The sequence below is a fragment of the Providencia sp. PROV_01 genome (assembly GCF_053098325.1).
The window spans coordinates 622076-674593 of the sequence record NZ_JBRFKD010000002.1 but is presented as its reverse complement, the minus strand read 5'-3'; the positions used below and the strand labels follow the sequence as shown (position 1 = coordinate 674593).

Here is a 52518-nt window from a genome sequence, read left to right as displayed (position 1 = left end):
CTCCCCATATCATCCAGCGGCATATGGCATTTGACTTGGCGATCACCAACGGTTTGTAACATTGGCTCTTCTTGACGGCATTTCTCCGTTGCATACGGACAACGTGGATTCAATAAACAACCCACAGGCCTATCATATTTTCCGGGCACTACACCCGGGAGTGAGGCTAAACGTGATTTATTCGTCGCAAATTCAGGCAAAGCACGTAGTAGCGCTTGTGTATAAGGATGACGAGGATGCTTAAAAATATCGTTCGCTTTGGCTGACTCAACCACCTGCCCCGCATACATCACAATAATATGATGTGCAGCTTCTGCCACTAAAGCGAGGTCATGAGTGATAAGTACCAACGCCATATTTTCTTGTTGCTGTAATTCCAACAGCAATTCAATAATTTGCGCTTGAATAGTGACATCTAACGCTGTTGTCGGTTCATCCGCAATCAATAACTTAGGACGACATGCAATTGCCATTGCTATCATTACACGCTGGCTCATTCCACCGGACAACTGGTGGGGATACACATCTAAACGTGATTGTGGATCAGGGATCCCTACCATATCTAAGAGGTCAATAGCCCGCTGTTTACGTGTACTTTTGCTTCCTCCTTGGTGAACTTTCAACGCTTCCATGATTTGATAACCCACAGTAAAACATGGGTTTAAACTGGTCATCGGGTCTTGGAAAATCATTGCTACATCGGCACCAACAATCTGCCTGCGTTCTTTTTCAGGGATCGACAGTAAATCACGCCCATCAAATTTTAAAGAATCAGCCATTACTTTCCCGGGGTAATCAATTAACCCCATAATCGCGAGTGAGCTAACGGATTTACCTGAACCCGATTCACCAACGATACCAACGACTTGGCCTTTATCAACGCTATAACTGATGCGGTCAACGGCGCGAAACGGTGCTTTTTCGTCTCCGAAATGTACCGAAAGTTGTTCTACATTTAACAATGCCATTTGGTTACCTCATCACTGCTTGAGTTTTGGATCAAATGCATCACGTAACCCATCACCCATCAGGTTAAACGCAAGCACCGTCAATAAAATTGCCAGTCCAGGGAAAGTCACAACCCACCATGCGCTTTGTGCAAATTGCAGCACATCAGACAGCATCGTTCCCCACTCAGGAGTCGGTGGCTGTGCGCCCATTCCAAGGAAACCCAAAGCAGCCATATCTAAAATGGCATTCGAAAAACCTAAAGAGGCCTGCACAATCAATGGAGCCAAGCAGTTAGGCAAGATGTTCACAAACATTTGGCGTACTGCCCCGGCCCCCGCAACACGAGAAGCCGTCACATAGTCACGGTTTACTTCCACTAAAACCGCTGCTCGTGTTAATCGAATATAGTGAGGTAATGCAACAAACGTCAAAGCAATCGAGGCATTAACAATAGAAGGACCAAAAATGGCGACCAGCACCAAGGCTAATAATAAACTTGGTAATGCCAGCATGATATCGACAACACGCATAATTAATGCGTCAACGACACCACCAAAATAGCCAGCGATCACACCAATAGTGACCCCCATGATTAATGATAGAACAACCACTAAACAGCCAACTAGCAGTGACAGGCGGGCGCCATACATTAAACGAGAGAGTAGGTCGCGCCCAACATCATCAGTCCCTAAAATAAACTGCCAACTTCCCCCATCTTCCCAAACGGGTGGAGCAAGTAAGAAATCACGGAATTGTTCGTCTGGGGCATGTGGGGCTAATACCCTCGCAAAAATCGCAATCAGTACCATCAGGATAATGTAGAACATCCCGACAACTGCCCCTTTGTTACGTTTAAAATAGTGCCAAAATTCTTGTAATGGGGTCATCGGCTGCGGGGCGCTGACAACGGTTGGCTCAGTAGATTGAGACATTTAGCGCTCCTTATTTTTTATGACGAATACGTGGGTTTACAATGCCATACAGCACGTCGACCACTAAGTTTACGAAGATAATCAATGTCGCAACCAGCAGAACTCCCCCCTGGACAACAGGGTAGTCTCGACGCTGTAGCCCTTCGATTAACCAGCGTCCTAACCCGGGCCATGAGAAAATAGTTTCTGTCAAAATAGCCCCTGCTAACATCACCCCCACCTGCAAGCCAATTACCGTGACCACAGGCAATAATGCATTGCGTAATGCATGAATTAAAATTACGCGCGCGCGGCCAAGACCTTTGGCACGAGCAGTACGAATATAATCTTCTCCCAGCACTTCTAGCATTGATGAGCGAGTCATACGTACAATGACGGCTAATGGGATCGTTCCCAAAACAATGGAAGGCAATATTAAGTGCTCTACAGCATCAATAAAATCGCCATCTTCACCCCAAATTAGGGTATCAATTAACATAAAACCGGTTAGAGGCTGAGAATCATCAAGAAAAACGGTATCACTGACTCGCCCTGCAACCGGGGTGAGGTCTAACTGTACCGACACTAACATGATGAGCATGATCCCCCACCAGAAGATAGGCATTGAGTAACCCGTTAAAGAAAGGCCAATTGCGGTATGGTCAAAAATTGACCCACGTTTTACTGCGGCTAACACCCCAACTGGGATCCCAACAGAAATCGCAAAAATCATAGCGCAAGTTGCCAATTCGACTGTTGCTAAAAAACGAGGTAAAAACTCTTCCCATACCCCGATGCGACTTTTTAGGGAAATCCCCAAATCACCATGAAATATCCCATTGATATAATGGAGATATTGTTTCCAAAGTGGCTGATCAAGCCCTAGTTCAGCCATTAAATAAGCATGCCTTTCAGGGGATAACCCCCTTTCACCAGCCATGATCATCACCGGGTCACCCGGGATCATGTGGACAAAAGCAAAAGTCAATAATGTAATACCGATAAACGTGGGGATCACAAGCCCCAATCGTCGGAGGATAAATTGCAACATATCCTGAATCTCTTTAATAATGCCGTTGACGGCTCTTAGTCCGTTTGGCTACTCAGAAAATCGCTTTTCCGGGTGCTCACAAACAACTCAACTTTTCTGCTTCTTCTAGAGAAGAAAACGCCCTCCGCTCTAAACCAGCAACGAAGGGCATAGACAGATTAGATACGATTACTTCTCAATATCGACGTTTTCGAAGTGGTGTTTGCCTAGTGGGTCAACCACATAGCCTTTGACTTCTTTACGTACTGGTTCAAACACTGTGGAGTGCGCAATAATGAGGGCTGGAGCCTGCTCATTCATCACAACTTGCGCTTGTTTGTACAGCTCGACTCGTTTGTCGTGATCTGCTGTTTGACGTGCTGGTTGGATCAAGTTTTCGAAACTTTGATTACACCATTTTGAGTAGTTAGAACCTTGTTCTTTTGCTGCACAGCTAAACAAGGTTGCAAAGAAGTTATCAGGGTCCCCATTGTCACCCGTCCAACCCATCATTACCGTTTGTGGCTCGCCATCTTTCGCTCGCTTGAGGTATTCACCCCACTCATAGCTGACAACCTTTGATTTAACGCCAACTTTTGCCCAGTCCGCTTGGATCATTTCCGCCATGCGACGGGCATTTGGGTTATATGGTCGTTGAACAGGCATAGCCCATAGGTCAATTTCAAAGCCATTCGGGAAGCCCGCTTCTGCTAATAATGCTTTTGCTTTTTCAGGATTATATTCGTAATCGTTCACCGCATCGTTATAGCCCCACATTGTTGGTGGGATAAGGTTTTTCGCTTTTTGGCCTGCACCTTGATAAACCGCTTCGATAATTGCATCTTTGTTCACCGCCATAGACAGTGCTTGGCGAACCTTTTGATTATCCAGTGGTTTTTTCTCAACGTTATAAGAGAGATAACCAACGTTCAGCCCTGGTTGCTCCATTAACGTAATGTCTTTATCTTGCTTCATGCGCTCTAAATCAGCCGGGTTTGGATATGGCATAACTTGGCATTCATTTTTTTGCAATTTTGCATAACGAACGGAAGCATCTGGTGTGATAGAGAAGACTAAGCGGTCAAGTTTAGGTTTCGTGCCCCAGTATTGATCATTGGCTTTATAAAGAATACGAGAGTCTTTTTGATACTGTTGCAGAACAAATGGGCCCGTTCCAATTGGGTTTAAGTCTACTTTTTCTGGCGTGCCCGCTTTCAGCATCTGGTCTGCATATTCAGCAGAAAGAATTGATGCGAAGTCCATTGCCATATCAGCTAAGAATGGAGATTCAGGGCGAGTTAAGGTAATTTTTACCGTATTATCATCAACTTTCTCTACTTTATCGATGATTTTATCCATATCCATTCCCATAAAGTATTCATAGCTACCGCCTGAAACTTTATGATATGGGTGGTTAGCATCTTTTTGACGCATAAATGTATAGATTACATCGTCTGCGTTCAAATCACGGCTTGGTTTAAATTCTTTATTCGAGTGCCATTTGACACCTTTACGCAGATGGAAAGTGTACTCTTTACCATCATCGCTCACTTCCCAGCTTTCAGCCAAACCGGGTTCAATTTCAGTTGTTCCTAATTTGAACTCAACTAAACGGTTATACAGTGGGATAGAGCTTGCATCATAAGTCGTTCCTGATGTGAACAACTGTGGGTTAAAGCCCTCAGGGGAGCCCTCTGAACAATAAACTAATGTTTTTGCCTGTACTGATGCGGATACCGCTAATGCTGCCAATGTAAGCCCTACTGTCAGTAGGCCTGTCTTTTTAATAGAGCGCATCTGTATGCTCCTATGGTGTTCATGTTGTTTTGCTTGATGTCTAAATCCGTCATAAAAGCGACAGATGTAGTATCTGTATTTTTTGTTATTCATTGTGCAATTAATCAACTGTCACTCGCTTCGTCAATAGCCACATTTACGACCCACCTTCAATTCATGTAACATATTAGAAACAATTAACACTGCAATTTAGCTTAAAATTTCATAATAAAGAACGAGACGCAGGCGTTATAACCATATAATTAGTAATGAATAGGGTTTTATATCGAGGTTATTTATTTTTATATTTGTGATTAAGTGCTGAATTACTGAACGAATATAGTGCTTTTATTGGTGCGATACGAAATAAAACACTAAAGAGAATCGATGTGGAAATTATTTTAGTATGTAATTATTTAGTTTGTTTTTTATGCAAATAAAAAACATTCAACTGCCTATGCTAAACATAATTTTAACCATTTGATAACTTAAAGAATAAAATAATACTCGCCGTATTATTTCAGTCGATTTATTGGCGTACAGAAAATGCTCTAATACATACGATAAAAACTACAATTAGCTAATTTGTATAAAAAACACCACTTAGATGACGCGACAAACAATACAATCTACTGATTTTATTAATAATAATATGCAACATGAAGGCCCGAACTGACATCATGCATAACAGGTTGGTTTCCTTGCCAAAAAGGCATTTCCGCAAATAAGTGATATGACAAACGCCCTAATTGGCCTTTTGCTCCTATCCTTCCACCTAGTAAAACGTTTTCCTTCCAAAATGTTGCTTTATCATTTGCCGTTGCTCCTATACCCAATGAAGTATATAGAGCCACTTGCTGCCAAGGAGTATTCCATAACAGTTCATTTTCCAACCTTAAGCTATTATCCCCCATATCAGTATATTGCGGTCCGCCAGTAAAACCGCTAATACCACCAGCTCCAACTAATGATTCTTGGTCTAGTAACACATCTAACTTGTCACGGCTCAGCTGCACCTCAAATTGGCCTTGATATTGAAAAGGAAGCACTTCTCTATACGTTGAAAGTGATATTTTCAAAATTTGAGGCTTACGCAATCCCGTTATTTGCTGTGCATTAGCACCAAACCAGTCAGTTCCTTGCTTATATTTTAATTTTAGTAAGGTATTGCCTTGTGAAAAATTAATTTGATGAGAAAATTCACCAATAATGTAATTAGCATAGCGCTGTTGTGTTTGTAAGTATAAATCAGACAAAAAAGTGTCACTTTTTTGGGTTTGAGACCCTATGCTTATTGAGGTAACCGAATGTTCAGTTCGCTTTAATAAGTATTCTGCATTTAGTAAGAGGAACCAGTGGTACTGTTGTAGTGGTAAAGCCATATCATAGCCGGTAAGAACGGATTTATTTTCCTGATACCCACCAGATACAGAAAAAAGCCAATAATGATATGGAAGGGAATAGAACAATGCTGCTGATGTTATTTCAGTGTCTTCCGAACCGCTTAGCTGACGACTGACTTCCGAATATAAAAAATCACTGCGTAGCAAAGGATTAGCGGCTATAAAAGTATGGCTGACTGTATTACCTACCTGCCGAGCAATTGAGCGTGACTCAAAAGATAGAATCCCTTGAAATTCACGTCGGTGTTGACCAATCACCAATATTTGCGTGCCGTTTTCATTGGTTTCATCTGGAATTAATTTAATTTGAAAGGGAAGCAAAGAAGTGTTTTGTAAATTGTATAAGCCTTGCTCAAGATGCCAAAGGTTAAGCGCTTCCCCTGGCTTAAAAGGAAATACATGTGGCAGTAAGTTGTCTTCTCTCGGTTCATTTTGATAAACCACCGAAGAAACGGTTCCTACTATTATTTTTGCTTGCAGGATACCAAACAGAAAAGTTTGCTCTGGATAATATAAATAAGAGGTCAGGTAGCCAGCTTTAATAAGCTCAGCCCTAATATAGTCTGCATAGTCGAGCAAACCTTGCTCGCTAATACACTTACCTTCTAGCTTTTTTCGCCATCCATCAATATGCCTAGATGAAATTTCAGTTAGCTGCTGAGCATCGATTAAATAAACTTGGTTAATTATGATACATGTAGGTAATGTTTGAGTAATGGCAGTAACAGGCGTTATAGCATGGCTATAAGCTTTATTGGGCATGAACGCCCAAAAAAAGAAATAAAGGTATATTGATAAAACGTTGTTGGCTTTCATTAACGAGTCCTTGTAATGAAAAAGCTTTTTTACTGGAAACAACATAAAAATGAATAATGATATTCATAAATAATGAGCTATCTGCGAACAATAAATAACTCATCAGTTCAACCATGAACTGGTTATATATCAACAGAAATAGGCTATGGAGAGCAAGGCAAGTTAGTCTGAAATTATAGATAGAAAAAGGAAGATAAAAACGAAAAAACCCACCTCAATGAGGTGGGTCTTAGAATTTGGTCGGCGAGAGAGGATTCGAACCTCCGACCCACTGGTCCCAAACCAGTTGCGCTACCAAGCTGCGCTACTCGCCGAAAACGGTGTGAATAATACTGCCAAGAACGGAGATCGTCAACCCATTTTTCGCCAATTCGGTTCGTTTGCTGATAAAACCACCAAAATGGTAAGGTTTATAAGCTAATCACCTTATTTAAAGTAAAAAATAAGCACTAGAGTATTTTAGTGCTTATTTATCAAACAGGTTAGCATTTATAAAAATAGCGTTAACAATAAGCTAAAAACCTAATTTAAAACCTATTGCAGCAAAGAAATATCTGCTACTTTCAAGAACAACTCACGTAACTGGCTTAATAGCGTCAAACGGTTAATACGCACCGCTTGGTCTTCATCCATTACCATAACATTTGCAAAGAATTCATCCACGATATCGCGTAAAGAAGCTAATTCAACTAAAGCCTCTTGATAATTTCTTTCTGCAAACATTGGCGCAAGCTTATCTTGTAGCACCACAACATGAGTCGCTAACTTGACTTCTTCAGGCGTTTTTAAAACAGATGCTAAAACGTTGTCAGCCAGTTTTTCTTCTGATTTACTCAGAATATTGGAAACACGTTTATTTGCCGCTGCAAGTGCCTGTGCTTCTTCTAATGAACGGAAGTGAGTAACTGCTTTCACTCGTGCATCAAAGTCAGCAGGTTGTGTTGGACGACGAGCTAATACCGCTTGAATGGTATCAATGCTATAGCCTAATTCTTGATACCAAGAACGGAAACGACCAAGCATAAACTCTACAACGTCATTAACTACATTTTCATTGGTTAATTTATCGCCATATAAACGAGCCGCTTCTTCTGTCATTTCAACGAGATCAAGCTGGTAGCCTTTTTCAACGATAATGCGTAGGACGCCTAGTGCAGCACGGCGCAGAGCGAATGGATCTTTATCACCTTTAGGATGTTGGCCGATACCAAAAATACCAGCAAGCGTATCCATTTTTTCAGCCAATGCTAATGCAGCTGACACATCTGTCGATGGAAGTGCATCTCCTGAAAAACGTGGCTGATACTGCTCTTTTAAAGCTAATGCAACGTCTTCTGACTCACCGTCATGGCGTGCGTAGTGCATTCCCATAACACCTTGAGTGTCTGTAAACTCAAACACCATGTTAGTCATTAAGTCACATTTGGCTAATAAGCCAGCTCGTGTTGCATGATTGACATCTGCACCAATTTTACTCGCAATCCAGCCCGCTAGGGCTTCTAAACGATCTGTTTTATCACGCAGCGTACCTAATTGTTTTTGGAACAATACAGTTTCTAAACGTGGTAAGTTATCTTCCAAACGTTGTTTACGGTCAGTTTTAAAGAAAAATTCGGCATCAGCTAAACGCGGACGTACAACTTTTTCGTTACCTGAAATGATTTGTTGAGGATCAGAAGACTCAATATTTGCCACAAAGATAAAGTTAGGCATTAACTTGCCAGCCTTATCATAAACTGGGAAATATTTTTGGTCCCCTTTCATGGTGTAAACTAGCGCTTCGGAAGGAACATCTAAGAATTTCTCTTCAAATTTAGCCGTTAAAACGACCGGCCATTCAACCAATGAAGTCACTTCTTCAAGTAAGCTATCCGTTAAGTCAGCTTGGCCACCAAGAGCCTGAGCCGCTTTTTCCGCATCCGCTTTAATAACCGCTTTACGTTCTGCGTAATCAGCCATGACTTTACCGCGTTCACGTAAAATGGCTGGATATTGTTCAGCGTTATCAATAGTAAATTCAGCTTCACCCATAAAACGGTGACCACGAATTGTGCGCCCGCTCTTAATACCTAAAATTTCACCCTCGATAACATCACTACCTAACAGTAATGTGACCGTATGAACAGGGCGCACGAATTGAGTGTCTTTATCTGCCCAGCGCATTAATTTAGGGATTGGTAATTTTGCTAGCGCACGGCTAGTCATATCAACCAATAATTCGCTGACAGCCTGCCCTTTCATTTGGGCACGGTATAGTAACCATTCACCTTTATCTGTGGTTAAACGCTCAGCTTGGTCAACGGTAATACCACAACCACGAGCCCAGCCTTCAGCAGCTTTAGTTGGTTGGCCATCCGGACCAAATGCCTGAGAGATAGCAGGACCGCGTTTTTCAACTTCACGGTCTGGCTGTGAAGCCGCTAAATCAGCTACTTTAAGTGCTAAACGACGAGGGGCAGCAAACCACGTTACTGCACCATGGGCAATATCAGCGCCATCAAGTTCAGCCGTAAAATTTGCAGCAAATGATTCAGCTAATGAACGAAGAGCCTTCGGCGGTAACTCTTCGGTGCCGATTTCCACAAGGAAAGTCTGTTGAGTCATGACAGCCTCTTAGTTCTTATGACACATAGGGAATCCAAGCGCTTCACGAGAAGCATAATACGCTTCGGCAACCCCTTTAGTTAGGGTACGAATACGTAAAATATAGCGTTGGCGTTCAGTAACAGAAATGGCTTTACGTGCATCTAGTAGGTTGAAAGTGTGAGCCGCTTTCAAGATACGTTCGTATGCAGGTAGTGGAAGTGGTGTTTCCAAAGCCAGCAAGTGTTGAGCTTCTTTTTCATACTCTTCAAAACATTTGAAAAGAAAATCAACATTTGCGTATTCGAAGTTATAGGTTGACTGCTCTACTTCGTTTTGATGATAAATATCACCATAAGTGGTTTTACCCAATGGGCCATCACACCAGACAAGGTCATACACGCTGTCCACGCCTTGAATATACATCGCTAAGCGTTCTAGGCCGTATGTAATTTCACCTGTTACGGGTTTACATTCAAGACCACCGACCTGCTGGAAGTAAGTAAATTGAGTCACTTCCATCCCGTTAAGCCACACTTCCCAGCCTAATCCCCAAGCGCCCAATGTTGGGTTTTCCCAGTTATCTTCAACAAAACGAATGTCGTGAACTGTTGGGTCAACACCTAATTCTTTTAAAGAACCCAGATATAATTCTTGGATGTTGTCTGGTGATGGTTTGATGATCACCTGAAACTGATAATAATGTTGTAGACGGTTTGGGTTCTCACCATAGCGACCATCAGTTGGTCGGCGAGATGGTTGAACATAAGCCGCAGCAATAGGCTCAGGGCCTAATGCACGCAAACACGTCATTGGGTGAGAGGTTCCTGCGCCGACTTCCATGTCCAATGGTTGAACAATGGTACAGCCTTGACGCGCCCAGTAGTCCTGTAATGTCAGGATAAGACCTTGGAAGGTTTTGGTATCAAACTTTTGCATGTTAGATCCGCACGCGATACGTAAAATTTAATGAAAGTACGCCAGTATACCCTTTGACCGCAAGATATACAGCATTGAATATGCCTGTATTTATTCTAAAAATAAAAAAAAATACTTTCACCCCTTTAAAGCTGGTTATTTATACAGTATAAATGGTTTGTTTTTTGAAACAAGGTTATCGAAACTGTAAAAAGGATGAAAAATGGATACTCCCCTGACACGCTGCCAGTGGGTCAATCAAGATCCTGAATATATCGCTTATCACGACCATGAATGGGGTAAACCCACTTATGACAACTTAGCATTATTTGAAATGATCTGTCTTGAAGGCCAACAAGCCGGGCTCTCTTGGTACACTATTTTAAAAAAACGCCAAGGATATCGTGATTTATTTCATCATTTCGATCCCGAAAAAATTGCATTAATGGATGAAGACGATATTGAGCGACTTATGCAAGATACTCGCATCATCCGTAACCGATTAAAAATTAATGGGATTATTGCGAATGCAAAAGCCTATTTAACCATGAAAGAAAATGGTGAAGATTTTTCCAGTTTTATTTGGCAATTTGTAAATGGTCAACCCATTGTCAATGGTTGGGAAAAACCATCGCAAGTCCCTGCGGAAACTGAAATTTCTAAGCTTCTTTCCAAGGCGCTCAAAAAACGTGGGTTTAAATTTGTCGGTTCGATCACTTGTTATGCCTTTATGCAGGCAACTGGCATGATAAATGACCATTTAGTGAATTGTTGCCAATTTAAATAAATTAGTTTTTATCGGTATAACTCATCGAGTAAAAAGAAAAATAAACTACCAAAGCATTAACATTACGATATTTTAGACCATTAAATAGATTTAATTTGATATTTTAACTTAAAAAAAGATAGAAATGAGTGGTTGAACTCTGAGATGCAGCGGAGTATGTTTTAAATTCCATTAACAATCTAATAAACATATGTGAATAAATGCGATGATATTTTCTAAATTTGGTAATAAATTTGCTCAAAATTCAGGTATTTCATTATTAATGAAAGACTTGAATGAAGGCATAAGAACACCTGGCTCCATTATGTTAGGGGGAGGAAATCCTGCTCATATCCCTGAAATGGATAAGTATTTTCAAGATCTATTAGCTGAGATATGCGCTAATGGCCAATTGACGGACACTTTATGTAATTATGATGGTCCTCAAGGTAAAGATGCCATGTTGAAAGCGCTTGCAGCAACGCTAAAAGCAAAACTAGGTTGGAATATTAGCGCGAAAAATATTGCCCTATCTAACGGCAGTCAGAGTGCTTTTTTCTATCTATTTAACTTGCTAGCCGGTCGCTTTGAAGATGGTATCACCCGTAAAGTGCTATTTCCTCTTGCCCCTGAATATGTCGGTTATGCAGACTCAGGTCTTGATGATGGCTTATTCGTTGCTAATAAGCCACAAATTGAATTTTTACCTAATGGTCAATTTAAATACCGAGTAGACTTCAACACATTAGAGGTTACTGATGATATTGGTGTGATTTGTGTGTCTCGCCCAACAAATCCGACTGGTAATGTCATTACTGATGAAGAAGTTGAGCATTTAGACCAACTAGCTAAACAACATAATATCCCACTATTAATAGATAATGCTTATGGTGTTCCTTTCCCTGGCATTATCTTCAGCGAAGCTACGCCATTTTGGAACGAAAATGTCATTCTTTGTATGAGTTTATCTAAACTTGGTTTACCTGGAACTCGATGCGGCATTATCATCGCTAACGAAGAAATCATTGAAGCTGTTAGTAACATGAATGGTATCATCAGCCTCGCCCCTGGTGGCATAGGCCCTGCACTTGCCTTAGAAATGCTTAAAAAAGATGACCTTATCTCGTTATCTAAGAATGTAATTGGTCCTTTTTATAAGCAGCGTGTAGAAGAAGCCATCGAAATTATTCGCCGCTATATCCCAGAAGATAAGTGTTTAATTCATAAGCCAGAAGGTGCCATTTTCCTCTGGTTATGGTTTAAAGACCTACCAATTAATTGCTTAGAATTATACCAACGCTTAAAAAAACGTGGTGTATTGATGGTTCCCGGACATTACTTCTTCCCTGGTATTGAACAGGATTGGCCACATGCGCATCAATGTATGCGTATGAACTATGTCCCTGAGCCAGAAAAAATCGAACAGGGGATCAAAATATTAGCTGAAGAGCTTGAAAAAGCTTATCAAGAAGTAACCTGTTAGATTATGAAATAACAAGGGTTTTAACCCTGTTATTACAATAGTTAGGTAAAAAAAAAGCCCTTTCATGTAGAAAGGGCTAAAAATTAGCGAGAACTCCGTAATTGAAATCAAATTAACTTTTCAATACGAATATCATTCAAAACTATTAGAACATCTTTTCTATTTGGTCATTGCTTGAACAAAAGCACTTTTTGCCCCTATATATCGTGATACCTTTCATTACTCGCTTATACTCCAATTATCGAAACTCACTTATCACATTGAAAAAATTATAATTTTTAAAATTTCAATAAAATTTTGGTTGATCATCATATGGGTACTAAACAGCCCAAAATAAAATAGCCAGCAATTGAGGTGAAATAATTCTTAAAAACATCGCTAATGGATAAACCGTTGCATAAGATAATGCCGGAGCACCGCTGGTCGAATGTATATTATTTGCGAATGCTAATGCAGGAGGGTCTGTCATGGAACCCGCTAGCACTCCACAAAGGCTTAAATAGTTCATTTTGCCAAAAATTCGAGCTACTACACCTGTAATAAACAACGGTACAAACGTAATCAATAACCCATAGCCAATCCAAGTCAACCCATCACCTTTAATTAAAGTATCAATGAAGCCACCACCAGAATTGAGCCCTACCACTGCAAGGAACATGACAATCCCTAGCTCCCTTAACGCAAGGTTAGCACTCGGAGGCATAAACCAATATAAGCGCCCAATAGTCCCTATACGACCAAGAATTAATGCAACAACTAGTGGGCCTCCTGCTAGTCCAAGTTTCAACGCTGCTGGGAAACCAGGAACAAAAACGGGTATTGAGCCCAGCACAACCCCTAGCCCGATTCCAAGGAACACAGGTAACATTTGAACTTGCTGTAGTTTTTGTTTTGCATTACCTAATAAAGCGGTGACTGCTTCAATTGATTCAGGCCGACCAACAATATTTAAAATATCGCCAAATTGTAAAACTGAATTGTTATTAGCAACTAAATCAATACCCGTACGGTTTAATCGTGTCACAACAACGTCATATTTTTGTTTTAAATTTAAGTCCTTAAGCCTTTTACTTAGTACAGCATCATTCGTCACAACCACACGAACGGAATGTAAAATAGAGCTTGATGTAGACAGAGATGCATCAACTTCTTCGCCTAATATTAAGCGAACTTTATTTAAATCATCTTTTAAACCAACAACGTGCAATAAGTCACCTAAATGTATTTCTGTTGTGGGTTGAGGAACAACGAGCATATCTCCGCGTTTTAATCTTGAACAAACAATCGCTTCGCTACCAAGTAGTGGGATGTCTTGCATAATTAAGCCATCAAGATTGGCGTTACGAATGGCAATATTCATAGTCTGCAGAGAGTCGCGCTGTTGAAAAGAGGAATTATTAAATGCAGAAGCTTCTTTTTCTACTGAAATTCTAAAGATGATGCGTACTAACCACATCACCAGTAAGATGCCACAAATTCCCATAGGGTAAGCCATGGCGTAGCCCATTCCCATTTGGCCAATTAGATTAGGGTCAGAGCCTAAGTCAGTTAAAATTTGCTGACCAGCACCTAAAGATGGCGTATTCGTTACTGCCCCTGAAAAAATACCTAAGATAATCGGCAATGGAATATTTGCGACTTTATATATGATTGCTGTTACCACCGCACCTAAGACAACAACCATCAACGCGAAACCATTTAGTTTGAGACCAGAAACACGTAGAGAGGAGAAAAATCCAGGTCCAACCTGAATACCAATCGTGTATACAAACAGTATCAAGCCAAATTCTTGAATAAAATGCAGCATGTCTTTATTCAGTTGTAAGCCGTAACTTTGAGCAAAATGCCCAACGATGATCCCCCCAAATAGGACACCACCAATTCCCAGCCCAACACTACGGATCTTCCAATTACCAATCCATAGCCCTAAAGCAGCAGCTAACGCCAACAAACTTACAGTAAGAGCTAATTCACTCATAGACCGCATCCTTTTGACGACAAGTTACCCGTTAAACACACCTAAATAGGTGATAAAACATACTACTGAATCGATTATGCCAAATAGCATAAGGGTAATATGTGCCATAGAGCACAGTTCAGAATGAATAAATGATCTATTTTTTTAGAATTTTCAAACTGATAACAAATATAAAATAGTATGTCTTTATTTCTTAACGTTATTTATTATTCATCTAATAGATACTGAAGACAAACATTTTTAGTTAATAGATACAAGTAAACTATTAACTAAAAAAATACATACGGTTAAATAAAATAATAATATGATACTATTATTGTGAATTTCTTGTTTTTCGTTATTATAAGTCAATATTAGGAATAACAAGCTAAATACAGGTTAACAACGTCTATGCCGAGTTTAATTTCAATACGATTATGTTTCCTTATCGCACCGCTTATTTTGAGTGGTTGCTCGAGTATTATGACTCATGCAGGCCCATCAGAAGGTTATTACCCTGGTTCGAAAAATAGTATTAAAATGATTAAAGATGATGAAACTGGCTGGGTTGTTAAGCCTTTGCTTGCTATTGATTTACCTTTCTCTGTTGTTATGGATACTCTTTTAATTCCTTTAGATTACGCGAAATCGGGTAATGATGATAAAGCTGGTTCACCAAAAAAACGCCTAGAAGAACTTGAAAAGAAAGATAAAACTAAAAAATAATTTAGGTTAAATCAAACGTTTGTAATTAAAATTTTACTGTGTAATAAATGTATTTACTAATACATTATTTTTAATCTAAGATCTGAGTAATCATTTATATAATACTTCTTTAATTATTATCTTATTTTGATAAGAACCATTTTTAACTAAATATTTTATTTATAAGTTTCTTTGTACTCAACATATGAATAATTAGCAATTAAGTGTTCTAAATACCAATTAGAGCCAAATCAAAACAATTACGAATAGAAAAGTTAACCAGAATTTTTGTACCCGTAATTGTAATAATCTAATTATTGCATTTACCGATTTAAACCGGTTTCTACTGTATAAATTTGCCTAAATCCATCAATATCACGCATAAATGCGATCAACTCATCATTAGGTGAAAATACAACTGCATCAACAACAGGGGCAAGCTCAGTCCGTTGCGTTAATTTTTGTATGGCTCCGGTCTCGACATGACAATACATGACACTATTGTCACGAATAAAGCAAATGTTCTGACCTTTACTATCCCAGCTAAAAGCAGACTGAATGGGTGAAGAACCATGCGTTATTTGCCTTTGTATTCCAGTTAGCGTATCAACTAACCATAACTGAGCATTACCGCTATCATCATTCATTAAACAAGCGATCGATTTACCATCTGGCGAAGTTCTAAGCCAATGCCTAGGGGTTTTTGATAAACCAGGAAATTTTCTATTGTACGTATAGGTTAAGCGCCTTTGCTGTATACCTTTTGGTGGAGAAGGCATACTGGATTCTGTTCCTTGGATAGGTAATTCCCCCGCAACCATGTAATCCTCCGGCTGTGAAGGCAGATCGACAATGTAGATCTCAGGAATAATTTCTCCATCTGTAGAATGAGTATCGCCAATAAACACCAGCGCTCTTTCCTGCCACTTTCCATTCTCTTTTTGATAGCCTTTTTGGCCAACCCAACCCTCTTCATATGCACGGCTTATTTCATCGCTGCTTGGTTTAGGTTGTTGCGTTGTTCGCGTCACAACACAACAAAAGTAATCGCCATTATATTCTCGAAAATGTTTTTTAGGGCTCACATTAACGGGCCCAATAGGCACTGCAATTGCAACATTTCGTTGGTCTAATTGCACATCTAATTCATGCATTACGTGGTCGTTATAGGTAAAACTCAGCCACTTTCCGTCTGGACTATAAACATGGACATGAGTGCCTCCACGTAATGCACCCACTAAATAAGGAGGGGTAATACACATTGCATCAATTGGGTGAGCTACGTTTAATTGCTCTTCTTTGACATACACCCCTCTTCGATGGTGAAAGTCATATTGCCACTGTTCATCTGGATGCTCAGGACCATGGATAAAAGCATATTGAATTGGTGGTTGAGGACTTACCGTTACCACCCCAACGTGAGCCCCATGGCTTGCGTGATAAATTTCAACGGTCTGTAATGTTTTTACATGAATTTTTTCTATAGATAAACCAGTAAAAGAACTACCGTTTGGTCGTATATCATAAGCTAACCATTCGCTATCTGGAGTCCAAACATTAATGTTCGTTAGTTGATGGCTTCGCTCATCGTATGTTAAACGTGTTTCTTTATAGGGCAATTTATTATTCAATCTGTTATCCTTTGACATCATTTAATATCGCTATCGGATTATTTTAACTAATCTAGTTTAGTCAATACTAGAAAATCTCAGTCGAGAAGTTTCACAAGTAATATTACCCTTTAGCAATAACCTTAGTCTTGAACAAAACTACCATGTTATTAAGTGTACTTTATATTATTGGTATCACCGCAGAAGCCATGACTGGAGCACTTGCAGCTGGCAGGCGAAAAATGGATGTCTTTGGCGTCATCATTATTGCATCTGCGACGGCAATCGGTGGTGGTTCCGTCCGTGATATCTTACTTGGCCATTACCCCTTAGGTTGGGTGGAACACCCTGAGTATATCCTGACTGTTGCAGGCGCCGCTATTGTGACAATTTGGATAGCGCCTATGATGAAACATTTACGCCGATTATTCCTCATATTAGATGCTATCGGGCTCATTGTATTTTCTATACTCGGTGCCCAAATAGCCCTCGATATGAACTATAGCCCGATCATCGCTGCCATCGCAGCAGTGATTACAGGTGTTTTTGGTGGCGTGCTAAGAGACATGCTGTGCAACACAATCCCTTTAGTTTTCCAAAAAGAGGTCTATGCTGGTGTCTCTTTCGCCGCCGCTTGGATCTATATCGGACTATTACAAACCCCTCTACCTAAAGATATTGTGGTAATTATCACACTCGTTGTTGGCTTAAGTGCAAGGCTAATAGCCATTCGTTATCGTCTTGGTTTACCTATCTTTAATTACGAAAATCAAGATTAGCCTCACTGTTTCAGCCATTAATCGTTTGCTATTGATGGCTGAGTAGCTTGCATATCTGACAAAATTCGCAAAATAGATTGAATTTCCGGTTCCGCTAACCATTTAGCTAATTTTTTCTTTTGCAGCTCAGTCAAATTTATACTGTTAACCCATGAAGAGTCATACAGCATACCTATATCATTCACCCTTTCTATTTGTAATTTAGGTAGTGGAATCGCTAGGCCTTTTAACCACAGCGAAATAGGTTGAGCCTTTGCCATTTTCAGTTGCTTTACTAACATTTGGTGCTTTTTACCTTTAGGTAAATCGTTTTGCCATTGTTCTGACAACCAAGTTGTTAGTTGAGTAAGATTATGCCTCTCAGCCCACTGGCGCCATGTAGCTTCATTTATGCCTCGAATACTGAGTTGTTTACCTAGCCATGTTAACCTTGCGACAAATTGCTGTGAGCAAGACTCCGTATAAGCCAGGCAACTGAGTGCATGAAATTGCTTGAATGTTGATACATTTGGATATTCGCGCTTCTCTCGCCGCCAAACAACTTCTTCAATCTTTGGACTTCCAAGCCCTGAAAGAGAGACAAGTATTTTATCTCCAACAATTAAATCTCGTTTTTCCCATGATGATAACGAGCCAGCATTTACCTTTGAAATAGTTTTTGAGTCAATATTGATGGGGGTTATCTCGGTAACGACACTAACCCTTCCTGTTCTACCTATATTAAATTTGAGTTTAGTGACCTCTGATAACACACTACGTAATGGATATTTCCAGGCAATTGCCCAACTATTTTGTTTTGATTGCCAAGCTGATGCCGCTGGCGCTGGAAAATTTTTAAGTACTACACCATCAGTAGCAAATGGTAGTTGACCTTGATAATAGTATTCCCTCAGTTGCTTAGCTTGGGTTTTATTTTCAACTTTATGGCTATATTGCTCAGCTAACGGAAAACCTATCTCAGAAAGTAGTGTTAACTGTGTTTTTGGATTAGCATCTCCCGCAGGCCATGCCCAAATAAAAATACCAATATTTTCTTCGGGAACGGTTGGGGTATTTTTTCGCATTAACCACCCCGCAATTTTATTACGAGCGTTTACTCCCCCACTTTTAGCTTGAATATGCCCATTCATACGCCAAAATAGTTCACCTTGAAGGACTAACATCCCTGAATATTTAATTTGTTTAGGTATCGCAGGAATAAAGTCTGCTTTTGCTCGCCACTCTATTCCTTCAATGCTATTTCCTCGGCTAATCATAGAAACAAGCTTCCCATTCTTATAAACCAACGTTACCGCTACACCATCAACTTTAGGTTGCAACCAAATATTTTTACGTGTTTTTATCCAGTTATAAACCTCTAATTCATTGAGTTTCTTCAACCCTGTATGAGGAATAGGGTGTGTAGCTAACTTTGATTTTTCAGGTAGTTGTACGTCTGGTAACACTTCAGGGAGTTGCTGGCATCGCTGTAAAGAACGCCACAAATTAAAGAGCTGATCATAAGCTTCGTCACTAATGGAACTGCTACCAGCCAAACGGTAAGTTTGGTTCCACTGCTGTAATTGTTTACCTAGCCGATAACTCTCCTGCCTTATTATTTTACTATTTTGTTCTGCACACTGTTCATTAATAGCACCTTGCAGCGATGCTTGGGCAATATTAATACATACCATTACCCCAACGATTAACCCACCTAACCTATAAGCTGACGCTAACCAATAACCATACAAAATATAAATCATAACTATTCCTTGTTATAACTATTCCCAGTTATTACTAATCCCAGTTATTACTAATCCATTGGGATGCCATTCCTTTAAAGTATTTTGCCCTCATTCGCTAAGCATGAAACAACTTCCCTTACTCTGCCTCCGTAAAATGAATTATTTGTAAAAAGCTTCGCAAAACGAATGTTGCTTTCATGAGTAATAAGTTAATTTCTCGAGTCTGTTCACAATTTAGTTACTAATCAAATTCATTTAATTAAAATTCATGATTTATTGATATCGCTGCATGTTGATGCAAGTCCGTGTATACTATGTCGGGTTTATCGCCATCTTTTATGTTTAATCCTCGACTATTCAAGAAATCATCATGATACAAGGCACGTTATATATTGTTTCTGCCCCTAGTGGTGCAGGGAAATCAAGTCTGATTCAGGCTTTATTAAAAACACAACCACTGTATGACACTCAGGTTTCCGTTTCTCATACAACTCGAGCTGCACGACCAGGAGAAGTTCACGGCGAGCACTATTTTTTTGTATCTGAAACTGATTTTTTACAAATGGTCGACAAAGGTGAATTCCTAGAACATGCATGCGTTTTTGGGAATTATTATGGGACGTCAAAACCCATCATTGAAGATGTATTAAACAGCGGTGTTGATGTTTTTCTTGATATCGATTGGCAGGGAGCGCAGCAAATTAGGGCTACAATGCCTGAAGCACGCAGCATTTTTATTCTCCCACCATCAAAAGATGAACTTTATCGTCGCCTAAGAGGGCGCGGACAAGACAGCGATGACGTTATTGAAAAACGTATGTCACAAGCAGTAGGTGAAATTGAACATTTCAACGAGTATGATTACCTTATTGTTAATGATGATTTCAATACCGCGCTGAGCGATTTACAATCTATCATCCGTACTGAGCGTTTAAAGTTAGAGCGTCAAGTTCAGCGACATGATGCTTTAATCAGCAAATTACTAGCAGACTGAGCATAGTTTCAGTATCATATCAGGTCATTTTTTTATTTCTTTGGAGTAGCACACTTATGGCACGCGTAACTGTTCAAGACGCAGTAGAGAAAATTGGTAACCGTTTTGACCTCGTATTGGTTGCGGCACGTAGAGCTCGTCAGTTACAAACGGGTGGAAAAGACCCTTTAGTTCCTGAAGAAAATGATAAATATACTGTTATCGCATTACGTGAAGTAGAAGAAGGTTTAATCAACGGTCACATTTTAGATGTGCGTGAACGCCAAGAACAGCAAGAGCAAGAAGCGGCTGAAATGCAAGCAGTTTCTGCAATCGCTGAAGGTCGTCGCTAATCACTAAGGTGGGTCTGCCTTGTATCTGTTTGAAAGCCTTAATTTAGTCATTCAAAAGTATCTTCCTAAAGAACAAGTTGAATTACTAAGAAAAGCCTATGTTGTTGCACGGGATGCCCATGAAGGACAGACCCGTTCGAGTGGTGAGCCCTATATTACTCACCCAGTTGCTGTTGCTTGTATTCTTGCTGAGATGCGTTTGGACCATGAAACACTTATGGCAGCGCTACTTCATGATGTGATTGAAGATACTCCAGCGACATTTCAAGATATAGAAGAATTGTTTGGTACCACCGTCGCCGGTCTCGTTGAAGGTGTATCCAAACTAGACAAGCTCAACTTTCGCGACAAAAAAGAAGCTCAAGCAGAAAACTTCCGCAAAATGATCATGGCAATGGTAAAAGATATCCGTGTCATTTTGATAAAACTGGCAGACCGCACTCACAACATGCGCACGTTAGGGTCACTTAGGCCCGATAAGCGTCGACGCATTGCACGTGAAACCCTTGAAATATATAGCCCGTTAGCCCACAGGCTAGGTATACACCACATTAAAACAGAGCTTGAAGAGCTTGGTTTTGAAGCGTTATATCCCAACCGTTATCGTGTTATTAAGGAAGTCGTCAAGGCTGCTCGCGGTAACCGAAAAGAGATGATCCAAAAAATTCTTTCGGAAATTGACGGTAGGCTAACCGAGGCAGGTGTTCCTTGTCGCGTAAGTGGCAGAGAAAAACACCTTTATTCCATCTATCGCAAAATGCACCAAAAAGAGCAACGCTTCCATTCCATTATGGATATCTATGCTTTTAGGGTAATTGTGAAAGATGTGGATACTTGCTACCGCGTTTTGGGTCAAATGCATAGCTTATACAAACCGCGCCCGGGGCGTATCAAAGACTATATTGCCATCCCTAAAGCCAACGGCTATCAATCGCTACATACCTCTCTCATTGGGCCACATGGTGTGCCTGTCGAAGTGCAAATTCGCACAGAAGACATGGACCAAATGGCTGAGATGGGCGTTGCTGCGCATTGGGCCTATAAAGAGCAGGGAGAACAAGGTACTACTGCACAAGTTAGAGCTCAACGTTGGATGCAAAGCCTACTTGAGTTACAACAAAGTGCAGGTAGCTCATTTGAATTTATTGAAAGCGTTAAATCGGATCTATTTCCAGATGAAATCTACGTTTTCACCCCTGAAGGCCGCATTGTGGAGTTACCTACTGGTGCCACACCTGTTGACTTTGCCTACGCGGTGCACACAGATATTGGTCATGCTTGCGTGGGCGCACGAGTTGATCGCCAGCCTTACCCGCTTTCGCAATCCCTGACTAGCGGCCAAACTGTCGAAATTATTACCGCACCTGGCGCACGTCCAAATGCGGCATGGCTCAATTTTGTTGTCAGCTCAAAAGCACGAGCTAAAATTCGCCAGTTATTGAAAAACTTAAAACGTGAAGACTCTATTAATTTAGGTCGTCGTTTACTCAACCATGCCCTAGGGGCAGGAAATAAACTCACTGATATCCCTCAAGCCAATATTGATGCAGAATTAGCCCGTATGAAGTTGCATTCTATCGATGATTTGCTTGCTGAAATTGGGTTGGGTAATGCCATGAGTGTGGTTGTTGCACGTAATTTACAAAACAACCCACAAAATACACCGGAAGAACAGGCCGTTGTCGAAAGCCGCAATAAACTATCCATTAAAGGAGCTGATGGCGTTCTTATTACTTTCGCAAAATGTTGCCGTCCAATTCCCGGTGACCCAATTGTTGCGCATATTAGCCCTGGAAAAGGTCTGGTTATCCATCATGAGTCTTGCCGTAACATCCGTGGTTACCAAAAAGAACCCGATAAATTTATGGCCGTAGAGTGGGATAACGACACAGATACTGATTTCATTGCTGAAATTAAAGTCGATATGATTAACCATCAAGGTGCTTTAGCGAATTTAACTGCCGCTATTAATGATGCCAATTCAAGTATTCAGAGTATGAATACAGAAGAAAAAGATGGCCGTGTATATTGTGCCTTTATTCGCCTTACGACTAAAAACCGTGTTCAATTGGCAAACGTAATGCGGAAAATCCGTATTATGCCTGACGTTCTACGTGTTAGCCGAAACCGTAATTAACGACCATACCTAATTAATAACTATGAATGAACGCCGCTATCGCCGCATTTGCCAAATGATGGCGATGCGGCAGCCCGACCTAACTCTCTGCCTCGAAGAAATTCATAAACCGCATAATGTTTCTGCCATTGTACGCAGTGCCGATGCCGTAGGGATCCATCAAATTCATGCTATTTGGCCTGACCAACAAGTCAAACTGTCCGTTTCTTCTGCTGCAGGGAGTAATAGCTGGGTTAAAATTATTTCACACACATCCACCGAAGAAGCAATTTCCCAAATAAAATCACAAAACATGCAGGTTTTGGCAACTAACTTGTCGGAACATGCCGTTGATTTTCGTGAAATTGATTATACTTTGCCAACTTGTATTATGATGGGACAAGAGAAAACCGGGATTTCACAACAAGCCCTCGCATTGGCTGATAAACACATTATCATTCCAATGGCTGGCATGGTGCAATCTTTGAATGTTTCCGTCGCTTCTGCGTTGATTTTATATGAAGCCCAAAGGCAACGGCAGCAAGCGGGTATGTACGAGCGTGAACATTGTCTACTCTCACCTGATGAGCAACAAACCTGGTTATTTGAAGGCGGTTATCCTGTACTGGCTGAAGTTGCTAAACGTAAGGGACTTCCTCGCCCATTTATCAATAACCAAGGGCAAATTGAAGCTGATGACACGTGGTGGGCGCAAATGCAATTAACCGAAAAAATGAAAAGACAGCAGTTTGGTTAAATAAAAGGAAATAATATGAATAATGGGCTACTTGATACCATTTCACTGACTTCATTGCACGGAATTGGAGCAAGCCAGTCAGAAAAAATGCGTAAAATCGGTTTGAACACCGTTCAAGACCTTCTTCTCCATTTTCCTTTGCGCTATGAAGACCACACCCGTCTATATCAAATAAAAGATCTCCTACCCGGCACGACTGCAACGATTACTGGTGAAATACTGCAAACTAAAGTCGTATTTGGCCGCAAAAGAATGATGACCTGCTTAATTTCCGATGGCACAGGCAACCTCACTTTACGTTTTTTTAATTTTTCAGCGGCAATGAAAAATAACTTAGCGGAAGGAAAACAGGTCACTGCCTATGGGGAGGTTCGCAGAGGAAATACAGGGCCAGAAATCATTCACCCTGAATATAAAGTTTCGCAAGATACTAGCAATATCAGCTTGCAAGAGAACTTAACACCCGTTTATCCAACCACTGAAGGTGTTCGCCAAGTGACTTTACGTAAAGTCATGGAGCAAGCGCTGGGATTACTCGATAGTGGGAACATAAAGGAGTTATTACCGGAAGAACTTAGCCGGGGCATGATAAGCTTACCAGATGCCATTCGCTTATTACACAACCCTCCCCCGAATGTTGCTTTGAGTGAACTTGAAAAAGGACACCACCCAGCTCAAAAACGGTTAATCCTCGAAGAGCTACTCGCTCACCATCTCAGCATGCTAGCCATCCGTGCAGGCAACGAACGCCTATATGCTGAACCTTTAGTGACAAGTGGTCAGTTAAAATCTCAGTTACTCGCGCAATTACCGTTTTCACCAACAAATGCACAAAACCGTGTTGTTGGCGAAATTGAAGCAGACCTCGCTAAAGACGCCCCTATGATGCGCTTGATTCAAGGGGATGTGGGATCAGGGAAAACTCTCGTTGCAGCCTTAGCAGCCGTTTGTGCCATCGAGAATGGCAAACAAGTGGCTTTGATGGCTCCTACCGAAATTCTTGCAGAGCAACATGCCAATACGTTCAAACAATGGTTAGAACCTTTAGACATTAAAGTCGGTTGGCTCGCAGGTAAACAAAAGGGTAAGGCACGTCAGGCACAGCAAGATGCTATCGCAAATGGAGAAGTTGCGATGATAGTGGGAACACACGCTATTTTCCAAGAGCAAGTGAGCTTTAAAGCTCTGGGGCTTGTTATAATTGATGAGCAACATCGCTTTGGCGTTCATCAGAGGCTCGCTCTGCGTGAAAAAGGTGAACAACAAGGGTATCACCCTCATCAATTGATCATGACCGCTACGCCAATCCCACGTACATTGGCGATGACAGCTTATGCAGACCTAGATACCTCCGTTATCGATGAACTTCCTCCAGGTCGAACGCCTGTCACCACTGTCGCCATACCAGACACTCGCCGTAACGATATTATTGAACGCGTTCGTCAAGCCTGTATTGAAGAAGGCCGCCAAGCCTATTGGGTCTGTACGCTCATTGAAGACTCGGAATTATTAGAAGCACAAGCGGCTCAAGTGACCTGCGAAGAGCTCACACTGGCATTACCTGAATTGAAAGTAGGGTTAGTTCATGGTCGGATGAAACCTGCTGAAAAACAAAGTATTATGGCAGCCTTTAAAAGAAATGAAATTCAGCTGCTTGTCGCTACAACGGTCATTGAAGTCGGCGTTGATGTCCCTAATGCAAGTTTAATGATTATAGATAACCCTGAGCGCCTTGGCTTAGCTCAGTTGCACCAACTAAGAGGGCGAGTCGGCCGAGGAGCTATCGCATCTCACTGCGTATTACTGTACAAAACCCCGCTAACCCATACCGCGAAACAAAGACTACAAGTGTTGCGAGACAGCAATGACGGCTTTGTTATCGCACAAAAAGATCTCGAAATTCGTGGGCCTGGGGAATTATTGGGTACTAGGCAAACAGGAAATGCAGAATTTAAAGTTGCTGATTTATTACGTGACCAATATATGTTGCCAGAAGTGCAACGCCTTGCACGCCATATTCAACAAAATTACCCCGAGAATGCGCAACAGCTTATTGAGCGTTGGTTACCTGAGCGAGAACAATACAGTCACGCTTAAATCTTATATCTTCTTTTTATCCGTTCCTTAAAATGAAAATTGCCGTGAATATTTTCACGGCAATACCTGCTTTACTTGATTTATTATTAAATAAAAACTACCCAGCAATCGTTGGGAATATTGGCAACATTAAATACAATTTAATGACTATCGCATTAACAATATCAATAAAGAAAGCCCCAACCATTGGTACCACAAGGAACGCAAGATGGGATGGACCCAACCTATCCGTTACTGCTTGCATATTCGCAATTGCTGTTGGTGTAGCCCCAAGACCAAAGCCACAGTGACCAGCGGCTAAAATAGCAGCATCATAGTTCTTGCCCATCACACGGAAAGTGACAAAAATAGCGTATCCCGCCATCACACAGGCTTGTACTGCAAGAATGACAATCATTGGAATTGCTAATGACGCCAATTCCCATAACTTCAAGCTCATCAAAGCCATCGCTAAGAATAACGATAGGCTGACGTTCCCCATAACAGAAACTGCGCGGTCAAACACGCGATAGAAGCCAAGGATAGAAAGGCTGTTACTTAAAATCACCCCAACAAATAATACACACACAAATTTAGGTAACGCGAACACCGTGTCAGCGAGCTGACCTGCAATAAAGCTCCCCACCAATAGGCAAATAGCGATCAATGCAATAGTTTCAATTAAAACCATTGAAGTGATCATGCGGCCGGATTGTGGCTTTTCAAATGCAGTTGGAACGTCTTTATCATCTTCAGCCGTTCCAGGCGTTGGGATATTACGCGTTAGAAAACGTGCAACAGGTCCACCGATTAAACCACCAAGAACTAACCCAAATGTAGCACAAGCCATTGCAACTTCTGTTGCACTTTGGAAACCATAATTTTCAGTGAAAATTTTCCCCCATGCCGCACCAGTTCCATGACCACCGGATAAGGTAATTGAGCCAGCTAACAGCCCCATGAGAGGGTCTAATCCCAATAATTCAGCAAGAGCAATCCCTACTGTATTTTGGACAAGTAATAAACCGACAACTACAAAAATGAAGATAAACAATGCCTTACCGCCAGCCTTCAAGCTTGCAAGGTTGGCATTAAGACCAATTGTGGCAAAAAATGCCAGCATCATAGGTTCTTGCAGTGATAAGTCAAAAGAAAGGCTCCAGTCAAATAATTGTTTAAGCAATAAAAGACTAAAAGCAACTAACAACCCACCCGCAACGGGTTCAGGGATTGTATATTTTTCAAGAAAAGGGACTGATTTGACCAGTTTACGCCCAAGCAATAATACTAAGGTAGCTGCTACCAGTGTACCGTAGACATCGAGATGATACATTCACGTACCTCGTCTGTTGTTAAAATTATCAAAAACTAGTAAGACGTTAATTTCTTCCTTAAAACGCCAAAAGCAGGTTATAGGATTAGAAAAAAAAACTGTTATAAATACAAGTTAAAAGATATAAAAATGTGACAGCCTTATTTAACATTGATCAATATTTTTTACGCGCAAACGATTGCTTTTTAAATTCCTCGCATTACAATGCGTTTTTTGTTGGCGAGAAATGAAGGCAATGAATACTGCGACGTCTGAAAAACAAACTACTGAAGCGACCACACAAACGCAAAGCGAACTCATCTACAAATTAGAAGACCGCCCACCGCTGCCGCAAGCCTTGTTTGCTGCCGGGCAACACCTTCTTGCGATGTTTGTCGCAGTTATTACCCCTGCAATGCTGATTTGCCAAGCTTTGGGGCTACCAGCCCACGACACTCAGCGCATCATCAGTATGTCTTTATTTGCCTCCGGTATTGCCTCTTTAATTCAAATTCGCGCGTGGGGCCCTATTGGCTCAGGCCTGCTTTCGATTCAAGGAACCAGTTTTAACTTTGTTGCACCTTTAATTATGGGAGGTGTTGCACTCAAGCAAGGTGGTGCTGATATCCCATCCATGATGGCAGCTTTGTTTGGTACTTTACTCGTCGCCGCACTCACTGAAGTCATTCTTTCACGCTTCTTACATTTAGCACGTCGCGTTATCACACCATTGGTCTCTGGCGTGGTCGTGATGATTATTGGATTGTCCTTAATTCAAGTGGGATTAACGTCCATTGGTGGTGGCTATGGTGCTATTAGTGACAATACTTTTGGTTCCCCTGATTACTTGATTTTAGCGGGGATTGTATTAGCCGTTATTATCCTCTTGAATCGCCAGAAAAATCCTTACTTGCGCGTTGCTTCTCTCGTCATCGCGATGGCGGTTGGCTACCTTGCCGCTTGGTGGATGGATATGTTGCCAAATGCGCAACCCGTGGAAGCCAATCAGCCAATTATTACTGTCCCTGAGCCTTTTTATTATGGCTTATCATTCGACTGGAACCTGTTGATCCCATTAATTCTTATTTTTATGGTGACTTCCTTAGAAACGATAGGTGATATTACCGCCACTTCTGACGTATCAGAACAACCTGTTCGTGGCCCTTTATACATGAAACGAATTAAAGGTGGCGTACTCGCCAATGGTTTGAATTCAATGGTTTCTGCGGTATTTAATACTTTCCCTAACTCTTGCTTTGGGCAGAACAACGGTGTTATCCAATTAACTGGGGTGGCAAGCCGCTATGTCGGCTACATTGTCGCTTTAATGTTGGTGTTATTAGGGTTGTTCCCTGCCGTTGCAGGCTTCGTGCAGCAAATTCCCGAACCTGTGCTGGGCGGAGCAACCATTGTGATGTTTGGTACCATCGCCGCTTCAGGTGTAAGGATAGTCTCTCGCGAGCCACTCAATCGCCGTGCAATTATGATTATCGCCCTTTCTCTCGCAGTGGGTATGGGCGTTTCACAACAACCTTTGATTTTACAATTCGCACCTGACTGGCTAAAAACATTATTTTCTTCGGGGATTGCTGCGGGTGGTTTAACTGCAATTGTTCTGAATTTAGTCTTCCCTCTCGAAAAATAATCTTTCATTCTAGCCGCCAGTGTTGAACATTCTGGCGGTTTTTCTGTATGCTATCCTTAAATTGTCGCTATATTAGACGGTTTCTTTTTGTGTCTATTCGTCCACAAACCAAAGGAGCAGTAAACTGTGAAATGGTTAATCAAATTTACTACCTATGCACTTTTGTTACTGCTGCTATTGTTTATTTTTACTTATATCGGGCTACAAACCCGTTGGGGTGCATCCTACTCCAGTCAATTTTTAAGTAAATTTACCGACTACGATATTGATGTAGGAATTATGGGACATGAGTTTTCTAACCCCGGTGAATTCATTTTCCAAGATGTTAAATTAACGTCTAAAAACAGCGATCTCTCTTTAGATTCACGACAAGTCGTAATTGATATTAATTGGCGAAACCTATTTAGCGGTACGGCTATCAAACGTTTAGTTATCACTCAAGGAACATTATCGACAACCGTCTTACCAAATACGGTGCTGTTCCCTATTTCTGCAAATATTTTGCAATTTGAAAATAGCCAAATTACGCTTAAAAAAGACAACGATACTGTGCAAGTCACTGGCTTCACGGGAGGAATTACCCCTTGGAAACCAGCCGAAAAATCCCCTTTTGGTTACGGTGATTTTCGATTTACCTCTAACCAATTAAAATTCAATGGCCTTTCCTTCAAGAATGTTGCCATTACTGGTAAATTGCAGCAGCAAGGAACAGAAATAAGCCAAGCAAGTGCCTACTTAAATAATGGCTATATTGCGGGTGCTGGGAAGGTACTTAGCGATGGCTCTATCATGGTTGACTCCCTCACCATGAATAAAGTCGGCTGGGAAAATAATGTTGATTTCGATTCACTATTTGATGCAATAACGAGTGAAAAATCGCTGCAGGTCAAACAGGTAGAATTAACCAACGTTGATATCCAAGGAAGGGATTGGGCACTTTCTGGCTTAAATACCGAAATTGACCAACTCAGCTTCTTAAGAGGAAGCTGGACTAATCCCAAAGGCAATATTAGCTTTAATGTCGACCAATTCGTCGTAAAAGACCAGCAACTGAGTACCTTAATTGGTGAGCTAAGTATCAATGGCGACAGCCTTAATATCAATAAGTTATCGGGTTACTATAATAAAGGTGTCTTTAATCTCAGTGGGTCTTGGCAACGTAATGATCAAATACTAACCATTGACGAAGGTAAACTCGCGGGTATCTTATATACCTTACCTGAAAATTGGTTGTCCTTCTTCGCAGAACCAACCCCAACGTGGTTATCTGGTTTAAACATCAAAAAGTTCACCCTTTCTCAATCACTTTTGATGAATATCCAGGCACAATTTCCTTTCGAATTGACCGCTCTAAGCGGCAATATCGAAAATGTCGATTTGATTAAACAAAAACAGTGGGGAATTTGGAGCGGTAAAGCGACATTTACTGCAGATAGCGGCACAATCAACCAAGTTCTCGTACGCCGGCCATTTATTGAAGTACGTCAAAGTGGTAAATCCTCAGCGGCGGTGAGCTTAACGGTCAGTACCGATAAAGGCATCAGTAAAATTGGCTTGCTGGTAAAGCAAGAACCGAAAAAAGTTCCCTTTTTACTGAGAGCATCAGGTTCTAATATTGACCTCGTTGATTTAAATCAATGGGGTTGGGCAGGCTTCCCCGCTCAAGTCATCGGTGACTTTGATGCAACATTACAAGGTGATTTGCTCGCCCCATCAGTGGAAAAAAGTTTGAATGGGGAATTGATGGCCATACCATTGCAAGGTAAACGTCTATTCCGTACTGTTGTGAACGGGGTTGTCACCTCTTCAGTAGAGTCCGAAACCGATTTACAGACTACTGAGCCTTCTTTGGCAGAACCGCTCCCCGCACTTAGCAATTAATAAAAACTGTCAATTCATAGAAATACAAAAGGCAGGTCAATCGAACCTGCCTTTCTTTTTTAATATTCAATGGGTAACTTTACTTGACTGTTTCTACAGGTAACACCATATAAACACCGCTGAATACAGCGCCTACTTTACCATCAGGGTTACTAACCTCAACGTTCAGTTTTACTCGCGCCTTGCTACCTCGCGCTAAGCGGTCAAGGTCACCGCTCATATTGGCTAAGTCCGCAGTTGCTGTCGGCCTACCGCTTACTGGCTTACCATAACGAATACTGGCATCGACCAACACAATATCACCACCAAGCTGGTGTTCTTGCATTAATAGCCAAATCAGCCCCCACCCTGTTAGGGTAGCTAATGAAAATTGGCTCCCTGCAAATATGGTTTCATGAGGGTTTTGGTTGCCCGCTTCTGGCATGGTGGTAATAAAACGAGTTCCTGTGTATTGGTCGATTCGGACACCCATTTTTTCACTCAATGGAATATACTTATACCAGGCTTGTTGTAACTCGCCACACCAGTCTGGGCGATGCAGAATTTGGTCTAATGTCTCAATGGGTTTGATCATCAAGTAATGGCGCACTGGCGTTTTTAGCTGCCCTGCTACTTGCCCTCGATTTTCAAACCCCATTTTATTGAAAAATGGAACTGCTTCTTCACGAACGCTTGATACAATGCGTTTTACCCCTTCTTGCCGAGCAACAGATTCCAGCGCCATGATAATCAACTTACCAAGCCCTTTTCCCTGCATTGCCGGGTTAACGGCTAAGAAACGAATAGCGCCTTCGTTGTCAGCATTAATATACAAACGACCAATGGCAAGAATACGGTTTTTATCATCGACGACCATTTGATGGTGTGCCGTTAAGTCATAGCCATCTTTTTCAGAACCTAGGGGTTGATTAAACGGTTTTCGCAACATTTCCCAGCGAAAATGGTAATAAGTTGCAAATTCAATATCGTCTTTCGGTGTACGTAAATGGTACATCGCTTCCCCCTTTAAAAATGGACTCACACTTGTAGCCAGAAAGTGACAGGGCCATCATTGGTTAAATTCACTTGCATGTCAGCGGCAAATTCACCCGTTTGTGTTTCAACCCCTTGTTGGCGACTTTGTTCAACAAAGTATTGATACAAAGTATCTGCCCTTTCAGGTTCTGCCCCCCCTGAAAAACTAGGCCGCATACCTTTTTTGGTATCAGCTGCTAAAGTAAATTGAGAAACCACCAGCAAGCTACCACCTGCTTGTTGAACATTGAGATTCATTTTCCCTTGTTCATCACTAAAAATACGGTAGCCTAATACTTTTTCACACAAACGTTTGGCTTTCTGTTCATCATCATCTTTTTCGACACCAAGCAAAACCAGCAGCCCAGCATTTATTTGTCCTACTATTTTCTGATCAACAACTACACTCGCATGAGTGACTCTCTGGATTAATGCAATCATGATGACTCTTTACAAAAAGATGGAGCAACGTTAGCCGTTGCCCCACTATAAAATCAGGATATTATTCAACTTCTGCACTAAAATCGTAAGTGCGGAAATATTCAGGAATGGTGTCTTTATTCACAACATGAATACTGCGAATACCAAGGGCTTCTGCGGCTTTTATATTTTCTTCGACATCATCAAAGAAAATAGCATCTGCAGCATCAAACTCTTCGGATTGCAGTACATATTTGTAAATTTCAGGATCAGGCTTACGCATGCCTAAATCTTGGGATAAATATAAGAAATCGGAGGAAGCTGCAATTTCTGGGTAGTGTGCTGGCCAGTAGTCGAGATGTAGGCGATTAGTATTCGATAAAACGACCACTCGGTGCCCTTGTTCACGTAGGCGTTCCATAATGTCAATAACTTCAGGTCGTAACGAAATAAAAATAGCGTGCCAGCCTTCAGCAAAGTCTTCAAAGCTTAGTGTAATGTCCATTTCTTCACAAAGCAGCTCAGCAAACTCGATGTCTGAAATTTTTCCACACTCATGTAATTGAAAGATATTACCAAAAGTAAAACGTGATTTGATTTCTTCACTTGGTGTGCCGCTGAGTTCAGACCATTTATCAAATACACGATTAAAGTCGATATCAATAATCACATTACCCATATCGAAGATATACAGCATAAATTTTCCTCATTGTTATTCACTAAATTTACTTTAATCATTATTCGGGCAACTGAACAGCCCTAATTAGTGATAATTCACGTTATTTTGTCAATTTATCGATTAAGCAATCCACACTTAGCGCAATTAATGAGCAGAAAACCAGCCGATTTATTCTGTTATCGAGAAAACGCTTTTTATCCCAAAGGTGCTATTTCACACCACACTCTCGGTTTTTGATACTAAATGTTAAGTCCCACTATCGGCTTTTTGCATAATGGCTTGTACGTAGCAAGTTACACATAAGCAATGTGAGCTGATATCAATGCATTATCAGTAATAAATAAATCTTAAAATATAAAAGCCAGACTATGAAAATAGATAAAACAATCTCTTGGCCGATTGCTATTCTATGGGGAAGTTTATTTTTAATTCCATTATTTAATTATTTCCCTCTGAATTTCAATATCGACCTTACAACAAAAGTTATTGAACATTTTCAATCCGCCACTCTAATTTTTTGTGTCTTTTTCACTTGGTTTTATATGAGACCATTACAGCAAAAAAGTCAGGGAATGAAATTATTTTGGTTATGGGCAACTATCTGGTGGGTAACATTATTTGGCAGAGGAACAAATTGGGGACGAGAATTTTTCCCTAATCTGGATCACACTTATTTCAGGCTAATTTCTATTACCTTGATTAGCAGTTTAGTTTTGATGCTATGTGCTTCACCATTAAGAAAAAGTATTGTTTTTCACCTAAAAAACACGGCTATTCCACTTTGGAGCCTACTACTAACCCTGTGTGCTTTTTTAATTTCAGACAGTGTTGAACACCATAGGTTTCTCAGTTCAGTTTTTCTATATCATTCTGAACTTCAAAGCCTTATCGAAGAATTGTACGAAATCCCTTTAATTATCGGACTATTTATTTCATCACTGTATTTTATGAAAAAAGATAAGCCTTTATAAATAAGTAAGGCGCCGAAAGGCGCCTTACTACACTCATAACTACAATAAAGTAATAAACAACATTACATCATGGTAATTAGTCTTCTTTAGAACGGTTTGCACGGCGGCGATCGTTCTCAGTCAAATGACGTTTACGCAGACGAATAGACTGCGGAGTCACTTCAACTAATTCGTCATCATCAATGAACTCAAGAGCTTGTTCCAGAGTCATTTTAATTGGTGGTGACAGAGTTGTCGCTTCATCAGTACCTGACGCACGCATGTTAGTCAGTTTTTTACCAGTTAAGCAGTTAACAGTTAAGTCGTTAGAACGTGAGTGAATACCAATGATTTGGCCTTCATACACTTCAGCACCGTGACCCAAGAACAGCTTACCACGGTCTTGCAGGCTGTACAGTGCATAAGCAACCGCTTTACCTTGTCCGTTAGAGATCAGAACACCGTTTTGACGGCCACCGATTTCGCCTGGGCGAACATCATCGTAATGGCTGAACGTTGAGTACAGTAAACCAGTACCTGATGTCATTGTCATGAACTCAGTACGGAAGCCAATCAGACCACGGCTTGGAATGACGTAATCAAGACGTACACGGCCTTTACCGTCTGGCATCATGTCACGCAGGTCGCCTTTACGCTCACCTAATGCTTTCATGATGTCGCCTTGATGCTGTTCTTCAACGTCTAACGTCACTTGTTCGAACGGCTCTTGTTTACGACCATCGATTTCACGAATGATAACTTTTGGACGAGATACGGCTAATTCGAAACCTTCACGACGCATGTTTTCAATCAGAACAGATAAGTGAAGCTCACCACGACCAGAAACGCGGAATGCATCTGGGTCTTGAGTTTCTTCAACGCGTAGTGCAACGTTGTGAACCAATTCTTTATTCAAACGGTCAAGGATCTGACGTGAAGTCACGAATTTACCTTCTTTACCACAGAATGGTGAGGTGTTAACACAGTAGAACATGCTAACTGTTGGCTCATCAACCGCTAATGCAGGCAGTGCTTCAACGCTACCGACTTGGCAAATGGTGTCAGAGATATTCAGTTCACCCAAACCGGTCAGAGCAACAATGTCACCCGCTTCCGCTTGTTGTGAGTCAATACGCTCTAAACCTAAGTGAGTCAGAACTTTACCAATTTTACCGTTACGAGTTTTACCTTCGCTATCGATAACCGTTACTTGTTGGTTAGGCTTAACAACACCGCGTTTGATACGACCAATACCGATAACACCTAAATAGCTGTTGTAATCCAATTGCGAAACTTGCATTTGGAATGGACCATCGATATCTACCGCTGGTGGCGCAACGTGTTCCACGATAGCTTCGTACAGTGGAGTCATGTCTTCAGCCATGTTTTCGTGGTCAAGACCAGCAATACCGTTTAATGCAGATGCATAAACGATAGGGAAATCGAGTTGCTCATCCGTTGCACCTAAGTTCACGAATAAGTCGAATACTTGGTCAACAACCCAATCAGGACGTGCGCCTGGGCGGTCAACTTTATTGATAACAACAATAGGACGTAAACCGTGGTCGAACGCTTTTTGCGTTACGAAGCGAGTTTGTGGCATTGGGCCATCCATCGCATCAACAACCAGCAGTACACAGTCAACCATAGACATAACGCGCTCAACCTCACCACCGAAATCGGCGTGACCTGGGGTGTCTACGATATTGATATGATAACCATTCCATTGGATAGCGGTATTTTTAGCAAGGATAGTAATACCACGCTCTTTCTCCAAGTCATTGGAGTCCATAACACGCTCATCAACAGTTTCACGTTCACCGAACGTGCCTGATTGCTGCAATAATTTACCAACCAGTGTGGTCTTGCCATGGTCAACGTGAGCGATGATGGCGATGTTTCTTAAATTTTGAATTGACAAGGATTTTTACCGTTTAATTGACAGGAAAGGAATATGCTTACTGAGCCGTTATTCACACCCAAAACATACTTTCTACGTTAATTTGCTGTTATTTTACACGTTTTTCCGCACAAGTGGAATAAATGTGAAACCCATCACTGTATAAAAAGTTTTTAGCGAAAAAACATTCAGTTGCGTAACAGTGCCAGATTCCCTCACAAAATAATGAGCATCATCTCTGCGAAACCACGAAGTGACAGAATAATACGCTAAAAACTTAATATTAGCAGCCCAAAAAAAGAACAAAAAATAGACTTTCTTTCTTAACTACCAGTTTAAATATCTTTTTGCGTTATTTAGATATATCTAAATTGACTAATTAGATATATCTAAATATAGTAAAACCAGAAAACAAATTCGATATATCTAAAGTTACAAACTAAGGAGTAACTATATGCTAATTAAATCTTGTCGTCATGTATATTATGCACGCCATGATGAAAATCAACATGGCCATCGCGGTGGATGTTGCCACAATGAAGGCCGTCATAGTCACGAACATTGCAACCACGGAGATGACTATTATGGTGATGACCGCCATGGGCACGGTGAACACTGCCACGGTGAAGGCCGTCATGGTCGTGGACACGGTGAACGCTGCCACGGCGAAGGCCGTCATGGTCGTGGACACGGTGAACGCTGCCACGGCGAAGGCCGTCATGGACATGGACATGGTGAACGCTGCCACGGCGAAGACCGTCATGGTCGTGGACATGGTGAACGCTGCCACGGCGAAGGCCGTCATGGTCGTGGACATGGTGAACGCTGCCACGGCGAAGGCCGTCATGGTCGTGGACATGGTGATGACCGCCAAAGAGGTCGTGGAAGAGGTAAAGGCCTACGTCGTTTATTCGACCATGGCGACCTTCATATTATGGTACTTTCGTTAGTCGCTAAAAAACCAAGCTATGGCTACGAAATTATCAAGGATATTCAAGAAGCCTCAAATGGCTTGTATGTGCCAAGCCCGGGTGTTATTTATCCCACTCTAACCCTGTTAGAAGAACAAGGCTTCTTGGAGTCTCAGATTGTTGAACGTAATCGAAAAAGTTTTACGATTACGCCGGAAGGCTCTGATCATTTAGCTCAAAATAAAGAAATTGAAGCGGTTATTGCTCGCAAACTGGCTAAAGCACGTGATATGCAACAAGGCAGTAATTTAGCAGAAGACATTGAAATGGCAGTCAGTCGTTTTAAAGCTTTATTACGTCACAAAATGGTTTTAAAACAACTAAACGAAGAGCAGACGCGCCAAATTGCCTCCATCATCAATGATGCAGTAAAACAAATTGAAGAAGTGAATACATTATTAACTAATAGCGATGAAGATTAATGTAGCTGTCTGGCATTAAACCACCTCATTTCTTTTTTATCCGGCCAACCTTATGCTTTAACAGAGCGCAATGTTGGCTTTTTTATTTGAGCTCCACTCGCAAACGCACTAGAACAGTGCAAAATAGTCATTTCACGCACTAATATAGTGCAATACGACCAATGCAGCATGATGAAAATCCCTCGTCCTCACGTAACAATCAGTATTTGCTATAATTAAAAAGTTGGCACGCTTTTCGCTTATCTATTTATAGAGCGCGTACTAACCACTTTTATATGACTAGCACGCCAGACAAACAACAAACACACCCTCAAAAATAGCTTGTGATTTGTTGATTAGACCCGACCAGGAGAGCCGAGATGTCCGCTGAACATGTTTTATCGTTAATTAAAGAGCACAATGTTAGATTTATTGATCTGCGTTTTACCGACACTAAAGGTAAAGAGCAACACATCACTATCCCTGCTCACCAAGTTGACGAAGACTTCTTTGAAGAAGGCCAGATGTTTGATGGTTCATCTATTGGTGGCTGGAAAGGCATCAATGAGTCAGACATGGTATTAATGCCTGACGCGTCTACCGCGATGTTAGACCCGTTCTTTGCCGATATCACATTGATTATACGCTGCGATATTTTAGAGCCGGGCACAATGCAAGGTTATGACAGAGACCCACGTTCAATTTCAAAACGCGCAGAAGATTTCCTGCGCTCTAGCGGGATTGCTGATATCGTTCTCTTTGGACCAGAGCCTGAATTTTTCGTTTTTGATGACATTCGTTTTGGCAACAACATGCACGGTAGCTACTACCATATCGATGATATCGAAGCTGCATGGAATACAGGAACCAAATACGAAGGTGGCAATAAAGGCCATCGCCCTGCAGTAAAAGGCGGTTACTTCCCCGTTCCACCGGTTGATTCATCACAAGACTTGCGTTCAGCCATGTGTACCACAATGGAAGAGATGGGCTTAGTTGTTGAAGCTCACCACCATGAAGTAGCGACCGCAGGCCAAAACGAAGTGGCTACCCGCTTTAATACCATGACCAAAAAAGCGGATGAAACTCAGATTTATAAATATGTCGTTCACAATGTTGCCCATGCATACGGCAAAACAGCGACCTTTATGCCAAAACCTTTAGTGGGTGATAATGGTTCTGGTATGCACTGCCATATGTCTTTATCTAAAGGTGGTGTGAACCTGTTCGCAGGTGACAAATACGGCGGTTTATCAGAAATGGCGCTGTACTACATCGGCGGTATTATTAAGCATGCACGTGCGCTGAACGCATTTACTAACCCAACCACTAACTCATACAAACGTTTAGTTCCGGGCTTTGAAGCGCCAGTCATGTTGGCATACTCTGCACGTAACCGCTCTGCTTCGATTCGTATTCCAGTGGTTGCGAGTACAAAAGCACGCCGTATTGAAGTTCGCTTCCCAGACCCTGCAGCTAACCCATATTTAGCGTTTGCAGCCCAGCTAATGGCGGGTCTTGATGGCATCATCAATAAAATCCACCCTGGCGATGCGATGGACAAAAACTTATACGACTTACCACCGGAAGAAACCAAAGAAATCCCAACAGTTTCAGGTTCTTTAGATGAAGCGTTAGCCGAATTAGATAAAGACCGTGAATTCTTAACCCGTGGTGGTGTATTCACTAATGATGCTATCGATGCGTATATCGAATTAACCCGTGCCGACATACAACGTGTTCGTATGGCACCACACCCTCTCGAATTTGAAATGTACTACAGTGTGTAACACGCCGTTCCACTGTTAGTCTTTGTTGCCGTGAAGCACTTGCCCCATCTTTCGATGGGGCCTTTTATCTCTAAGGTACTTACGCAACAAAAATCAAATATCGGTTGTTTGGTCTATCAGGTATAATGCACCAAAATAGTGCAGGAGCAACATTACATGAAAACCGAACACTTGCCAGCACCGGAACATATTCTCGACTCTCTCATTAATAGCGTGCTAATTTTGGATTACGACTTGGTTATCCATTACGCCAACCATGCTGCACTCCAGATCTTAACCCAAAGCCAGCGCAAGCTATATGGTACGCCTCTCCCCCTGTTATTCAGCTATTGTTCACTCAATGATGAACTGATGCTCAATAGCTTAAAAGAAGGCCATAGCTTTACCGAAAATGAAGTCACTTTAGTGTTTAACAACCATTCTCATGTGATGTCGTGCAGCGCCCAGCCTTTTTCAGAACAATTTATTTTAGTTGAGCTTTCACAATTAGATAGCCAGCGACGTTTGAGCCAAGAACTCGCACAAAATGCCCAGCAGCTCGCTGCCCGTGAACTGATCCGTGGGCTTGCTCACGAGATTAAAAACCCACTCGGGGGTTTGCGAGGCGCTGCGCAACTGCTCTCTAAAGCGCTGCCTGACCCACAATTAAATGAATATACTCAAGTGATTATCGAACAGGCCGACCGCCTGCGAGCACTGGTTGATAGGCTACTTGGGCCACAATACCCGGGGCCGAAAACGCAACAAAGTATTCATCATATTATGGAAAACGTAACGCGGTTAGTGTCATTAGAAAAACCCGATAATGTAACACTAACTCGTGATTATGACCCAAGTTTGCCTGAATTAGAGTATTACCCGGACCAAATCGAGCAAGTGCTTCTAAATATCACCCGAAACGCCTTACAAGCCCTCGCCGAAACGGGAGGTTATATCACTTTGCGTACACGAACAGCTTTTCAAGTCACATTGCAAGGTGAACGTTATAGATTAGCTGCACGTATTGATATTGAAGATAACGGTCCCGGTATTCCATTGGCAATTCAGGATACGTTGTTCTATCCCATGGTCAGCGGACGACCTGATGGCACAGGGCTTGGCCTGTCGATTGCTCGCAGTTTAGTTGACCAACACGCAGGAAAAATCGAATTTACCAGTTGGCCGGGCCACACTGAGTTTTCCATTTATCTACCAATTAAGAAATAGGAGATAGCCATGACGCAGGGAAAAATTTGGGTGGTTGATGATGATAGCTCCATCCGTTGGGTACTTGAACGCGCATTAAATAATGCTAATTTTGCTTGTACCTGCTTTGATAGTGCGAATGCAGTGCTCAGCGCATTAGAAAACTCACTCCCTGATGTGTTGTTATCAGATATCCGTATGCCAGGTAAAAATGGTATTGAGCTACTAAATACAATTAAACAATCGCACCCCCTTTTACCGATTATTATCATGACCGCACACTCTGACCTTGATGCTGCCGTGAATGCCTACCAATCAGGTGCTTTTGATTACTTGCCAAAACCTTTCGATATTGATGAAACCGTTGCCTTGGTCGAACGCGCTTTAAATCATAGTCGTGAACAAAACCATGCAGGCCGTGAAGCTAAACCAGCCACCCCCGTTGTTTCTTCGACGATGATCGGTGAAGCACCAGCAATGCAAGAGGTCTATCGCATTATTGGCCGTTTATCACGTTCATCAATTAGTGTGCTTATTAATGGTGAATCAGGCACTGGGAAAGAGCTGGTTGCCCACGCGTTACATCAGCACAGCCCTCGCGCCGATGCCCCTTTTATTGCATTAAATATGGCCGCCATCCCCAAAGACTTAATTGAATCTGAGCTATTTGGTCACGAAAAAGGCGCTTTCACCGGCGCGAGCCAAGTACGTCAAGGCCGATTCGAACAAGCTAACCATGGCTCTTTATTTTTAGATGAAATAGGCGATATGCCCCTTGATGTCCAAACTCGCTTGTTACGTGTTCTGGCGGAAGGCCAATTCTACCGTATTGGCGGTTATACCCCAGTCAATGTGGATGTGCGGATTATTGCAGCAACCCACCAAGACCTCGAAAAGCGGGTTAAAGAAGGTTTATTTCGCGAAGACTTATTTCATCGGTTAAATGTCATTCGAGTGCAATTACCGCCATTACGTGAACGCATTGAGGATATCCCGCGTCTCGCCGATTATTTTTTACAAAATACGGCAAAAGAACTCGGTGTCGAGGCTAAGGTTCTCCACCCCGACAGCGAAAAAATTCTTCAGCGCTATTATTGGTCAGGTAATGTTCGCCAATTGGAGAATGTCTGCCGTTGGCTAACCGTGATGGCGGCAAGCCAAGAAATTTTACCGCAAGATTTGCCCGATGATTTGCTTGAAGAACATCCACAACAAAATGCCGTGATAAAATCATCGCAAACCGATGCCGTGCCAACACAATCATTGTCATCGCACAATCCGAGTTCTGCCGCTCAGTGGTTTGAATTACTTGAAGAGTGGACCGATAACGCATTAATAGAGGGCAAAGAAGACCTCTTTGCACAGGCCATTCCCTTACTCGAACGTACAATGTTAAAGTGCGCGTTGAAATACACCAATGGACACAAACAAGAAGCCGCCCGTTTATTAGGCTGGGGGAGAAATACCCTAACCCGTAAATTAAAAGAGCTAGGAATTGAATAACTTCAAATGTTCACTATCATATTAAGATAATGTACGAAGTAATTTATTACTTCATACTTATCTTAATATTAAATAATTCGACCTTGATATTCAGGAATTAATTATTGATTTTACTATTCCAACACCAATTAACACAATGAATAATAAACAAAATAAAAAAAAGATATTGCAAGCAGAAAGCTTATTATCACCTGAACAGAATTTCAATTTATACAAGTAGCATTAATACAAAAATAACGTCGTTTATAGGAAATTTATAACAATGAACACTGTAGCTTAAACGTATCTATAAATAAGAAACTTCTTATGTAGCCTTAGCATAATTAATTAAAATTAAGGCTACTCAATTGAATTTAATCGAAGATATTCAAAGGGTAATTTAATGTTTTCTGAAAACCGAGATTAATCACCCTGCAATTTTCATTCATATCCTGAATGGTAATACCCTTTATTTATTCAAAAAATGAAATAAGTAGCACTTTTAGACCTACGAAATTCGATAGTTATACTATTATTTCGTTTTACGATAGTACAAATAAAACATTCTTCAAATGTGGTCTGATGTGCCAGGGCCTTATAAACCCAAATAATCACCATATGAGAGACAAATTAAATTTATCTCCCACATTATAATTATTCTTAGTTTTATATCGTTATTTCACTTTAGTAAAAAACTCATCTAAAAATATATTTACCTTAAGATAAAATAGAACTTCAATTGCTCTCCCATACGGTGTTAACTTAATTAAAAAAATTAAATACTTCAAAATTTAATTATATTTTACCAAATTTTACAAAACTTGTTTATTTTAAAAAATAGTTTCAAAATACTCTCCAATTGAGTAATTGGTAATTCCACCTACTCAATGAAAAATAAATAATTATCTTTTGGAGAAAAACAAATGAAAAAAAACTTACTTGCATCATTAATTGCTGCAACCTCAATCTTTGCTGTTAATAATGCATTAGCTGCAGATGGTACTATCGACTTTACCGGTGAAATCATTGACCAAGCATGTGAATTAGCTGCGGGCTCTGACGCATTAAAAGTAAACTTAGGCCAAGTATCTAAAAAGGCATTACCAACTGCAGGAAGTACTGCTGCTGCAACTAAATTTACTATTAAATTAATTAACTGCCCAGCTACAGTGACAACGGCTTCAGTTAAATTCGATGCTGACTCTTATATTGGTGACGATGAAGTTATTAAATTAAAAGAAGAAACCGGAGTTGCAACAGGTGTAGGCATTCAAATTACTGACGATACTAATAAAGTCGTTCCACTATTTACCGCATCTAAAGCATACCCATTGAAAGAAAATGTAGAAAATAATTTAGATTTCAGAGCGCGTTATATTGCCAAAACTGACTCTGTAACACCGGGTCCAGCGAACGGTACGGCAACTTTCACAATCAATTATAACTAAGTAACAAATAAGGTTTAAATGGAATTGAACCTTATCTAATAACATTCAATGGTGGTATTATGAGATCTATTATCTATATTTTTATTTCTTTATTTCTGCTAATAAATACTGCAAATGCAGGCGTTATTATTGGTGGAACTCGTGTTATTTATAATGAGGGAAACAAAGATGTTAGTATCAGTGTAGAAAACCCAGATAAGATCCCTTATTTAATTCAATCCTGGATAGATAATATAGATGAAAAAAAACAGTCAGATTTCACTATAACACCACCATTATTTAGGCTTAATGCTGAAAAAACAAATGCACTTAGAATATTTTTAACCGAAAATAAACTACCGAATGATAGAGAATCATTATTCTGGCTAAATATAAAAACGATCCCAGCAACAGAAAGAACAGAAAATTCATTACAAATTGCCTTTAAAACACAGATGAAACTCATTTATCGTCCTAAAGCTTTAAAGGATGTCAATTTTATTGAAGAGCAAAAAAAATTAGTATGGTCTAAATCTGGGAATAAAATTACAGTTAATAACCCAACACCTTATTTTATGAATTTTCAGAGCATCAGCTTTAACGGAACAAAAGCTAATGATGTTTCTTATGCTGCACCTTTCTCAAACGCAACTTTCGAGATTAATAACTCAAATACCAATGGAACAATTAAATGGGAAGTTATTAATGATTATGGCGCCGCACCAGAAGCACTCGAAACGAAAATATAAAACTATAAAATAAGTTGGGCTTTATCATGAAAATAAATAAAATATCTCTGGGCCTACTATTATATTTAGGCTATACCGCATCGTTATATGCTGAAGAAAAAACAGAAAACAATGTCTACTTTGATCCCGATTTCTTAGAGTTGCCGAATAAAGACTCAGTTGATTTATCACAATTTGAGAATAACGAACAATTAGCTGGTGACTACTATGTTGATATTTATGTCAATACTAATTTAATTGGTGCTAAAAATCTTAAATTCGAAAAAAATAGCCAGAACCAACTAATTCCGTGTTTATCACTTGCTGACATTAAAGAATTTGGTATCAAAACAGCGGAATACCCTGAATTGCAAACAGCAGGAAGTCACTGTGTCAATCTTGCCGCGATCCCTGATGCCACCAGTAACTTTGAGTTTGATTCTCAACGTTTATATTTAAGTATTCCTCAAATCGCATTAGACAGAAACCCAAGGGGTTACGTTGACCTAGCTAATATTGATAATGGGATCAATGCACTGTTATTAAATTATAGCTATAACGGGTCGAAAAATTATGATCGTAAAAAAAATGGCTCAGATAATACATCCCATTATGTGAATTTAAGACCCGGTTTAAATATTGGAGCTTGGCGGTTACGGAATTACACCACATGGTCAAGCAATACTGACCAATCTGGTAAATGGGACACCATTTATACCTATGCATCACGTGGCATAAATAGTATCAAAAGTCAGTTAACCTTGGGGGATAGTGTCTCACCTTCGATGGTTTTTGATAGCGTGCCATTTCGCGGAGCTCAGCTTGCGACAGATGATGATATGTCCCCTGAAAGTTTGCGCGGCTATGCACCCGTTGTACGCGGGATAGCGCGTAGCAATGCACAAGTAACGATCCGCCAAAATGGCTACATTATCTACCAAACTGAAGTGGCAGCGGGCCCTTTTGAAATCACAGACTTATACCCAACAGGGGGAAGTGGAGATTTACATGTCACCATCAAAGAATCCAATGGGAGCGAGCAATATCAAATCGTTCCTTTTGCTTCATTACCCGTATTACAGCGTGAGGGGTATTTTTCTTATAGCGTAACAGGCGGGGAATACCGCGCTTATGACAGTAGCATTGATAAAACTAAATTTGGTCAGTTTACCTTAATCTATGGTTTACCTTATGGTATTACTGCTTATGGTGGTAGCCAAGTCAGTGAGCACTACCAATCTTATTCTATTGGTACGGGTCAAAACCTTGGACGGTTTGGTGCATTATCTATTGATGTTACTCATGCAAATTCAACGCTAAGTAATGATGTTACGGAAAAAGGTCAGTCATACCGTTTTCGCTATAACAAAAATATCAACGACATTGGTACTAATATTGCTTTGGCAGGTTACCGTTATTCCACTAAAGGGTTCTACAGTTTAGCGGAAGTCTTTGATGGTTATAGAAATACAAACTATGCACCAGAAATTGAACGCCGCCGTAATCGCGGTGAGATCACTCTCAGTCAAAATTTAGGAGATAGCTTTGGTTCAATTTCAGTCGGTTATATCAATGAGGACTACTGGAATAGTGACCGCAAAACACAATCTGCCACCGTGGGTTACAACAATAGTTGGCAAGGCATCAGTTATAGCTTGAATTATACCTATAACAAAAATACCAATAGTTACTCCTATAGCTCCGGAAGCCGCACGAAAAGTGAAGATGATCATCAACTTGCTTTCTCTGTCAGTGTACCGTTTAGCGTGTTTGATAATACTTTCTACTACAACTTTAACAGTAACAGCAGCAGTAATGGTCCAAGCACAGGCAGTATCGGGCTTTCCGCCTCTCAGCTCAATAACCGCTTAAATTGGAGTATGCAACAAGGCTTTACCACTCGAGAACAAGGCACTAGCGGTAATATGAATGCCTCTTATAAAGGGCAATATGGTGAAGTTTCAGGCGGAACTGGCTATAGCAAAGACAACTATAACCTCTATTACGGGGTTAATGGTAGCTTAGTGGCTCACTCTGGCGGACTAGTTCTTGGCCAGCAATTAGGCGAAACCGCGGCTATTGTAGAAATCCCTGACGCGGGTGATGTTCCTATTTTAAACCAAGCTGGGGTGGTAACAAACAACCAAGGTTATGCGCTCGTACCTTATGTCACTGCTTATCGCAAAAATGTGATTGATATCGATACCTCAGGACTACCTGAAAATACCGAAATTGAATTAACCAGCCAAAGTGTTGCTCCAAGTCGTGGTGCACTGGTGAAAGCCAATTTTGCAGCGAATGTCGGGTACCGTGCCATCATGATATTAAGTTTTGCTGATGGTAAACCCGTGCCTTTCGGTGCTCAGGCCATATTTAAAGATAATCCACAGCTAAATAATATAGTAGGCAATGATGGTGAAATTTATTTATCTGGCTTAGCTGAAAACGGCAGTTTTATTATTCAATACAACGATAAACAGCAATGCCAAGTAAATTATAACTTAGCGGGTATATCGAATTATATGGGGTTATATAAAACAGCAGCGGTTTGCCGATAATTGGGAGTCTATCATGAAAATAACACTATATAAATTACCCTTATTATTTGGATGCTTATTTTTTTATTCATATGCATCTTATGCTGAATGTCTTAAAGGCACCTACACTGCTCATCATAATATTCCTGATAGAACAATTTATGTACAATATGATAATTTGCATGCCAACAATTATGTATTAGCAAGTCATAGTATTAGAGCATTCACCGCTGATTATATTTTTGCCATGCCATATGAAAATGATTGTGGTGGATATTTAGATACCTACTATGTAAATGGTTGGTCAGCCAATTCAAGTAAAATTGCACCAACCAATATTCCTGGCGTGGGTGTCAGAATCAAATTTACCAACAATGTCTTACCTGGTTATATCCCAACAAGATCAGTGACAATAGATAAGTCATATACGCTTACAAGTACTAATGGGTATAATAACTGGGAAGTTGAAATATTAAAAACAGGAACAATTACCACTTCGGGTGTGATTAGAAGTGGGCATATTGCAAATCTTACACAATATAACACTAAGGTTGGTACGCGATTTTTAGGCGCTACACTTGGTTTTGGAAGTAATTATCGTATTTCTGTTGTGAGTTGCTCATTAAAGAATAATCAGTCCACATATAATATTAATATGAAAGATTGGTATGATACGCAATTTCCCAATATAGGCTCAACCAGCACACCGGTTGACATTCCAATTACATTAACTTGTGCAGCTGGCACCAATATTAAAGCGACAGTGACAAGTTCTAAATATGAAGATACCGCAACCGGAAAATTAGGGCTAATAGGAGCTAATAGTGCTACTGGTGTCGCAATACAATTATTGGATAAAAATAATAATCCAATCAAGCTGAATACCAAGAACAGCCTGCAAAATAATGTCCCAGCTGGTGATTACATGTTTAATTGGAAGGCACGCTATATAAAAACAGCAGATAATATTACGTCAGGTACAGCAAATGCGTCTGCAACTGTCAATATCCGCTATGAGTAGGAATAAAAAATGAAAATAATATCTAAAAATTTACTTTTACTTAGTAGCTTAATATTCAGTGGGAATTCATTCGCTGCTAGCACTGTCACGTTGAATTTCACCGGTAATATTAGAGCGGCAACTTGCAATATTACCGGTGGTAATAATATTGATATTGACCTGAAAAATATTTCTGCTGATGTATTTCGCAATGCGAGCTCGGGTTCTAACTGGAACACATTTAATATCAGCCTAAATAATTGTTCATCTTTTATTAACCAAGTAAAACTGACGTTTACAGGGACGGCAGATACCGCGGATGTAGCAAGTTTATACAAAAATCAAGGCACAGCTAAAAACCTAGCCGTACAACTACAAAATGGTAATGGAACAACTGCATTAGGTAACCAAAAAGTATTACAAGTTCCGACAAATGGGCAAGCGAATATTAATATTCCATTACGTACACGTGCCTTTAGCTCATTAGGTAATGCCACACCAGGAACCATTTCCGCCAATATTACGGCAACAATTACCTATTTATAAAAGAGAAAATAATATGAGACATTTTATCCTATTACTATCACTAATGAGCTGTTCTTTAACTGCATTTGGGCTAACTGCAAATATTAAAGTACATGGTGTCGTTATTGCTGCTCCTTGTGAAGTCGAAAAAAATAATTATTTAATTGATTTGAAAAAAATTAATATTTGGAATATCAAAGATACGCAGAAATCTCCGTGGGTTAATTTTTCCGTGAAGCTAAAAAATTGCCCTGTCGGTACCACTATAGCTGTAATGAAAATATCTGGCACTCCGGATGCAACAGTCACGGAACATTTTATTAATAATGGTACGGCGAAAAATGTGGCATTAAATTTAGCCAATACTACCAATAAAACAACAATAAAAAATGGTGATACGATTACTGCGAATGTTAATACACAAACACGAAATGTTGAAATTCCATTATCGGCAAGAGTATCCGGTTATGGCAATGGAATGATTGCAGGTTCTTTTAAAAGCCACTTAGAATTCACATTTACATATCAATAGTTAAATTTATTTCTATTATATTAGTTTTAATAGGAGAAAGCAGTATGCCTAATTACTATCCTATATCAAGAATAATTGGCAATAAAATCACCTATTACCGAAAAATGAAAGGCATGACATTAGAGAGTTTATCTAAAATAATAGGCGTTAGTGAACAACAACAATCACGCTATGAGCGTGGTATTAATCGAATTAATATTGATAGGCTTTATCATTACTCTAAGATATTTGAAATTGATATTATAGCTTTTTTTATTTTCAATTCTAGGGAGATCAATGAGATTGAGCATGCAAAAGAAAAATATTTAAATAAAAAAAGTAAATTTTAAGGATGTTTTATGACTAAAAAGAAAATATTATTGATAATAATAGGTTCAGTTTTTGCTTATTCTGCGTATACACAAGCGGCCTGTATTCAAAACCCGAACTTACGAAATGTTGTGGTTAATGTACCTACGAAAACCTATTCATTACAATATGACGATACAGGAGCACGAGACCTCGATACTATTCGAGTCAATTTTAAAGGCTCACAAGTCAATACATTTTCAGGCCCAAAAAGTAATGGCCAATGCGGTGATGCCTATTTACATGCTGATTATGTGAATGGTTGGGTACCAAACGGTAATAAAATTGCAGCCAGTAATATACCGGGCATCAGCATTCAAGTAAAAGCAACGGAAATTGGTTTCTTGAACACACGTTATGGACCACCAACATTAGCTAACCCAGCTGCTTGGGGTATTCCTAACCCATATTGGACTATTACTATCAAAAAAACAGGACAAGTCACACAGGGCGGAAATTTAAAGGCAGGGCATGTGGGAAGACTAACACAGCGTAACCCTGCACCACATAACAGTACGTGGAATTTAACATCGTTGAATATTCCAGCAGGTGCAATCAAAATTAATGTATTAAAGTGTTCGACAAAAGCGAATAGTTATACGGTTAATTTGGGAACTTGGTACGATACTCAATTTAAAGCAATTGGTACGACTAGCAATAGTGTCAATATACCCATTACATTAAGCTGTGCTGCAGGCACTAATCTAAAAGTGACAGTGACAAGTAGTGCTGGGTATGTTGATACTAATACAGGGAAAATTAAACTGTCAGGACAAGGGCAAGCGACCGGAATCGCCATTCAATTATTAGATAGAAACAGCAACCCAATAAAGCTTAATTCAAAGTTTACTTTGCAAAATAATGTTGCAGGTGGCGACTATATTTTTAATTGGAAAGCTCGATATATTAAAACTGCTAATAATATAACCGCAGGAGCCGCAAATTCAACAGCGTCAGTTAATATAAGATATGAATAAATAACACTCAACATCAATCATAAAAAGAGGTTAATTTACCTACAATTTGATTTTTATTGCTAACATCGAAAAATATCATCGAACAATTGATAAATAGCAAATTTACTATTTAATAAAAATGGTTAATATAGATATATAATCTTTACATAGTGTCTAGTTAGCAATAAAAAATATAATTTTAGGAGTCTATATGTCTTATTCAACATCTCACCTAATTGGTAAAAAAATACTTTTTTATCGAAAAACGAATGGGCTTTCAATTAATGAACTATCAGAGGTTATTGGCATCAGCCCACAACAGCAATCACGATATGAAAGAGGTATAAATAGAATAACGTTAGATAGACTGTTCCAGTATGCAACATATTTTGAGATTGATATTCAATCATTTTTTCAATCTATTGATATTTAATAAATTAAGTAATAATACATAACACTAGAAAAACAAATTACATTAATAATATTTAATTATATTCACATTGCAATATTAAATAAGTTAGAGAGAACATTATGAAACGAAAAATATCTAAATCTGTCGGTTTAAAAATAAGGTCATTAAGAGAAAGTCACGGAATGAGTGGTAAAGAATTAAGTATGTTATTAGGTATTAGCCAACAACATCAATCACGCTATGAAAATGGTGAGGTTAATATTCATGTCGATACCATTTACCAATTGGCACAAATATTTAATGTTTCACCAACCTATTTCTTTACTACAGCTGTCACAGAGATTAATAGTACAGAGCTCCCTATTAGCAAAAAGAATTATTTCTCGGCTGAAGCTCTGGTATTTTAACTTCTAAATATGAGCATTATATTATGCTAGTAAATTAAATATCGGTGCTATTTCTATTTATAGTATAGCACCGATTTATTGTTCCTTTTTAGATTCATCCACCAACCAATTATGAAATATCGCCATCGCCGGTGTCATAGCTCTCGATTTTAAACGACTTAACCAATATCCACCTAAAGTCACAGAGATATTAAAAGGTTGAACTAATGTTCCAGCACTTAATTCATGGTTGAACATGCAACTTGGCACCAACGCTACACCGTCGGTTAATAGCGCGGCTTCAACCATCAAACGCGATGAATCAAATACAGGCCCTTTGACGCGCCATGGTTCCACTTCTGCGGCTAAAAACCATTTCTCCCATTCGTCTTTACGATATGAACGCATTAACTGGTGAGATTTTAAATCTAATGGATGTTTCAGCTGATTCGCAACTTTCTCTGAACAAAGCACAGTATGCGCAGTAGAAAATAGTGGTGTATTTTCTACTAGTGGCCATAATCCTTCACCAAAACGAATAGCAAAATCAACGCCTTCAGCAGCTAAATTTACTACATTGTTATGGGTCATAATGCGTAAATCAATATAGGGATATCGTTCAGAGAATTGCGTTAACCTTGGTAATAACCAACCCACCGCAAATGTACCGACCACTGAAATACTTAAAGCTTCTCTATAATGGCCATCCTCAAATTGCAGTAATAGTGACTCGATTTGGTCAAAAGAGCGGCTCAATACGGGCAGCAAGGCAAAGCCTTCTTCGGTTAATGCCAACCCTCTAGGTAAGCGAATGAACAGTTCTAGTCCCAATTGCTCCTCTAACAGCCTAACTTGTTGACTGACAGCGGCCTGAGTGACATTCAATTCTATTCCGGCTCGCGTAAAGCTTAAATGGCGTGCGGAAGCTTCAAATGCCCTAAGTGCATTGAGGGGTAGCCGATGACGATAATTTTCTGCCATAAGATTTTCTTTTACCTCATCGAATTTTATATCGTTTTAAATAATGCTTGAAAGCATGCATACTATTTTTCAACCACGGACTACCCGCTGAAAACCGTATATTAAAGCACTTTACACTTGCTATGAAGTGCTTTCCTGTTCCTGTCAGGAATAACTTAAACTTGTACTTATTGGAATAACTCTATGAAAAATCTTTTTCGTCAGGGGCGAATTTTTGTCGCTCTCAGTGTGGCATTAACGACACTATCCACCCATGCATTCACACAAAAAGATGTCGATAATATAATTAAACCTCTAATGGAACAAAAGCAGATCCCCGGAATGTCTGTAGCCATTTCTGTTGATGGAAAACACTATATTTATCACTATGGTGTGCAGTCTAAGCAAAGTTCAGTCCCTGTCAGTGATGAGACTTTATTTGAGATTGGCTCTTTATCTAAAACCTTTACTGCTACACTCGCAGCCTATGCACAAAACCAAGGAAAACTCGATTTTTCGCAAAAGGTAAGCCACTATCTTCCTGAATTAAAAGGGTCTGCTTTCGACCAAGTGACAGTAATGAACTTGGCTACACACACTTCGGGTTTATCGTTATTTGTGCCTGATAGTATTACGAATTCAGCGGAATTAATCCGTTATTACCAGCAGTGGAAACCGACCAAAGCCATTGGGCAATATCGCTCTTATTCAAATCTTGGTGTGGGATTACTCGGTATCGTTACAGCAAAACAACTCAAAATGCCATTTGAACAAGCGATGGAAAAATTGATGTTGCCTGCACTTGGATTAAAACATACTTATATTCATGTGCCTAAAAACCAACAGAAAAATTATGCCCAAGGTTATAATAAGAACGATCAACCCGTTCGTGTGACACCACAAATTTTAGATGCTGAATCTTATGGTTTAAAATCTAATGCTAAAGATCTAATTCGCTTCTTAGATATTAATATACAAACGAAGAAAGTCGCTAAACCGTGGCAGGAAGCCGTAGAGAACACACATACGGGGTTCTACATGACCGATTCATTTATGCAAGATATGATGTGGGAAAGCTATTCATGGCCAGTATCTCTTGCTCAATTACAGCAAGGTAACCGAGATGAAATGGCGCTCACACCGCAAAAAGTTGAAGCTATCCATCCTGTAATGCCACCTGAAACTCAGGCTTTTTACAATAAAACAGGTTCAACCAATGGTTTTGCAGCCTATGCGGCATTTATTCCTGAAGACCGAATCGCGGTGGTGATTTTGTCCAACAAATGGTATCCAATCCCTGACCGCATTACCGCGACTTATCAATTAATTGAAAAAATTAATGAATAGGTTTCTGACAAAGATTAGATGCTCTAAATAGTTCGTTCTGTCG

44 protein-coding genes and 1 tRNA gene are annotated in these 52518 nt (G+C 40.3%); 27 read left to right on the top strand and 18 right to left on the bottom strand.

Annotated features, from left to right (window positions below; all coding sequences use genetic code 11):
- The 9 genes from dppD to glyQ form a co-directional block, all read right to left on the bottom strand.
- Window positions 1-968: dipeptide ABC transporter ATP-binding protein (gene dppD, locus ACU696_RS03845; RefSeq protein WP_447343038.1), on the bottom strand; the 968-nt coding region annotated here is incomplete at its 3' end.
- Window positions 969-980: 12 nt separating this feature from the next.
- Window positions 981-1883 (bottom strand): dipeptide ABC transporter permease DppC, encoded by a 903-nt coding sequence (gene dppC / locus ACU696_RS03840; RefSeq protein WP_447343037.1) that lies wholly within the window; start codon window positions 1881-1883, stop codon window positions 981-983.
- 10 nt (window positions 1884-1893) lie between these two features.
- Complete coding sequence (gene dppB / locus ACU696_RS03835; protein ID WP_004262635.1) at window positions 1894-2913, bottom strand: dipeptide ABC transporter permease DppB; 1020 nt, start codon at window positions 2911-2913, stop codon at window positions 1894-1896.
- A 168-nt stretch (window positions 2914-3081) separates the two neighbouring features.
- Window positions 3082-4689 (bottom strand): dipeptide ABC transporter periplasmic-binding protein DppA, encoded by a 1608-nt coding sequence (gene dppA / locus ACU696_RS03830; RefSeq protein ID WP_109912888.1) that lies wholly within the window; start codon window positions 4687-4689, stop codon window positions 3082-3084.
- A gap of 620 nt (window positions 4690-5309) precedes the next feature.
- On the bottom strand, window positions 5310-6833 hold the full coding sequence (locus ACU696_RS03825) for a ShlB/FhaC/HecB family hemolysin secretion/activation protein (protein WP_196718847.1): 1524 nt from the start codon (window positions 6831-6833) through the stop codon (window positions 5310-5312).
- Window positions 6823-6990, bottom strand: coding sequence for a hypothetical protein (locus ACU696_RS03820; protein ID WP_196720010.1), 168 nt, complete (start codon window positions 6988-6990; stop codon window positions 6823-6825). The genes ACU696_RS03825 and ACU696_RS03820 overlap by 11 nt, the downstream gene beginning before the upstream one ends.
- A 134-nt stretch (window positions 6991-7124) precedes the next feature.
- Window positions 7125-7201, bottom strand: a tRNA-Pro gene (locus ACU696_RS03815).
- Between the two features lie 220 nt (window positions 7202-7421).
- Entirely contained in the window at window positions 7422-9491 is a 2070-nt protein-coding gene (gene glyS / locus ACU696_RS03810) for a glycine--tRNA ligase subunit beta (protein WP_109912886.1), read from the bottom strand.
- A 9-nt stretch (window positions 9492-9500) separates the two neighbouring features.
- Entirely contained in the window at window positions 9501-10409 is a 909-nt protein-coding gene (gene glyQ / locus ACU696_RS03805; protein ID WP_004262647.1) for a glycine--tRNA ligase subunit alpha, read from the bottom strand.
- A 202-nt stretch (window positions 10410-10611) separates the two neighbouring features.
- Here glyQ and ACU696_RS03800 point away from each other — a divergent pair, with 202 nt between their 5' ends.
- Both ACU696_RS03800 and ACU696_RS03795 read left to right on the top strand, forming a co-directional pair.
- On the top strand, window positions 10612-11175 hold the full coding sequence (locus ACU696_RS03800) for a DNA-3-methyladenine glycosylase I (protein WP_209102373.1): 564 nt from the start codon (window positions 10612-10614) through the stop codon (window positions 11173-11175).
- Window positions 11176-11380: 205 nt separating this feature from the next.
- Window positions 11381-12637 (top strand): valine--pyruvate transaminase, encoded by a 1257-nt coding sequence (locus tag ACU696_RS03795; protein ID WP_164528282.1) that lies wholly within the window; start codon window positions 11381-11383, stop codon window positions 12635-12637.
- Between the two features lie 319 nt (window positions 12638-12956).
- Here the strand turns inward: ACU696_RS03795 and ACU696_RS03790 are convergent, their stop codons facing one another.
- Window positions 12957-14615, bottom strand: coding sequence for a putative transporter (locus tag ACU696_RS03790; RefSeq protein WP_109912882.1), 1659 nt, complete (start codon window positions 14613-14615; stop codon window positions 12957-12959).
- Window positions 14616-15005: 390 nt separating this feature from the next.
- Here ACU696_RS03790 and ACU696_RS03785 point away from each other — a divergent pair, with 390 nt between their 5' ends.
- Complete coding sequence (locus tag ACU696_RS03785) at window positions 15006-15320, top strand: YceK/YidQ family lipoprotein (protein WP_109912881.1); 315 nt, start codon at window positions 15006-15008, stop codon at window positions 15318-15320.
- 302 nt (window positions 15321-15622) lie between these two features.
- Here ACU696_RS03785 and ACU696_RS03780 read toward each other — a convergent pair whose 3' ends face one another.
- Window positions 15623-16951 (bottom strand): DUF3748 domain-containing protein, encoded by a 1329-nt coding sequence (locus ACU696_RS03780; RefSeq protein ID WP_196720009.1) that lies wholly within the window; start codon window positions 16949-16951, stop codon window positions 15623-15625.
- A 122-nt stretch (window positions 16952-17073) separates the two neighbouring features.
- On the opposite strand from ACU696_RS03780, the gene ACU696_RS03775 reads away from it, so the two are divergent.
- Window positions 17074-17688, top strand: a complete 615-nt coding sequence (locus tag ACU696_RS03775; RefSeq protein ID WP_004266070.1) for a trimeric intracellular cation channel family protein — start codon at window positions 17074-17076, stop codon at window positions 17686-17688.
- A gap of 17 nt (window positions 17689-17705) precedes the next feature.
- Here ACU696_RS03775 and ligB read toward each other — a convergent pair whose 3' ends face one another.
- Window positions 17706-19430 (bottom strand): NAD-dependent DNA ligase LigB, encoded by a 1725-nt coding sequence (gene ligB, locus ACU696_RS03770; protein ID WP_196723649.1) that lies wholly within the window; start codon window positions 19428-19430, stop codon window positions 17706-17708.
- 352 nt (window positions 19431-19782) lie between these two features.
- On the opposite strand from ligB, the gene gmk reads away from it, so the two are divergent.
- The 5 genes from gmk to recG are packed head-to-tail and all read left to right on the top strand — an operon-like array spanning window position 19783 to window position 25708.
- A complete protein-coding gene (gene gmk / locus ACU696_RS03765) occupies window positions 19783-20406 on the top strand; it encodes a guanylate kinase (RefSeq protein ID WP_004266082.1) in 624 nt (207 codons plus the stop codon).
- 56 nt (window positions 20407-20462) lie between these two features.
- Complete coding sequence (gene rpoZ, locus ACU696_RS03760; protein ID WP_004262665.1) at window positions 20463-20738, top strand: DNA-directed RNA polymerase subunit omega; 276 nt, start codon at window positions 20463-20465, stop codon at window positions 20736-20738.
- 19 nt (window positions 20739-20757) lie between these two features.
- On the top strand, window positions 20758-22875 hold the full coding sequence (gene spoT / locus ACU696_RS03755) for a bifunctional GTP diphosphokinase/guanosine-3',5'-bis pyrophosphate 3'-pyrophosphohydrolase (RefSeq protein ID WP_004266083.1): 2118 nt from the start codon (window positions 20758-20760) through the stop codon (window positions 22873-22875).
- 22 nt (window positions 22876-22897) lie between these two features.
- On the top strand, window positions 22898-23611 hold the full coding sequence (gene trmH / locus ACU696_RS03750) for a tRNA (guanosine(18)-2'-O)-methyltransferase TrmH (RefSeq protein ID WP_109912877.1): 714 nt from the start codon (window positions 22898-22900) through the stop codon (window positions 23609-23611).
- A gap of 15 nt (window positions 23612-23626) precedes the next feature.
- The gene (recG, locus tag ACU696_RS03745; RefSeq protein ID WP_004266086.1) at window positions 23627-25708 is read left to right on the top strand and encodes an ATP-dependent DNA helicase RecG; all 2082 of its coding nucleotides are present in this window, start codon (window positions 23627-23629) and stop codon (window positions 25706-25708) included.
- A gap of 97 nt (window positions 25709-25805) precedes the next feature.
- Here the strand turns inward: recG and gltS are convergent, their stop codons facing one another.
- On the bottom strand, window positions 25806-27020 hold the full coding sequence (gene gltS, locus ACU696_RS03740) for a sodium/glutamate symporter (protein ID WP_004266088.1): 1215 nt from the start codon (window positions 27018-27020) through the stop codon (window positions 25806-25808).
- 235 nt (window positions 27021-27255) lie between these two features.
- Between gltS and ACU696_RS03735 the strand changes: the two genes are divergently transcribed.
- Window positions 27256-28644 (top strand): uracil-xanthine permease family protein, encoded by a 1389-nt coding sequence (locus ACU696_RS03735; protein ID WP_004266089.1) that lies wholly within the window; start codon window positions 27256-27258, stop codon window positions 28642-28644.
- A gap of 126 nt (window positions 28645-28770) precedes the next feature.
- Window positions 28771-30525: an AsmA family protein gene (locus ACU696_RS03730; protein WP_209102368.1), complete on the top strand. Its 1755-nt coding sequence runs from the start codon at window positions 28771-28773 to the stop codon at window positions 30523-30525.
- A gap of 79 nt (window positions 30526-30604) precedes the next feature.
- Here the strand turns inward: ACU696_RS03730 and fabY are convergent, their stop codons facing one another.
- From fabY to yihX, 3 genes are all read right to left on the bottom strand, one after another.
- Complete coding sequence (gene fabY / locus ACU696_RS03725) at window positions 30605-31519, bottom strand: fatty acid biosynthesis protein FabY (protein ID WP_196718851.1); 915 nt, start codon at window positions 31517-31519, stop codon at window positions 30605-30607.
- 23 nt (window positions 31520-31542) lie between these two features.
- Window positions 31543-31980, bottom strand: coding sequence for a D-aminoacyl-tRNA deacylase (dtd, locus tag ACU696_RS03720; protein WP_004266092.1), 438 nt, complete (start codon window positions 31978-31980; stop codon window positions 31543-31545).
- A gap of 61 nt (window positions 31981-32041) precedes the next feature.
- Window positions 32042-32656 (bottom strand): glucose-1-phosphatase, encoded by a 615-nt coding sequence (yihX, locus tag ACU696_RS03715; protein WP_004266093.1) that lies wholly within the window; start codon window positions 32654-32656, stop codon window positions 32042-32044.
- 350 nt (window positions 32657-33006) lie between these two features.
- On the opposite strand from yihX, the gene ACU696_RS03710 reads away from it, so the two are divergent.
- Complete coding sequence (locus ACU696_RS03710; protein WP_109912874.1) at window positions 33007-33609, top strand: hypothetical protein; 603 nt, start codon at window positions 33007-33009, stop codon at window positions 33607-33609.
- A 76-nt stretch (window positions 33610-33685) separates the two neighbouring features.
- Here ACU696_RS03710 and typA read toward each other — a convergent pair whose 3' ends face one another.
- Entirely contained in the window at window positions 33686-35509 is a 1824-nt protein-coding gene (gene typA, locus ACU696_RS03705) for a ribosome-dependent GTPase TypA (protein WP_004262702.1), read from the bottom strand.
- A gap of 433 nt (window positions 35510-35942) precedes the next feature.
- Here typA and ACU696_RS03700 point away from each other — a divergent pair, with 433 nt between their 5' ends.
- The 14 genes from ACU696_RS03700 to ACU696_RS03635 all read left to right on the top strand — a co-directional run bounded on the left by ACU696_RS03700 (window position 35943) and on the right by ACU696_RS03635 (window position 50189).
- Window positions 35943-36881 (top strand): PadR family transcriptional regulator, encoded by a 939-nt coding sequence (locus ACU696_RS03700; protein ID WP_245211144.1) that lies wholly within the window; start codon window positions 35943-35945, stop codon window positions 36879-36881.
- 359 nt (window positions 36882-37240) lie between these two features.
- Window positions 37241-38650 (top strand): glutamate--ammonia ligase, encoded by a 1410-nt coding sequence (gene glnA / locus ACU696_RS03695; RefSeq protein ID WP_209102367.1) that lies wholly within the window; start codon window positions 37241-37243, stop codon window positions 38648-38650.
- Window positions 38651-38806: 156 nt separating this feature from the next.
- Window positions 38807-39856 (top strand): nitrogen regulation protein NR(II), encoded by a 1050-nt coding sequence (glnL, locus tag ACU696_RS03690; protein ID WP_004266098.1) that lies wholly within the window; start codon window positions 38807-38809, stop codon window positions 39854-39856.
- A 9-nt stretch (window positions 39857-39865) separates the two neighbouring features.
- The gene (glnG, locus tag ACU696_RS03685; RefSeq protein WP_164528277.1) at window positions 39866-41338 is read left to right on the top strand and encodes a nitrogen regulation protein NR(I); all 1473 of its coding nucleotides are present in this window, start codon (window positions 39866-39868) and stop codon (window positions 41336-41338) included.
- Between the two features lie 902 nt (window positions 41339-42240).
- Window positions 42241-42765 carry a fimbrial protein gene (locus ACU696_RS03680; protein WP_109912401.1) on the top strand — a complete coding sequence of 175 codons (525 nt, stop codon included), beginning with the start codon at window positions 42241-42243 and terminating at the stop codon, window positions 42763-42765.
- 59 nt (window positions 42766-42824) lie between these two features.
- Window positions 42825-43493 (top strand): fimbrial biogenesis chaperone, encoded by a 669-nt coding sequence (locus ACU696_RS03675; protein ID WP_004266101.1) that lies wholly within the window; start codon window positions 42825-42827, stop codon window positions 43491-43493.
- A gap of 26 nt (window positions 43494-43519) precedes the next feature.
- Window positions 43520-46030 carry a fimbria/pilus outer membrane usher protein gene (locus tag ACU696_RS03670; RefSeq protein WP_209102366.1) on the top strand — a complete coding sequence of 837 codons (2511 nt, stop codon included), beginning with the start codon at window positions 43520-43522 and terminating at the stop codon, window positions 46028-46030.
- A gap of 10 nt (window positions 46031-46040) precedes the next feature.
- On the top strand, window positions 46041-47030 hold the full coding sequence (locus ACU696_RS03665; protein ID WP_421667220.1) for a fimbrial protein: 990 nt from the start codon (window positions 46041-46043) through the stop codon (window positions 47028-47030).
- Window positions 47031-47039: 9 nt separating this feature from the next.
- Window positions 47040-47555: a fimbrial protein gene (locus ACU696_RS03660; RefSeq protein WP_123382638.1), complete on the top strand. Its 516-nt coding sequence runs from the start codon at window positions 47040-47042 to the stop codon at window positions 47553-47555.
- A gap of 13 nt (window positions 47556-47568) precedes the next feature.
- On the top strand, window positions 47569-48066 hold the full coding sequence (locus ACU696_RS03655) for a fimbrial protein (protein ID WP_227024232.1): 498 nt from the start codon (window positions 47569-47571) through the stop codon (window positions 48064-48066).
- A gap of 44 nt (window positions 48067-48110) precedes the next feature.
- Window positions 48111-48395 carry a helix-turn-helix domain-containing protein gene (locus ACU696_RS03650; protein ID WP_004266107.1) on the top strand — a complete coding sequence of 95 codons (285 nt, stop codon included), beginning with the start codon at window positions 48111-48113 and terminating at the stop codon, window positions 48393-48395.
- A 9-nt stretch (window positions 48396-48404) separates the two neighbouring features.
- Window positions 48405-49391, top strand: coding sequence for a fimbrial protein (locus ACU696_RS03645; RefSeq protein ID WP_109912397.1), 987 nt, complete (start codon window positions 48405-48407; stop codon window positions 49389-49391).
- A 190-nt stretch (window positions 49392-49581) separates the two neighbouring features.
- Window positions 49582-49803, top strand: a complete 222-nt coding sequence (locus ACU696_RS03640) for a helix-turn-helix domain-containing protein (RefSeq protein WP_004266109.1) — start codon at window positions 49582-49584, stop codon at window positions 49801-49803.
- Between the two features lie 98 nt (window positions 49804-49901).
- A complete protein-coding gene (locus ACU696_RS03635; RefSeq protein ID WP_042851462.1) occupies window positions 49902-50189 on the top strand; it encodes a helix-turn-helix domain-containing protein in 288 nt (95 codons plus the stop codon).
- A 75-nt stretch (window positions 50190-50264) separates the two neighbouring features.
- On the opposite strand, the gene ACU696_RS03630 is transcribed toward ACU696_RS03635, so the two are convergent.
- A complete protein-coding gene (locus tag ACU696_RS03630; protein WP_004266111.1) occupies window positions 50265-51149 on the bottom strand; it encodes a LysR family transcriptional regulator in 885 nt (294 codons plus the stop codon).
- 183 nt (window positions 51150-51332) lie between these two features.
- Between ACU696_RS03630 and ampC the strand changes: the two genes are divergently transcribed.
- Complete coding sequence (gene ampC / locus ACU696_RS03625) at window positions 51333-52475, top strand: class C beta-lactamase (protein ID WP_117162936.1); 1143 nt, start codon at window positions 51333-51335, stop codon at window positions 52473-52475.
- Window positions 52476-52518: the final 43 nt, after the last annotated feature.

Coding starts and splice junctions, on each gene's coding strand:
- ACU696_RS03675 (WP_004266101.1), top strand. CDS start 42,825: ATGAGATCTATTATCTATATTTTTATTTCTTTATTTCTGCTAATAAAT.
- fabY (WP_196718851.1), bottom strand. CDS start 31,519: ATGTACCATTTACGTACACCGAAAGACGATATTGAATTTGCAACTTAT.
- ACU696_RS03650 (WP_004266107.1), top strand. CDS start 48,111: ATGCCTAATTACTATCCTATATCAAGAATAATTGGCAATAAAATCACC.
- ACU696_RS03800 (WP_209102373.1), top strand. CDS start 10,612: ATGGATACTCCCCTGACACGCTGCCAGTGGGTCAATCAAGATCCTGAA.
- ampC (WP_117162936.1), top strand. CDS start 51,333: ATGAAAAATCTTTTTCGTCAGGGGCGAATTTTTGTCGCTCTCAGTGTG.
- dtd (WP_004266092.1), bottom strand. CDS start 31,980: ATGATTGCATTAATCCAGAGAGTCACTCATGCGAGTGTAGTTGTTGAT.
- ACU696_RS03790 (WP_109912882.1), bottom strand. CDS start 14,615: ATGAGTGAATTAGCTCTTACTGTAAGTTTGTTGGCGTTAGCTGCTGCT.
- gltS (WP_004266088.1), bottom strand. CDS start 27,020: ATGTATCATCTCGATGTCTACGGTACACTGGTAGCAGCTACCTTAGTA.
- ACU696_RS03780 (WP_196720009.1), bottom strand. CDS start 16,951: ATGATGTCAAAGGATAACAGATTGAATAATAAATTGCCCTATAAAGAA.
- ACU696_RS03680 (WP_109912401.1), top strand. CDS start 42,241: ATGAAAAAAAACTTACTTGCATCATTAATTGCTGCAACCTCAATCTTT.
- ACU696_RS03660 (WP_123382638.1), top strand. CDS start 47,040: ATGAAAATAATATCTAAAAATTTACTTTTACTTAGTAGCTTAATATTC.
- glnG (WP_164528277.1), top strand. CDS start 39,866: ATGACGCAGGGAAAAATTTGGGTGGTTGATGATGATAGCTCCATCCGT.
- ACU696_RS03710 (WP_109912874.1), top strand. CDS start 33,007: ATGAAAATAGATAAAACAATCTCTTGGCCGATTGCTATTCTATGGGGA.
- ACU696_RS03670 (WP_209102366.1), top strand. CDS start 43,520: ATGAAAATAAATAAAATATCTCTGGGCCTACTATTATATTTAGGCTAT.
- ACU696_RS03630 (WP_004266111.1), bottom strand. CDS start 51,149: ATGGCAGAAAATTATCGTCATCGGCTACCCCTCAATGCACTTAGGGCA.
- dppC (WP_447343037.1), bottom strand. CDS start 1,883: ATGTCTCAATCTACTGAGCCAACCGTTGTCAGCGCCCCGCAGCCGATG.
- ligB (WP_196723649.1), bottom strand. CDS start 19,430: ATGATTTATATTTTGTATGGTTATTGGTTAGCGTCAGCTTATAGGTTA.
- ACU696_RS03825 (WP_196718847.1), bottom strand. CDS start 6,833: ATGCCCAATAAAGCTTATAGCCATGCTATAACGCCTGTTACTGCCATT.
- trmH (WP_109912877.1), top strand. CDS start 22,898: ATGAATGAACGCCGCTATCGCCGCATTTGCCAAATGATGGCGATGCGG.
- dppB (WP_004262635.1), bottom strand. CDS start 2,913: ATGTTGCAATTTATCCTCCGACGATTGGGGCTTGTGATCCCCACGTTT.
- gmk (WP_004266082.1), top strand. CDS start 19,783: ATGATACAAGGCACGTTATATATTGTTTCTGCCCCTAGTGGTGCAGGG.
- ACU696_RS03785 (WP_109912881.1), top strand. CDS start 15,006: ATGCCGAGTTTAATTTCAATACGATTATGTTTCCTTATCGCACCGCTT.
- ACU696_RS03640 (WP_004266109.1), top strand. CDS start 49,582: ATGTCTTATTCAACATCTCACCTAATTGGTAAAAAAATACTTTTTTAT.
- glyQ (WP_004262647.1), bottom strand. CDS start 10,409: ATGCAAAAGTTTGATACCAAAACCTTCCAAGGTCTTATCCTGACATTA.
- dppA (WP_109912888.1), bottom strand. CDS start 4,689: ATGCGCTCTATTAAAAAGACAGGCCTACTGACAGTAGGGCTTACATTG.
- ACU696_RS03795 (WP_164528282.1), top strand. CDS start 11,381: ATGATATTTTCTAAATTTGGTAATAAATTTGCTCAAAATTCAGGTATT.
- glnA (WP_209102367.1), top strand. CDS start 37,241: ATGTCCGCTGAACATGTTTTATCGTTAATTAAAGAGCACAATGTTAGA.
- ACU696_RS03735 (WP_004266089.1), top strand. CDS start 27,256: ATGAATACTGCGACGTCTGAAAAACAAACTACTGAAGCGACCACACAA.
- yihX (WP_004266093.1), bottom strand. CDS start 32,656: ATGCTGTATATCTTCGATATGGGTAATGTGATTATTGATATCGACTTT.
- ACU696_RS03700 (WP_245211144.1), top strand. CDS start 35,943: ATGCTAATTAAATCTTGTCGTCATGTATATTATGCACGCCATGATGAA.
- glyS (WP_109912886.1), bottom strand. CDS start 9,491: ATGACTCAACAGACTTTCCTTGTGGAAATCGGCACCGAAGAGTTACCG.
- ACU696_RS03635 (WP_042851462.1), top strand. CDS start 49,902: ATGAAACGAAAAATATCTAAATCTGTCGGTTTAAAAATAAGGTCATTA.
- ACU696_RS03820 (WP_196720010.1), bottom strand. CDS start 6,990: ATGAGTTATTTATTGTTCGCAGATAGCTCATTATTTATGAATATCATT.
- recG (WP_004266086.1), top strand. CDS start 23,627: ATGAATAATGGGCTACTTGATACCATTTCACTGACTTCATTGCACGGA.
- ACU696_RS03655 (WP_227024232.1), top strand. CDS start 47,569: ATGAGACATTTTATCCTATTACTATCACTAATGAGCTGTTCTTTAACT.
- ACU696_RS03645 (WP_109912397.1), top strand. CDS start 48,405: ATGACTAAAAAGAAAATATTATTGATAATAATAGGTTCAGTTTTTGCT.
- ACU696_RS03775 (WP_004266070.1), top strand. CDS start 17,074: ATGTTATTAAGTGTACTTTATATTATTGGTATCACCGCAGAAGCCATG.
- glnL (WP_004266098.1), top strand. CDS start 38,807: ATGAAAACCGAACACTTGCCAGCACCGGAACATATTCTCGACTCTCTC.
- rpoZ (WP_004262665.1), top strand. CDS start 20,463: ATGGCACGCGTAACTGTTCAAGACGCAGTAGAGAAAATTGGTAACCGT.